The organism is Lysinibacillus sp. KCTC 33748, assembly GCF_002237755.1.
Lineage (GTDB): Bacteria > Bacillota > Bacilli > Bacillales_A > Planococcaceae > Lysinibacillus.
This window is the reverse complement of the sequence record NZ_MWSJ01000009.1, coordinates 1-57,671: the sequence shown is the minus strand read 5'-3', so window position 1 is coordinate 57,671 and position 57,671 is coordinate 1. Positions and strand designations below refer to the sequence as shown.

At 35.9% G+C, this 57,671-nt stretch carries 47 protein-coding genes, 3 pseudogenes and 1 riboswitch (1 of these 51 running past the window's edge); of the genes and pseudogenes, 34 read left to right on the top strand and 16 right to left on the bottom strand.

Annotation, left to right across the window (positions count from 1 at the left end):
• Both parE and parC read left to right on the top strand, forming a co-directional pair.
• Positions 1 to 492, top strand: the end of a protein-coding gene (gene parE, locus B1B04_RS13030) for a DNA topoisomerase IV subunit B (protein WP_079561880.1). 1,485 nt of this gene lie to the left of the window's left edge; only the last 492 of its 1,977 coding nucleotides appear in the window; the start codon falls outside the window, past its left edge; the stop codon is at positions 490 to 492.
• A complete protein-coding gene (parC, locus tag B1B04_RS13025) occupies positions 489 to 2,921 on the top strand; it encodes a DNA topoisomerase IV subunit A (protein WP_079561879.1) in 2,433 nt (810 codons plus the stop codon). Before parE ends, parC begins: the two co-directional genes overlap by 4 nt.
• A gap of 519 nt (positions 2,922 to 3,440) precedes the next feature.
• Here parC and B1B04_RS13020 read toward each other — a convergent pair.
• From B1B04_RS13020 to B1B04_RS13010, 3 genes are all read right to left on the bottom strand, one after another.
• Positions 3,441 to 4,847 carry a serine hydrolase gene (locus B1B04_RS13020; protein ID WP_079561878.1) on the bottom strand — a complete coding sequence of 469 codons (1,407 nt, stop codon included), beginning with the start codon at positions 4,845 to 4,847 and terminating at the stop codon, positions 3,441 to 3,443.
• Between the two features lie 250 nt (positions 4,848 to 5,097).
• The gene (locus B1B04_RS13015; protein WP_079561877.1) at positions 5,098 to 6,384 is read right to left on the bottom strand and encodes an MFS transporter; all 1,287 of its coding nucleotides are present in this window, start codon (positions 6,382 to 6,384) and stop codon (positions 5,098 to 5,100) included.
• A gap of 63 nt (positions 6,385 to 6,447) precedes the next feature.
• A complete protein-coding gene (locus B1B04_RS13010) occupies positions 6,448 to 7,056 on the bottom strand; it encodes a TetR/AcrR family transcriptional regulator (protein WP_079561876.1) in 609 nt (202 codons plus the stop codon).
• Between the two features lie 252 nt (positions 7,057 to 7,308).
• A riboswitch (TPP riboswitch) is annotated at positions 7,309 to 7,419 on the top strand.
• 133 nt (positions 7,420 to 7,552) lie between these two features.
• On the opposite strand from B1B04_RS13010, the gene B1B04_RS13005 reads away from it, so the two are divergent.
• The 7 genes and pseudogenes from B1B04_RS13005 (at position 7,553) to B1B04_RS26720 (ending at position 12,389) form a co-directional block, all read left to right on the top strand.
• Entirely contained in the window at positions 7,553 to 8,548 is a 996-nt protein-coding gene (locus B1B04_RS13005; protein WP_079561875.1) for an ABC transporter substrate-binding protein, read from the top strand.
• A gap of 1 nt (position 8,549) precedes the next feature.
• Positions 8,550 to 8,843 carry a thiamine-binding protein gene (locus B1B04_RS13000; protein ID WP_079561874.1) on the top strand — a complete coding sequence of 98 codons (294 nt, stop codon included), beginning with the start codon at positions 8,550 to 8,552 and terminating at the stop codon, positions 8,841 to 8,843.
• Positions 8,840 to 9,610: an ABC transporter permease gene (locus B1B04_RS12995; protein ID WP_079561873.1), complete on the top strand. Its 771-nt coding sequence runs from the start codon at positions 8,840 to 8,842 to the stop codon at positions 9,608 to 9,610. The genes B1B04_RS13000 and B1B04_RS12995 overlap by 4 nt, the downstream gene beginning before the upstream one ends.
• Positions 9,588 to 10,337 (top strand): ABC transporter ATP-binding protein, encoded by a 750-nt coding sequence (locus B1B04_RS12990; protein ID WP_079561872.1) that lies wholly within the window; start codon positions 9,588 to 9,590, stop codon positions 10,335 to 10,337. Before B1B04_RS12995 ends, B1B04_RS12990 begins: the two co-directional genes overlap by 23 nt.
• Positions 10,327 to 11,075, top strand: a pseudogene (locus B1B04_RS12985) (TatD family hydrolase). Before B1B04_RS12990 ends, B1B04_RS12985 begins: the two are co-directional and overlap by 11 nt.
• A 173-nt stretch (positions 11,076 to 11,248) precedes the next feature.
• Positions 11,249 to 11,821: a TetR/AcrR family transcriptional regulator gene (locus tag B1B04_RS12980; RefSeq protein WP_079561871.1), complete on the top strand. Its 573-nt coding sequence runs from the start codon at positions 11,249 to 11,251 to the stop codon at positions 11,819 to 11,821.
• 13 nt (positions 11,822 to 11,834) lie between these two features.
• Positions 11,835 to 12,389 (top strand): annotated as a pseudogene (locus B1B04_RS26720) (DUF5360 family protein).
• Here the strand turns inward: B1B04_RS26720 and B1B04_RS12965 are convergent.
• The 5 genes from B1B04_RS12965 to B1B04_RS12945 form a co-directional block, all read right to left on the bottom strand.
• Positions 12,386 to 12,568 carry a hypothetical protein gene (locus B1B04_RS12965; protein WP_079561870.1) on the bottom strand — a complete coding sequence of 61 codons (183 nt, stop codon included), beginning with the start codon at positions 12,566 to 12,568 and terminating at the stop codon, positions 12,386 to 12,388. The pseudogene B1B04_RS26720 and the gene B1B04_RS12965 overlap by 4 nt on opposite strands.
• A 99-nt stretch (positions 12,569 to 12,667) precedes the next feature.
• Complete coding sequence (locus B1B04_RS12960; protein WP_079561962.1) at positions 12,668 to 14,212, bottom strand: solute symporter family protein; 1,545 nt, start codon at positions 14,210 to 14,212, stop codon at positions 12,668 to 12,670.
• A gap of 8 nt (positions 14,213 to 14,220) precedes the next feature.
• Positions 14,221 to 14,559: a DUF485 domain-containing protein gene (locus B1B04_RS12955; protein WP_079561869.1), complete on the bottom strand. Its 339-nt coding sequence runs from the start codon at positions 14,557 to 14,559 to the stop codon at positions 14,221 to 14,223.
• A gap of 488 nt (positions 14,560 to 15,047) precedes the next feature.
• Positions 15,048 to 16,601: a solute symporter family protein gene (locus B1B04_RS12950; protein WP_079561868.1), complete on the bottom strand. Its 1,554-nt coding sequence runs from the start codon at positions 16,599 to 16,601 to the stop codon at positions 15,048 to 15,050.
• Positions 16,602 to 16,937 (bottom strand): DUF485 domain-containing protein, encoded by a 336-nt coding sequence (locus tag B1B04_RS12945; RefSeq protein ID WP_079561867.1) that lies wholly within the window; start codon positions 16,935 to 16,937, stop codon positions 16,602 to 16,604. It lies immediately after the preceding gene.
• A gap of 589 nt (positions 16,938 to 17,526) precedes the next feature.
• On the opposite strand from B1B04_RS12945, the gene B1B04_RS12940 reads away from it, so the two are divergent.
• The 8 genes from B1B04_RS12940 to B1B04_RS12910 all read left to right on the top strand — a co-directional run bounded on the left by B1B04_RS12940 (position 17,527) and on the right by B1B04_RS12910 (position 27,920).
• The gene (locus B1B04_RS12940) at positions 17,527 to 18,114 is read left to right on the top strand and encodes an SCO family protein (RefSeq protein WP_079561866.1); all 588 of its coding nucleotides are present in this window, start codon (positions 17,527 to 17,529) and stop codon (positions 18,112 to 18,114) included.
• Between the two features lie 240 nt (positions 18,115 to 18,354).
• The gene (locus B1B04_RS26195) at positions 18,355 to 18,732 is read left to right on the top strand and encodes a hypothetical protein (RefSeq protein ID WP_240518293.1); all 378 of its coding nucleotides are present in this window, start codon (positions 18,355 to 18,357) and stop codon (positions 18,730 to 18,732) included.
• Between the two features lie 88 nt (positions 18,733 to 18,820).
• Positions 18,821 to 19,840, top strand: a complete 1,020-nt coding sequence (locus tag B1B04_RS12935; RefSeq protein WP_240518292.1) for a transposase — start codon at positions 18,821 to 18,823, stop codon at positions 19,838 to 19,840.
• A 1,004-nt stretch (positions 19,841 to 20,844) separates the two neighbouring features.
• Positions 20,845 to 21,549 carry an ABC transporter ATP-binding protein gene (locus B1B04_RS12930; protein ID WP_079561865.1) on the top strand — a complete coding sequence of 235 codons (705 nt, stop codon included), beginning with the start codon at positions 20,845 to 20,847 and terminating at the stop codon, positions 21,547 to 21,549.
• A gap of 2 nt (positions 21,550 to 21,551) precedes the next feature.
• Positions 21,552 to 23,876: an ABC transporter permease gene (locus B1B04_RS12925; protein WP_079561864.1), complete on the top strand. Its 2,325-nt coding sequence runs from the start codon at positions 21,552 to 21,554 to the stop codon at positions 23,874 to 23,876.
• 763 nt (positions 23,877 to 24,639) lie between these two features.
• A complete protein-coding gene (locus B1B04_RS12920) occupies positions 24,640 to 25,332 on the top strand; it encodes a stalk domain-containing protein (RefSeq protein WP_079561863.1) in 693 nt (230 codons plus the stop codon).
• 749 nt (positions 25,333 to 26,081) lie between these two features.
• A complete protein-coding gene (locus B1B04_RS12915) occupies positions 26,082 to 26,630 on the top strand; it encodes a MarR family winged helix-turn-helix transcriptional regulator (protein ID WP_079561862.1) in 549 nt (182 codons plus the stop codon).
• A gap of 93 nt (positions 26,631 to 26,723) precedes the next feature.
• Entirely contained in the window at positions 26,724 to 27,920 is a 1,197-nt protein-coding gene (locus B1B04_RS12910) for an MFS transporter (protein ID WP_079561861.1), read from the top strand.
• A gap of 199 nt (positions 27,921 to 28,119) precedes the next feature.
• Here the strand turns inward: B1B04_RS12910 and B1B04_RS12905 are convergent, their stop codons facing one another.
• Positions 28,120 to 28,575: an effector binding domain-containing protein gene (locus B1B04_RS12905; RefSeq protein ID WP_240518291.1), complete on the bottom strand. Its 456-nt coding sequence runs from the start codon at positions 28,573 to 28,575 to the stop codon at positions 28,120 to 28,122.
• 95 nt (positions 28,576 to 28,670) lie between these two features.
• On the opposite strand from B1B04_RS12905, the gene B1B04_RS12900 reads away from it, so the two are divergent.
• From B1B04_RS12900 to B1B04_RS12870, 7 genes are all read left to right on the top strand, one after another.
• On the top strand, positions 28,671 to 29,570 hold the full coding sequence (locus B1B04_RS12900; RefSeq protein WP_079561859.1) for a helix-turn-helix transcriptional regulator: 900 nt from the start codon (positions 28,671 to 28,673) through the stop codon (positions 29,568 to 29,570).
• A gap of 514 nt (positions 29,571 to 30,084) precedes the next feature.
• On the top strand, positions 30,085 to 31,044 hold the full coding sequence (locus B1B04_RS12895) for a 2-hydroxyacid dehydrogenase (RefSeq protein ID WP_079561858.1): 960 nt from the start codon (positions 30,085 to 30,087) through the stop codon (positions 31,042 to 31,044).
• Positions 31,045 to 31,138: 94 nt separating this feature from the next.
• A complete protein-coding gene (locus B1B04_RS12890; RefSeq protein WP_079561857.1) occupies positions 31,139 to 31,513 on the top strand; it encodes a cupin domain-containing protein in 375 nt (124 codons plus the stop codon).
• Between the two features lie 1,002 nt (positions 31,514 to 32,515).
• On the top strand, positions 32,516 to 33,724 hold the full coding sequence (locus B1B04_RS12885; RefSeq protein WP_079561856.1) for an alpha/beta hydrolase: 1,209 nt from the start codon (positions 32,516 to 32,518) through the stop codon (positions 33,722 to 33,724).
• A gap of 426 nt (positions 33,725 to 34,150) precedes the next feature.
• Positions 34,151 to 35,404, top strand: coding sequence for an MFS transporter (locus B1B04_RS12880; protein ID WP_079561855.1), 1,254 nt, complete (start codon positions 34,151 to 34,153; stop codon positions 35,402 to 35,404).
• A 764-nt stretch (positions 35,405 to 36,168) separates the two neighbouring features.
• A complete protein-coding gene (locus B1B04_RS12875; RefSeq protein ID WP_079561854.1) occupies positions 36,169 to 37,059 on the top strand; it encodes an AraC family transcriptional regulator in 891 nt (296 codons plus the stop codon).
• Positions 37,060 to 37,129: 70 nt separating this feature from the next.
• Positions 37,130 to 37,888, top strand: coding sequence for a class I SAM-dependent methyltransferase (locus tag B1B04_RS12870; protein WP_079561853.1), 759 nt, complete (start codon positions 37,130 to 37,132; stop codon positions 37,886 to 37,888).
• A 253-nt stretch (positions 37,889 to 38,141) separates the two neighbouring features.
• Here the strand turns inward: B1B04_RS12870 and B1B04_RS12865 are convergent, their stop codons facing one another.
• Positions 38,142 to 39,755 (bottom strand): PucR family transcriptional regulator, encoded by a 1,614-nt coding sequence (locus B1B04_RS12865; protein ID WP_079561852.1) that lies wholly within the window; start codon positions 39,753 to 39,755, stop codon positions 38,142 to 38,144.
• Positions 39,756 to 40,063: 308 nt separating this feature from the next.
• Between B1B04_RS12865 and B1B04_RS12860 the strand changes: the two genes are divergently transcribed.
• The 10 genes from B1B04_RS12860 (at position 40,064) to B1B04_RS12815 (ending at position 52,055) form a co-directional block, all read left to right on the top strand.
• Complete coding sequence (locus B1B04_RS12860; RefSeq protein WP_079561851.1) at positions 40,064 to 41,686, top strand: lactate permease LctP family transporter; 1,623 nt, start codon at positions 40,064 to 40,066, stop codon at positions 41,684 to 41,686.
• A 296-nt stretch (positions 41,687 to 41,982) separates the two neighbouring features.
• On the top strand, positions 41,983 to 43,212 hold the full coding sequence (gene allC / locus B1B04_RS12855) for an allantoate deiminase (protein ID WP_079561850.1): 1,230 nt from the start codon (positions 41,983 to 41,985) through the stop codon (positions 43,210 to 43,212).
• A gap of 25 nt (positions 43,213 to 43,237) precedes the next feature.
• On the top strand, positions 43,238 to 44,041 hold the full coding sequence (allE, locus tag B1B04_RS12850) for a (S)-ureidoglycine aminohydrolase (RefSeq protein WP_079561849.1): 804 nt from the start codon (positions 43,238 to 43,240) through the stop codon (positions 44,039 to 44,041).
• Positions 44,042 to 44,165: 124 nt separating this feature from the next.
• Positions 44,166 to 45,215: an ureidoglycolate dehydrogenase gene (allD, locus tag B1B04_RS12845; protein WP_079561848.1), complete on the top strand. Its 1,050-nt coding sequence runs from the start codon at positions 44,166 to 44,168 to the stop codon at positions 45,213 to 45,215.
• Positions 45,216 to 45,232: 17 nt separating this feature from the next.
• A complete protein-coding gene (locus tag B1B04_RS12840) occupies positions 45,233 to 46,987 on the top strand; it encodes an acyl-CoA synthetase FdrA (RefSeq protein WP_079561847.1) in 1,755 nt (584 codons plus the stop codon).
• Positions 46,987 to 48,252, top strand: a complete 1,266-nt coding sequence (locus B1B04_RS12835) for a YlbE family protein (RefSeq protein ID WP_079561846.1) — start codon at positions 46,987 to 46,989, stop codon at positions 48,250 to 48,252. Before B1B04_RS12840 ends, B1B04_RS12835 begins: the two co-directional genes overlap by 1 nt.
• Complete coding sequence (locus B1B04_RS12830) at positions 48,249 to 49,019, top strand: oxamate carbamoyltransferase subunit AllH family protein (protein WP_079561845.1); 771 nt, start codon at positions 48,249 to 48,251, stop codon at positions 49,017 to 49,019. Before B1B04_RS12835 ends, B1B04_RS12830 begins: the two co-directional genes overlap by 4 nt.
• Positions 49,020 to 49,024: 5 nt before the next feature.
• Entirely contained in the window at positions 49,025 to 49,957 is a 933-nt protein-coding gene (gene arcC / locus B1B04_RS12825; RefSeq protein WP_079561844.1) for a carbamate kinase, read from the top strand.
• 360 nt (positions 49,958 to 50,317) lie between these two features.
• Positions 50,318 to 51,244, top strand: a complete 927-nt coding sequence (locus tag B1B04_RS12820; protein ID WP_079561843.1) for an alpha/beta hydrolase fold domain-containing protein — start codon at positions 50,318 to 50,320, stop codon at positions 51,242 to 51,244.
• A 262-nt stretch (positions 51,245 to 51,506) separates the two neighbouring features.
• Positions 51,507 to 52,055, top strand: coding sequence for a DinB family protein (locus B1B04_RS12815; RefSeq protein ID WP_240518290.1), 549 nt, complete (start codon positions 51,507 to 51,509; stop codon positions 52,053 to 52,055).
• Between the two features lie 615 nt (positions 52,056 to 52,670).
• On the opposite strand, the gene B1B04_RS12810 is transcribed toward B1B04_RS12815, so the two are convergent.
• The 6 genes and pseudogenes from B1B04_RS12810 to B1B04_RS26185 all read right to left on the bottom strand — a co-directional run bounded on the left by B1B04_RS12810 (position 52,671) and on the right by B1B04_RS26185 (position 57,499).
• Positions 52,671 to 53,627: an acetyl-CoA carboxylase carboxyltransferase subunit alpha gene (locus tag B1B04_RS12810; RefSeq protein ID WP_079561842.1), complete on the bottom strand. Its 957-nt coding sequence runs from the start codon at positions 53,625 to 53,627 to the stop codon at positions 52,671 to 52,673.
• The gene (gene accD, locus B1B04_RS12805) at positions 53,620 to 54,468 is read right to left on the bottom strand and encodes an acetyl-CoA carboxylase, carboxyltransferase subunit beta (RefSeq protein ID WP_079561841.1); all 849 of its coding nucleotides are present in this window, start codon (positions 54,466 to 54,468) and stop codon (positions 53,620 to 53,622) included. Before accD ends, B1B04_RS12810 begins: the two co-directional genes overlap by 8 nt.
• 472 nt (positions 54,469 to 54,940) lie before the next feature.
• Entirely contained in the window at positions 54,941 to 55,132 is a 192-nt protein-coding gene (locus B1B04_RS26190) for a FadR/GntR family transcriptional regulator (protein WP_240518289.1), read from the bottom strand.
• Between the two features lie 745 nt (positions 55,133 to 55,877).
• A pseudogene (locus B1B04_RS12795) lies at positions 55,878 to 56,419 on the bottom strand (IS110 family transposase); the annotation flags it as partial.
• Between the two features lie 353 nt (positions 56,420 to 56,772).
• Positions 56,773 to 56,907 carry a hypothetical protein gene (locus tag B1B04_RS26715; protein WP_368483751.1) on the bottom strand — a complete coding sequence of 45 codons (135 nt, stop codon included), beginning with the start codon at positions 56,905 to 56,907 and terminating at the stop codon, positions 56,773 to 56,775.
• On the bottom strand, positions 56,891 to 57,499 hold the full coding sequence (locus B1B04_RS26185) for a hypothetical protein (protein ID WP_240518288.1): 609 nt from the start codon (positions 57,497 to 57,499) through the stop codon (positions 56,891 to 56,893). The genes B1B04_RS26715 and B1B04_RS26185 overlap by 17 nt, the downstream gene beginning before the upstream one ends.
• Between the last annotated feature and the right edge of the window lie 172 nt (positions 57,500 to 57,671).

Below are 57,671 nucleotides of genomic sequence, written 5' to 3'. Positions count from 1 at the left end.
TATGACAAAGTCGTGATTATGACCGATGCCGATACGGACGGAGCGCATATTCAAGTGTTGCTGCTAACGTTCTTCTATCGATATATGCGACCATTGATCGAAGCTGGAAAGGTATTTATCGCATTACCACCGCTTTATAAAATATCAAGAGGCACTGGTAAAAAAGAAGTGATTGAATATGCTTGGACCGAAAATGATTTACAAACGGCCATTAAAAAAGTTGGAAAGGGTTACATATTACAGCGCTATAAAGGTCTTGGTGAGATGAATGCTGACCAGCTGTGGGATACGACGATGAACCCTGATACGCGTACATTAATTCGTGTAACGATTGAAGATGGTGCACGTGCTGAAAGACGTGTGACAACATTAATGGGCGATAAAGTAGAGCCACGCCGTAAATGGATCGAAGCTAATGTAGACTTCGGTATGGAGGATGATTCAAATATTTTAGAAAATGAATTCATCCAACAAGAGGAGGACCAAGCATGAGTAGTACGGAAAAGTATCAAGATTTACCTTTAGAAGAAGTAATGGGTGACCGCTTTGGTCGCTATAGTAAATATATTATTCAAGACCGCGCGTTGCCAGATGCACGTGACGGTCTTAAGCCTGTGCAACGACGTATTTTATATGCGATGTTTACAGAGGGCAATACGAACGATAAACCATTCCGTAAATCAGCCAAAACTGTCGGTAATGTTATCGGTAACTACCACCCACACGGTGACAGCTCAGTCTATGAAGCAATGGTGCGCATGAGTCAAGATTGGAAGGCGCGCCATATGTTGATTGAAATGCATGGGAATAACGGCTCTGTTGATGGTGACCCACCAGCAGCGATGCGTTATACAGAGGCAAGGCTTTCTGCTATTGCAGCGGAAATGCTCCGCGATATTGGCAAGAAAACCGTTGAATTTGTACCAAACTTTGATGATCAGGATATGGAGCCGACTGTTTTACCAGCTCGTTTCCCGAACTTATTAGTCAACGGTTCAACGGGTATTTCGGCCGGTTATGCGACCGACATTCCACCTCACGCACTTGATGAGGTACTAGACGGTGTTCTTATGCGCTTAGATAAGCCAAACTCCACTGTTGATGAATTAATGACCGTTATTAAAGGTCCTGATTTCCCAACAGGTGGGATTATTCAAGGTGTCGACGGTATTAAAAAAGCATATGAGACTGGACGCGGTAAAATTATTGTGCGCGCTCAAGCTGCCGTTGAGCCAATTAAAGGTGGCAAAGAGCAAATCGTTATTACGGAATTACCGTATGATGTCAATAAAGCAAATCTTGTGAAGAAAATCGATGAGCAGCGCGTGGATAAACGACTGGAAGGAATTGCAGAAATTCGCGATGAATCAGATCGTACTGGCCTACGTGTTGTCATTGAGCTGAAAAAAGATGTTCCAGGACAAGGGATTTTACAGTACTTGTTTAAAACAACTGATTTACAAGTAGCCTATAATTTTAATATGATTGCTATCCATAATCGTCGTCCGACAATGATGACATTGCCATTGCTATTGGATTCTTATATTGCCCATCAAAAGGAAGTCGTGACGAACCGCTCTATTTATGATTTGCAAAAAGCTAAAGATCGTTCGCATATAGTTGAAGGCTTGATAAAGGCATTGTCTATTTTAGACGAAGTCATTGCAACGATTCGTTCGTCGAATGATAAACGAGATGCAAAAACGAATTTACAGGCGAAATTTGACTTTACAGAAGTACAATCAGAGGCAATCGTTAGCTTGCAATTATACCGATTAACGAATACAGATATTACAGAGCTTCGCAATGAACAAGATGAACTAAATAAACTGATCGCCAAGCTTGAAGGGATTCTTAATAGTGAAGCAAAGCTTATACGTGTCATTAAACAAGAATTGCTCGACATTAAAAAGCGCTTTGCAGAGCCTCGTCGCTCAAAAATCGAGCAAGAAATTGAAGAAATTAAAATTACGTTAGATGTCCTTGTACCAAGTGAAGAGGTCGTAGTGACTGTTACAAAGGATGGCTATATTAAGCGAACATCTACGCGTTCACATGCAGCTTCAAACGGTCAGGATTTTGCAATGAAGGATTCCGATTATTTATTATATGAAGCAAATTTAAATACACAGCATCATCTACTGCTGTTCACAAATCGAGGCAATTATATTTATCAGCCTGTCCATGAGCTACCTGATATTCGTTGGAAGGATCTTGGTCAGCATATTTCAAGTATTGTGCCAACCGGAGAAGATGAATCTATTATTGCTGTATATGGTTTTGAAACATTCGAACAGGCCAATACGTATATTTTAACGGCTACGAAAGATGGACAAATTAAACGCTCATCTGTAGCAGATTATGCTGTAACACGCTATTCGAAGCCGATAAAAACGATGAATGTCAAGTCAGGCGATGAAATGATTTTTGCAAGTATTGTGACGGACGAGGTAGAACTAATGTTAACGACAGATACTGCCTATGCAATTCGTTTCCCAATCGAGGAATTACCAGTAACAGGTGTGAAAACAGGTGGCGTCAAAGGGATTGCACTGAAAGACGGAGAAGCATTAGTCGGCATCAATGTTTTACCGCCAGATGAAACGTCCTATGTGGCAATTGTTACGCAACGCGGTGCTGTGAAGAAAATGAATGTAGCCGAAGTAGAAATGACTAGCCGTGCAAAACGCGGCTTAAAAGTATTAACAGAGTTAAAATCGAACCCGCATCGAATCGTGGCTGTCGTAAAAGTAACAAATGAGGATCAGCTAACGATCGAGACGGAAAAAGGCGTTCAAGAAATCCTTGACGTACAAGCATTAACTCGAGCAGATCGACATTCCAATGGCTCCTTTAAAGTAGATATTGCTACAGACGGTGCCATTTCACATGTCTTCACGGTCAAAAAAGAAGAGAAATAAAATTGATTTTCTAGCCCAGCTCCTTGTGAGAGCTGGGCTTTTTTATGTAAATTGAAACTAATCAGCTTTGTGCTTTGGCTAACTTATTCAATCTAAAGATGGGAGAATTGTAGAGTGATAATAAATTGATTTATTTTTAGGCTGTTTTCTAAAAGATTGTTGCAGATAAAACATAAAAACAGAGTTAATCTACAAAATGTGTAGAATCAACTCTGTTTTATGTTTGATATTTTGCAAATGGAATATTTAACTGAAGTACCCGTTAGCCATCCATGTAGCGCAAAAACCAGCGCCACACCACAGAAAATGAAAGATGGTTAAGTTCTTTCATGGGAGTTTAAGTGCGTTATTTCACAAACTATTTTACTCGTTGAAACATCGGATGACCTTCTATAAATTGAAATAAACCTCATAATTGTATCATCCTTTTATAAAAACGTTTGATAATTTTTGTGATCCTTGCTAATTAAAGCGCGCTTATAATTGAATATTTTTTTAGTATTTTGCCCAAGGATATGCTTAGGTAATTTTCTTTTTAAGAATTGTTATAATTAAAGTCATAATTCCATTAAGAGCAAATATTCCTACCAAACAATAGATTAATAATGATATGTCCGGTGCGAAGAACCTAATACTTTTCCATGGGGTACCTATAACATAAACAAATAGTGGGATCAATCCCACAGCTAGGAGGAGTGAAATGATTCCAACAGTGAACGGTAATTTTTTGTTTAGAACCTTATTTCTTCTAAGTCTGAAGAAATGGATAATCGTAAAAATAGCTAAGAGTAATGTAACTCCCAGTATACTCAATTGGATACTATAGCTTTGTACAGGCAATTCATCTGGTCCTTTTCCGTTCAGGATGGATCGAATTCCATTCATTATATGAGAAACTTGAGCATCTTCTATAAAATTATATTTATTGGTTAAAAGTACTGCTGCAATATTTTCTTCAGGTATAAAAAACATTTGCGATCTAAAATCAGATGTTGCTCCACCGTGGAAAGGGAAATGTTCTGTTTTAGAAAAATGCCAACCGTAACCGTATGTTTTACCTTCTTCTGGAGAAGTTTTTAATAACTCAAGGTTTTGTTCTGATAATAAGTCTCCGCCCTCTAACATAAATTTTAAAAATTTCGCTATATCATTTGAACTTGACGCAATATAGCCATAAGGTGCTCCTGCATGATCATAAAATCCATCACTTACAACTGGTCTACCAAACCATGACTCAAAACCAGGTATGTATCCTTTTTCTACCGCACTTTCATAATCAGCAGCGGAATTTTCCATACCAAGCGGGGTGAAAATATTCATATTCAAAAACTCTGAAAAGGTTTGGTTCGAAACATTTTCAATAATTGCCCCTAAGAGTAAATAGTTAGCAGAGTTATATTCATAAACCTCACCAGGGTCGTGAGATAACGCTACACCACTAAGTCCTTTTATAGCTTGATTGATCGCCCCCTCTTTCGGCCAATCCTTGTCCGTCACTTTAAGGCCGTCAGGTTCACTAATACCACTTGTTTGTTCTAATAGATGCAAAACTGTAATTTGTTTTGAACTGTCCGTTTGATAGGTAAACGATGGAATATAGGACTGTATCGGTTCATCCAGCCTTATTTTGTCATCTTCCACTAACATCATAATAGCCAGAGATGTAATTGGTTTGCTTAAAGAACCGATAAGAAACGGTGTGTTTGCTGTTACATTTGAACCATCACTTAAAATACCCCATTGATTTTGATAAATCGTTTCCCTGTTTTCTAATATCGCCAATGATGCGCCGGGAATATTATACATATCTAAAGACTCTTCCATAAACTTTGTTATTTTTTGTTTAGTATCTTCCGTTTTAGCAGAAGCAGAAAAAGGGGTTAGTAGGAGTAGAAAGCTCCATAAAAAAATGATTGCTTTTTTCATTGTTTTTCTCCTCACATGAACAATCAAAGTTAAATTAAACTCTAATTGTTTCTTTTTTCTCTAATAAGTCAATTAACAATTTATACGTTTAATCAGGGTCAAATTCATCGAAATTTTTGTAGGGCTAGTTCATCGAAGCAAGCCAATAAAATACCGGCAAAGGCATCGGTTTCTTTGGCCGCAACGTTTAGGTTCTTTAGGGGATTAGAAAGACTTTCTCTATTTAGCTTCACAGTATTTGTTGCTTCTCTTAATTAGAAACAGGTACTTTTCTATCATCCCTTTCACTAACTTTAGCGTATAGCGTTTTTGTTATTATGTAGTACAAAAATGTACCAGTTAATCCTAGAATAAGGAGCAACCCGCTCATATATATAGGGGGAATCCACTGTCCAACGATGATCAATAACGAAGCTATAATCATTGCTCCATAGGTAGTTAAGCTATTAAAAGCCATATAGGTGCTACGAGCGTTAGAAGGGGCAAGTTCTCCTATCATCGCCTGTTTAATGGGCACAAACATCAGCTCACCAATTGTTCCAATAAACATGGCAATAAAAAGAATCAATACGCTATTTGAAGAAGCAAAGATACTAAAACATATAGAAAAGATCAACATACCTGTAACAAGAGTCCAGCGATCACTGCATTTTTTTAACAAGAATAATACAGCACTTGAGAGGAGAACTACAAGAATAGTATTCTCTGTTCGAAGAAAACCAAGCATTTTTGTGCCATCTACCATGAAATCTATTCCAAACAAAGAAGCTGAATGTTGAGGTATATCTTTTTCGAGACGAATCCCAATATAGTTTGATAAAGACTGTTCCAAGGTAAAGATCAAGATTGCTCCTAAAATATAAAACATAAATAGCTTATCTTTTAAAACGGTTGAATAAGTTTGAAACATTTCTACGGATGAAGATTTTTTCTTATGATGAGAAGACTTAGGTGAAGGCTCTGGTGAATAAGTTTCTGTGATGAAAAATACAGTCATAAAAACAGATAACAAAGAGACTAGTGAGATCCCAATAAATAATTCAAATAAGTAGTTTTTAAAAAGAAATGCCCCAACGATTCCACCAATTGCAGTTGATAAATTCCCTAGCCAGTAGCTAATTGTAAATACGAGCTTTCTCGATTCAGAATTAGTAACATCAATCATCATAGCTTGTGCAGCTGGCTGAAACATGCCTCCACAAAACATATTAATGATGAAGAATGCTGCAGAAGTATAAGGAAGGTTAAACCAAGGGGAATTACAAAGTGCTATAAACAGATACGAAAGTAATAATCCAATCTCAGAATAAATCATTATTTTTTTTCGCCCAATTTTATCTGAAATATGCCCTCCGATAAACCCTCCAAGGACCCCACTAATGACAATTATTATAAGAATAATAGCCGTTTTAGTAGCTCCGATATTTTGAGTAAAATAAATAGCCAAAAAAGGGATAACAGCCATAGAAATAAGACCGCCTAGAAATTGCATGACTAGGCGAAGTTTGATGTTGGGATGGATATCTCTCAATTTCATATAATCACTCCTATTTAATACTATATTGTCTACAGGTCCTGGCTGGGCAAAGGGGGAGAAGGCTTAGTTATTTTTGATAGGCCCAAATAATCTTAGAGCTTGTCTCGATATATCCTTCCGCATCACGTTTGTATATTCATCAATAAATGTTAAACGCATTCCGTTTAAGATGGATAAGTACGATTCAGCAATTAATGAAGGTGATTCTTCATAAAAGTAACCAAGCCTTTGACCTTCTTCAATAACCGGATAAATACTGTTTATAAATACTTTTACGAAATCATCTAGTTCTTTAAAAAGTTTTGGGAAACGATCAGGTCTTGCAAGAACCTGCTGAATGAGACGTAAGTATTCACTTTTCATTGAAAAAAGCTGTACATGACAATCTATCATTTCCTTCACAACTTCAAGAGGGTCACCTTTAAAGTGTTCTCCTATTTCAATAAAATAAGGTTTGATTTCCTTCAATGGCTCCAAAATAGCTGATTCATAAAGCGCTTCTTTTGAATCAAAATACGTAAATACGGTACCAAAGCTAACACCAGCTTCTTTTGATATGTCGGCAACTTTTGTCTCCGCAAAACCAGTATCACTGTATAATTTAATGGCAGCGTTTAAGATAGTAGATCTTTTTCTTTTCTTTTTCTCATCATTAGTAAGTTTAGTTTCCATTTTAGATACTCCTTCCAAAATAAATGATTGATTGGTCAATCAAATTCTATTGTAATATGTTTCCATTGTCAATATGTTTAAAGAATTTTTTGAATTTTATACCTAGTTATAACAGAAATACCTCAATGAAGGGCCATAGCAGTTAGATGATTAGAAATGAGGCTGCTTAATAATAATTCATCACTATCGGTAAACAGACCCTTGTCATTTCCGGATGGATATGGGTATAATAATCATCGAAAAGTTCATATGGAAAGAATGTAGGGGGGCTGGTAGTTGCCAGCTGAGATTGTGTCCGATAGACGCTGACCCTTTGAACCTGATTTGGCTCGTACCAGCGTAGGGAACATCTATTCAAAAAAGAAAATTTTTGATACTGATTGTAAAACGTCTGGGAGGAATCCTAGGCGTTTTTTATGTTTTCAGACTTTTGTTTCCCTCTGGTAAAGACATTCATTTATGAACACTTTCACACTACTTACTTGGAGGATTCAGCATGAAAAAATGGTTATTGGTCCTAATGGTTGCACTTTTTACATTAGTGGGCTGTAGCGAAAAAGAGGCTAAAAAGGATGTTAAAGGATTAACAAAAGTATCGGTAGTTCTTGATTGGACACCGAACACAAATCATACAGGTTTATATGTAGCTGAAAAACTTGGCTACTTTAAGGAACAAGGTTTAGATGTTGATATTTTATTACCTGGCGAAACGGGTGCAGATCAGCTTGTAGCATCAGGAAAGGCTCAGTTTGGCGTAAGCTATCAGGAAGGAATTACACAGGCGCGTGTGCAGGATGTACCTTTAGTATCGATTGCAGCGATTATACAACATAATACTTCTGGCTTCGCATCTACCGCATCAAAAGGCATTACATCACCAAAGGATTTTGAAGGGAAAACATACGGTGGCTGGGGTGCACCGCTTGAAAAGGCTGTACTACAATCACTTATGCAAACAAAAAATGCGGATATTAATAAGTTAGATATCGTCAATGCAGGCGATTTAGATTTCTTCACTATGATGAAAAAAGATATTGATTTTGCGTGGATTTATTATGCATGGACAGGTATTGAAGCAGAACTTCGCGGCGAAAAGCTGAACATGCTTTATTTAACAGATTATAGTGAGCAATTAGATTATTACACACCTGTGCTTGCTACAAATGAAAAAATGATTCAGGATAATCCTGAGACGGTAAAAGCTTTTGTCGCTGCTGCAGCAAAGGGCTATGAATATGCAATAAAACACCCTAATGAGGCAGCTGATAGTTTACTAGAAGCGGTACCTGATTTAGATAAGAACCTTGTGCATAAAAGTCAGGAATGGCTAGCAGATAAGTATCAAGACGATGCTGCACAATGGGGCGAGCAAAAATTAGCTGTCTGGGAAAACTACGCGAAATGGATGGCCGATAACAAAGTTTTAGAGGGCGAATTTAACGCAAAACAAGCATTTACAAACGACTTTTTACCGAAAAAGGAGACAAAGTAATATGGCAAACTCTTTAATAAGTGTACAAATTATCCCGAAAACTGAAACATATGAAGATGTGATCCCGTTTGTCGATGCAGCGATTACAGTGATCGACGCTTCAGGGGTGAAATATGAAGTTCATCCATTAGAAACGACAATGGAAGGCGAGCTTACGACTTTGCTGCAAATTATTGAAAAAATGAATGCCAAGATGATTGAGCTTGGCGCAATCAATGTCATTACGCAAGTGAAAATTTTATATCAGCCATCCGGTATTACAATGGATACGCTAACGGAGAAATACAAAGGATGAAGCAGGCTGTTAAACAAGGAAGGACGATAATTTTTATCGCCTTCCTCTTATTCATATGGGAACTAATTGTCCGTTTTGCTGATATTCCACATTGGCTTTTGCCTGCACCGAGTGCCATTTTGAAAGAGGGCTTTCAATCGTATGAGACGTTTGTGCCGCATGCTTTAGCTACGATCCAATTAGCACTTCTTGGTCTTGCTATCGGGATATTATGTGGGCTAACAGTTGCGGTGCTATTACATCGTTTTACGTTTATAAGGGAGCTATTTTATCCTATTCTCATTATGTCGCAAAATGTCCCGGTACTTGTCCTAGCACCATTATTAATCATTTGGTTTGGCTTTGGTTTATTGCCAAAGCTCATTATTATTTGTCTCGTGTGCTTTTTCCCTATTGTTATTTCGGCAATGGACGGCTTTCGTCAAACTTCGCCTGAGCTAAAGCATTATTTTGAGATGATCGGTGCAACGAAAGCCCAAACCTTTTGGAAGTTAGAATGGCCTTATGCGTATCCAGCAATTTTTTCAGGCATAAAGATTGCTGCTACCTATAGCGTTATGGGGGCTGTTATTGCGGAATGGTTAGGAGCGAAAATGGGGATTGGCGTTTATATGACATTGGCACAATCTTCATTTCGAACGGATCGTGTATTTGTAGCGATTTTTGCCATCGTATTTTTAAGTTTATTATTATTTAGTGCTATTCGAGTACTAGAAAAACTTGTTGTGAAGGGGAGAGGAAACTATGCTAAGCATTCAAAACATTGATAAATCCTTTGATTCCCTTCCAGTTATCCGTAATTTATCTTTTGAGGTGAAGGACGGGGAATTTGTGGCGATTATCGGTCCGTCTGGCAGTGGGAAAAGTACACTTTTTCAATTAATTGGTGGTGTTTCTTCTATTGATAAAGGTGCTATTTTATTAAACGGCACAGATATCCAGAAAAAAAGAGGAACGATTGGCTATATGCCTCAGCAGCCATGTTTATTACCGTGGCGGACGATCATAGAAAACGTCACGATGGTTGAGGAGCTCCATGGAAAACCTAATGTCAACGTTGCGAAGGAATGGTTACATAAAGTGGGGCTCGCAGCATTTGTAAATGCATTTCCTAATGAACTGTCGGGTGGTATGCAACAACGGGTATCGTTTATTCGTACAATTGTCAGTAATAAACCTATTTTATGTTTAGATGAACCATTTTCTGCACTGGATGAGTTTACAAGGCTTGAAATGCAGGCGTGGCTATTATCGATTTGGGAGAAATATAGAAAATCTATATTGTTCGTTACACATAATATTGAGGAAGCTCTGTTTTTAGCTGATCGTATTATTGTACTCACAAAACGACCAGCGACGATGAAAAAGGAAATAATCGTACCTTTTGCAAGGCCACGACAAGAAGAAATCCGCCATTCCGCTTCATTTACGGCGTTGAAGCAACAATTATTCTCGTATTTAAAAGAAGAAAAGGATGAGGCGAATGTTGATTGATGCACATATTCATTTAGATCAGTATAAAAAAACGACATACCTCCTTTGCTAGAAGAAGCGGAACATGTCATTGCCGTAAGCATGAATCTACCGTCATGTGAAAAGACGTTGAAGCTGTCGAAAGCCTATTCTAAAGTAAAGGCGGCGTTTGGCTTTCATCCTGAACAACCGTTACCTAGTAATGCGGAGGAAGAGGCATTATTCGATTGGATACGTCAACATGCTCATGACATGGTGGCAATTGGCGAGGTAGGGTTGCCTTATTATTTGAGGCAGGAGAAGGCTATTGATGATCGTGCGTATGAGGTGTTGCTAGAACGGTTTATTGTATTGGCAAAGGAATTAAACAAACCGATTGTGTTACATGCTGTTTATGAGGATGCGGCCATTGTTTGTGACCTGCTAGAAAAACATCATGTAAAGAAAGCGCATTTTCATTGGTTTAAAGGCGATGAGGAAGAGATTGAACGGATGATTCATAATGGGTATTTCATTTCTGTGACGCCTGATTGTACGTATGAGACTGAAATTCAAGATCTAATCAAAAAATACCCAATCGAGCTAATGATGGTAGAAACAGATGGACCTTGGCCATTCGAAGGTTCTTTTAACAATAGACAAACATCCCCATGGATGATGGATCATTCCATGGAGGTTATTGCTTCGGTAAAGGGGCTTACAACAGAGGAAGCGGCGCGTATCATTACAAGAAATACGACAATATTTTATAATTTATAACAAAAAACACAGCTGTTCTTTTAAAGAGCAGCTGTGTTTTTTCAAATTTTCGATAGAGTTGAACGCGGTAAAAGCGCCCGAATCGCTATAGCTGAGCGAAGTGGAAGCATTAAATTTACAATATTTTCATTCTAAACTAACTTTTTTCATTTTCCAGAGAGCAGGTGATCGTGTTGAAAGATAGAATTTTAAAAGAATCAATAAGTGAAGCTGAACGAAAAGGATTCCGATTTACGATGGGGGATTTGGCAAAGCAACTAGGTATGAGCACGAAAACATTGTATAGTTACTATCCATCAAAGGAAGAATTACTCAACGACATGATTGATCTTACAATCCATGAATTGAAGTTGAAAGAAAATGAAATACTGCATGATTCATCGTTAAATCTTCTAGAAAAACTACAGAAATGTCTTGTATTAATTCCAGCTGATTTTACATTTGCTCAGCTCCAGTATTTAGAGGAGCTTCAACGCTATTATCCAAAGCAATGGGAAACAGTTGATCAATTTATTCAAGAACAATGGACAGGCATTATTTCGTTATTTGATGAAGGGATTGTCGCAAATCAAATACGTTCATTTAATAAAGAGATATTTATAGAAGTCGATATTGGTGGGCTTTATAGATTGATGGATCATGCATTCAAACGCAGAAATATGATTTCACTTCAGGATACTATGCAGGAAATGGTGGACATTCTTATGCTTGGTATTCTTAATGGTAACGTTCATGAAGAAAATTAAATGGGGGCTGTAGATGAGTAAAACTTTAAAAATACTATTTTTATGTACAGACTTCTTTTTTATACTGTATTGGCTTGTCACTTTTTTTCATTTGATTCCAGAAGAGTATTTATATAAGGATTATCAAAATGAATTATTAGTAATATGGAATTGGTCGTTTTTCCCGCTAGATATTTTAACTTCTTTCAGCGGGTGTTTGGACACCCGCTGAAAGAAGTTAAAGCCTCCGGCGGATGTCACGGAATCGGAAAGGAGTTCTTTGTTCAAGCACAAAGCCGATTCCAGACGCAATTATGCGAGGCATAATTGATTTTCAGTTACTGGTTTTATTAGTCTCTGTCTATTTAAAATAAAAAATGAAAAGTGGAGAGCATTTGCCTTAGTATTTTTAACACTTACAAGTTGTTCTGGATTACAGGCGATTGCTTTTTGGACAATAAAACTTGATTTTGATCTTATGTGGTGGATACCAAACCTTTTTCTATTACTATATCCGTTGTACTTTATTCCAAAACTTATTACTTCTACACATCAAAATGTCTCATTACAAGCAAAACACAACCACTAACAATCCTCAATGTGGTTGTGTTTTTTGTGCTTTGTAAAATTTTGTTCAATGCTTTCTTTTTTCGTTTTCGTTACACGCTCATGTGTACTGAAAGAGGAAGTTTGACGATTTTTTTCAACGTCCTTCCCTTTAGTGCGCTTTACATGCATACGTTTCTTTTTTGCATTTGAGTTTGTCATGTTTTCTTACCCCCAACTGTCGTTTGTAAATATAGTACCTAATAAGGAAGAAAAAGTAAAACCTCGTAAGTGTTAACTTACGAGGCGGTTGTCGTATTATTAGTGAGATACGTCCTGCACAGAAATACCTGTGTTCGCTTTAACATCGACTTCACGATATTTCTTATCATCTTTTTCCTTAGAAAGCATTGTTCCGATGAAGCCGCCTAGGAAGCCAAGTGGAACAGAGATGATTGCTGGGTTCGTTAACATAATTAACGGATCACCTACGAAAATTGCTTTTCCTTCAACTGGATTCCAAATATTTGGTGAAACAGCAACAAGAGCTAAAGCAGAGATTAGACCTGTTAACATTGCCGTTATAGCACCAGCTGTATTAAAGCGTTTCCAGTAGATCGTATAGATGATTACAGGTAAGTTAGCTGAACCTGCAATACAGAATGCTAGTGATACTAAGAATGCTACGTTTAATGTTTGTGCACCAAGTGCTAAAAGGATTGAAATAACAGCGATTGTGATGGAACCGATACGAGCTGCAAGTACTTGCTCTTTTTCTGTAATTTTGCCCTTTTTAATAATTTGACCGTAAATATCATGTGATAGGGCAGATGCGCCAGAAAGTACAAGACCAGCTACTACCGCTAAGATTGTTGCGAATGCTACCGCACATACGAATGAGAATAGAATGTCGCCACCAAGTGCTTCCGCAAGAAGTGGAGCCGCCATGTTACCAGCAGCGTTTGCAGCAATAATATCTTCTTTACCAACGAATTTAGCTGCACCGAAGCCTAAGAAAATTGTAAGAATGTAGAAGATACCTACAATCCAAGTAGCCCAGATAACTGATGAACGAGCTGTTTTCGCATCTTTTACTGTAAAGAAGCGCATTAGGATATGTGGAAGACCAGCTGTACCTAATACTAAAGCGATTAACATTGAAATAGTATCAATACCATTTGTATATTTAAGACCTGGATTCAAATAAGCTGCACCGCTATCAGTTGCAGTTCCCATTTCTTTGAACATCGTTGCAATGCTAAAGCCGAATTCTTTTAATACTAGGAATGAAATAATAACTGTACCTAACATTAAAAGACAAGCCTTAATAATTTGTACCCAAGATGTTGCAGTCATACCACCGAATAGTACGTATGTCGTCATCATAAAACCAACGATTAAAACTGCAATCCAATAATCAATTCCTAAAAGTAATTGAATAAGTGCTCCTGCACCAACTAGTTGTGCAATCATGTAGAATAATACAATTGTAATAGTGCTTAAAGCTGCTGTAGCACGAACTTTAGCGCTATCAAAACGTGCTGTTATCATGTCAGCTAATGTGAATTTACCAAGATTACGTAATGGCTCAGCGACGATGTATAGAACCACTAAGTAAGCTACTAAATAACCGATAGAGAAGAAGAATCCATCAAATCCAAATAATGCAACTGCACCGGCGATTCCTAAGAAAGATGCTGCTGATAAGTAGTCACCTGCGATGGCTAGTCCATTTTGCCAGCCTGTTAACCCTCCGCCTGCAGTGTAGAAATCACTTGCAGATGAAGTTCGTTTTGATGCCCACCATGTAATAACTAATGTTAAACCTACAATGGATACGAAGAAGAATATGGCTGTTAAACTCATCCCGTTATTCATCGGCTGCCACCTCCATTCTCGTACTCAGCAATAATTGCCTTTGCTTCTTTATCAAAGCTATTCGCTTTTGCTACATATAAATGACAAAATGACCAAGTCATGATGAAAAGTCCTGCTGAATAAACCCACACCCAAGTGATTTCCCCAAATGCCTTTTGGTGTAGTATTTTCGTGTACGAAGTCAGAACCGGTAGCAACATATATGCTGCTAAGAAGATCGCGGTCATTAACCAAAGAAATGAATTCTTCCTTCGAACAAGCGCTTTAAATGATTCTTGATTTGCAATCGCGTCATAGTCAATCACGACACTTTTGCTAGCTTTATTGTTCCCCATTAACATTCCCCATTTTGTGTTTATTTTTACTGCTTAAAGACTTGATTTTGCTAGATTAGTGAATTCACATCTTCATTTTATGAGAGAGTTCACAAAATTGCAATACATTTCAGAAAAATTATGAAAAAATAATTTTTGTGAAAAAAAGTCTCGAAAGAGAATATACGTAACAAAGCTAAGAAATAAAGGGATTTTAGAAAATTCTGATAAATATACAGAGGTAGGTCAATTCTAGATTTCCGAGCGAGGAATATGGAAAAAAATTAGAAAAAGAAATGGTTTTTTTTGAAAAATAAACACTGTTTAATTAGTGAAAATCATTTTTTTTTCTCATTTTTTTTGAAAGAGAATAGTATTGCTAGATAAGTAAATTGGGAAATATTTCGAAAGAAAACATAAAAAAACTCGATGAAAAATCGAGTTTTTTTATTAATATGGATAGGATGATTGATAGATATTTTTTCAATAATTTGGATGTTAGGAATGGGTCAGTGAGAGATATCAGAAACCGATACACCAGTGTTTGCTTTAACGCGAATTTCCTTGTAAATACGTTCTGCTTCTTCCTGTGGTACTTTACTAGAAGAAAGAACGGACCCTAAATAGCCTGCGATAAAGCCAAGCGGAATCGTAATAACCGCTGGAACGGCTAATGGAACGAGAGGATTACCAACAAAAATGGCTGTACCTTCAACAGGACTCCATACATTTGGCCCCATAGCACCTAACACTAAACAAGATACTAAACCAGTAACCATCGCTGCTATTGCACCCGTTGAGTTGAATTTTTTCCAGTAAATTGTGTAAAGAATAACTGGTAAGTTTGCTGAAGCACCGATACAAAATGCAAAGGATACTAAAAATGATACATTCAGGTTTTGCGCAAATAACGCAAGGATAATAGATACAATAGCAATAGAAATAGAGCCAGTACGAGCTGCTACAACTTGTTGCTTTTCTGTTAATTTACCACCTTTAATGATTTCACCATAAATATCGTGGGAGATGGCAGAAGCTCCTGTTAAAACTAAGCCCGAAACTACCGCTAAAATTGTTGCGAATGCTACTGCACCGATAAATGCCATTAACACATCACCGCCTAAATAATTAGCAAGTAGAGGGGCTGCAGTGTTACCAGCTTTACTTTCAGCAAGAATTTTATCGATCCCTACAAAATTTAATGCACCAAAGCCTAAGAAAATAGTTAGTGAGAAGAAAATAGCTGTAATCCAAGTTGTCCATGAAATAGAAGAACGCGCAGTTTTAGCATCTTTCACTGTAAAGAAGCGCATTAAAATATGTGGTAACCCAGATGTCCCTAATACAAGTGCCATCATCATTGAAACGGAATCGATTGTACTTGTATATTTAATCCCTGGAACAAGGAATTTCTCACCATGATCTGTGGCAATCGTATCAAACATTTTCAGTAGAGAGAAATCAAACTTAATTAATACTAATGTAGCTAATACGCCTGTCCCGAATAAAAGAAGGCTAGCTTTAATAATTTGCACCCAAGAAGTAGCTGTCATTCCACCGAATAAAACATAAGTAGTCATCATGACACCTACGATTAAAACTGCAATCCAGTACTCAATACCAAATAATAGTTTAATAAGAGCACCTGCACCTACTAATTGTGCAATCATATAAAGAATGACGATAATAATTGTTCCAGACGCCGCAACGCCACGAATGCGTTTTTCATTAAAGCGGGCAGTAAGCATATCTGCTAAAGTATATCGACCTAAGTTACGCATAGGTTCTGCAATTACATAAAGAAGAACTAAGTTAGCCACTACATAGCCTACGGAGAAGAAGAAACCATCGAAACCAGTTAATGCAATCGCTCCGGACACCCCTAGAAATGCAGCAGCTGATAAATAGTCACCAGCGATCGCAAAGCCGTTTTGCCAACCTTTAAGACCTCCACCAGCTGTATAGAAATCAGATGCAGAAGACGTCCGCTTCGCTGCGATATATGTTACTACTAGTGTTAAACCAACGATTGCTAAGAAGAAACCAACGGATACTAAGTTCATTTATTTTCCACCTTTCGCCTGATACTCAGCTAGTACTGCTGCGGCAGCCTTATCGAATGAAGCTGCTTTTTTTACATATACTGTACAAAGAACAATTGTCATAATGAATAATCCAGCTGAATAAACCCAAACTCCCGTAATATTTCCGATGAATTTTTGTTGTAGTACAGGTTGGAAAGCAAGGATAGGCAATAAAATATAAAGTAATAAAAAAATTGCTGTGATCGAGAAAAGGAAGGTATTCTTCTTTTTTACGAACTTGTTGAACGATTCCATAGCTTCAATTGCATTATAATCAATTGATTCTATATTTTTGTGTTCAGAAACATTTGCCATTATTATTCCCCCTAAAGTGATATATTTCTGTTTTAGACGACATATTTCTTTTCTATTCGCCGTTATATTCACTTATTTTATGGGGTATATTCTTATAATGCAATACTAAATTTTGAGTTTTTATAATTTTTAATCATTTCTAGAATACGGAAATAACATAGAAATAATAAGGGTTTAGTAGAAAAAAACCGCATGAAAGAGAATGGTGTTGTCTATAAGAATAATATTCCTATAATAGTTTAATAATGATAATTTTGAATGTGGTAGAAAATTTGAGTGTGAAAGAGAATTTTTAAGTGGTTTATTATTCCATCATCAGATGAGGAGGGGCATAGAAAGTAATGAAATGTTGTTATATAACAAACGTTTTAACTCTTGGGAAATAACCAAAATAGTAAAAAACAGCTTTGAAAAATTTTTAAAAAAAGTGTGAATTATCTGGAATGCAAAGGAGGTTAAATATACTAAAATTGTATAACATACATAGAATGGATATAAAATGTGAAATGATAAGCTCATATCTTGTATTAAGCAACTTTAATTTATACAATTAACTACGATGGTAAATGGAAGGGAAGTGAGCAAATAAATGAAAAAGAAAAGTGTCATGCTCGTATTGATACTAACATTAAGTAGCATACTTGCTGCTTGTGGAAGCTATAAATTTGAACCAGAAATGAACATAGAAGTACAGGATTTTTCGGTAACAAACCAAAATAATGAAAAGGTTAGCCTAAATGACTTAAAAGGTAAGCCATGGTTAGCGATGTTCATCTTTACTAATTGTAATACTATTTGTCCACCAATGACGTATAACATGACAGAGGTTCAAAAGGCGCTTAAAGATAAAGGTCTGGAAGACTATCAAATTGTAGCTTTTAGTGTTGATCCTGAGGTTGATAAGCCAGAAGTTTTAACGAATTATTTGAAAACGTATTCAGTGCCCGATGCAAGCAAATGGCAGCTATTAACTGGCTATGAACAAAAGTATATTGAACAGTTTGCGAGGAAATCGTTTAATTCATTAGTAAAGAACGACCCGAATTCTGACCAAGTCGTACATATGTCAAGTTACTACTTAGTGGATGCCGATGGTATGGTCGTGAAGGATTATGACGGTACTACAGATGTACCAGTTGAGACGATCGTGGCAGATATGAAGGCCTTAACTAAATAAAAAACAATAACTCAGGAGTTCGAAGGAACTTCTGAGTTATTTTTTAGCCCTCTCATCAACTAGATGAAGTGGCAACTAATTTATTGAATTAATAGGATTGAACAATACGGTCATTCACAAAAGTGAGCTTCAGGAAGCCCACTTCTTCAGAGGTGGGAGGAATGGAGTGCTTTTTTCTTTATAGAACATATGTTTATATTATATATTGTGAATAATCAAAAAACAAAGGGGTGGCGGGTAATGACGAAATGGAGGAAAGATTGTTTTATTATAGAACTCAAGTTACTTCTAGATACATGGCAAAAGGACATCCTATTAAAACGTTTTGAGATTGTCCGTACACTCTATAACACAACTTTGTCTAATGCAATAAAACAATATACTTTAATGCAAGAATCAAAACACTATCGAAAACAATTACGTTGCTACCAAAAAGCGAAAAAATTGAATGATTCAAAAGAATTGAAGCAGACCGCAAAAGAATTAGAGTACATTCGTCAATCTTTTGGATTAAGTGAATATCAACTGCATGCGTATATTAAAAAGCATCAACATAACTATAAAAAACATATAGATAGCAATACTTCTCAGAAAATCGCCTCGAGATGTTCTATTTAAAGGGAGCAAAGCACACTTTAAACGTTACGGAATGCTTCGTTCTGTCGAAGGGAAATCGAATAAAGCAGGCATTCGATTTAAAGAGAATATGGTCTATTGGAATGGATTAACCCTTCCTGTTCGTTTTCGCAAACAAGATTTGTTTGTAAAAGAATCCCTTGCTCTTCATACTATTAAATATTGTCGTTTAGTTAAAAAAATGATTCGTGGCAACCATACTTTTTACGTACAACTTGTGATGGATGGGATTCCTCCTGCAAAGAGAATTCCATCAACAGGGGCCTTTCGGCATGCCTATCAAAAACAAAAACGAATAGGCATTGACATTGGTCCTTCTACCATTGCGGTTGTTTCAGGAGAAACCGTTTTCATCCAACAACTTGCGCCAGAAGAACCTTTACTAGAGAAACAAAAAAGACGTTTATTACGCAAATTGGATAGAAGTCGTAGAAGTACCAATCCTAACAATTTCAACAAGGATGATACTTTAAAACATGGCGTCAAACTCCGTTGGACATCTAGTAAAAACTATCAAAAAACAAAAAAACAACTAAAAGAATTATATAGAAAGAAAGCTTCCTACATCAAAGAAACACATGGTGCGTTGGCAAATAAAATCTTGTCTCTCGGCGATGAAGTGTACATCGAAACCATGCATTTTAAAGGATTGGCAAGACGTACAAAAGAAACCAAAACAAATATACAAGGCAAATTCCAATCCAAAAAGCGTTTTGGAAAAAGCATTGGGCATCATGCCCCGGCCATGTTAGTGGAAATTATCAATCAAAAGTTAGGTTACACAAAACAAACGATACAGAAAGTAAATACGATCACTTTTAGAGCCAGTCAGTATAACCATGTGACAGATCGTTATGAAAAGAAAAAACTCCATCAACGTTGGTGTCAAATTGGCAGTCATCTCGTACAACGAGATTTATATAGTGCGTTTTTACTGATGAATAGTGAACCAAACTTACAAAATACTAATCAAGACTTATGCAATAAAACGTTTACTACTTTTTTAGCGTTACACAATCAACATATAGAAGACTTAAGACAAGTAAAGAAAACATTCCCTCTTAGCATGGGTATCAAACAAATCAAGTGAGGGATATTCCTCCGTAGGTAGAGCTACCTGCCTTCGTTAAAACTTATTGCCAACACAACATCGGTTGTGTAAATAAGAAAGTCTTATAGAACAGAAGATAAATCAAAGATGTTGTACACAGGACATGACAATACCATCTGTGGAGAGCTTTGTAACGCTTCTCTTAAGTATATAAGAACCCTACTGCTTTAGCTGTGGGAGTAGTCAGTTAATTTATTTAACATGTTATTTCTCCTCTACTTTACATATTCATTGTATGAAAGAGAAAATCTACATGTGTATTTTAAAAAATAAAATAATTTGAGATTTTCTCATTTTTATTTTTTTACCATTGGACTTGTACCTCCTTATTTAATAAGGAAAAGTATACCATGTAATTAACTGAATAGACTATTTTTTCTGAAAAATAAAACGATCTCCTTCGTGTATGAAAAGGCAACCGCTTCGTGTGACGTAACTAATCACAAATGGAGTGGCTTTTTTTATGGACGATTTAAAGAAAGAACAGTTAGAGCAGCAAAATGCTAGGTGAAATAGTACCCAATCTCTCGTAGCTCGCATTTATATTTTTTTAATCGATAATTTTATTATGTCTACTATAAATAAAACTTCATTAATGATTAATGGTTTTTTTAAAATGTATTTTTTTCCAAACATGTATATATTTAATTTAGCCAGCTTATATATTATTAGAAAGATATACCGTCTGGCAGTCGATTATAGGCAAAATTTATTCCGAGGTATGGCAGCAGCAATCGCAACGGAAACATCTTGAAGCTGTGAGGAAGGGAATACCATCATGTTCAATACAGGTGAAACTGCTACAAAAAACAGTCGTTTGCAATGCATATAAATTTCTATTATTTTGCCAGGATCAAAGGCTTCTTGATAACGTGTATCGACAAAAGTGAAGTAAAAAAATGTAACTCTAAAATATACGACAATCGTTGTTTATTTTAGAGTTACTTGACGTTGACCAAAAACGATATGAAGGGATGAAATAAATGAAAAAGCTTATCGAATTTATAAACGTAACGAAAGAATACAAAATAGGAGAAGTCCCAATCAAGGCTCTTGATGGTGTTGGTTTTTCCATTTATGAAGGGGAATTTGTCGTTATACTGGGTGCAAGTGGGGCGGGTAAAAGTACGATTCTGAATATTCTTGGTGGTATGGACACGGCTACCTCAGGTCAAGTATTTGTTGGGAATCAAGAAATAACAAGATTGAATGACAAAAAGTTAACAGACTATCGTGGTGAGAAAATTGGTTTTGTTTTTCAATTCTATAACTTAATTCCGAATTTAAACGCGCTCGAGAATGTTGAATTTGCTACTGAAGTATGTAAACACCCTCTGGATGCAAAGGAGATTTTACATCAAGTCGGATTAGAAAATCGTCTCAAAAATTTCCCTTCACAACTTTCTGGTGGCGAACAGCAAAGAGTTGCTATAGCTAGAGCGGTTGCAAAAAATCCGTTGCTTTTACTTTGTGATGAACCAACCGGCGCTTTAGATTATGTAACTGGTAAGTCCGTATTAAAGACTTTGCAAGATTTAAACAGAGAAACGAAGAAATGCGTTGTTTTGGTCACACATAATTCAGCAATTGCTCCTATGGCAGACAAAATTATTAAAGTTAAAAGCGGATTCATCGAAAGCGTCACGATCAATAATGAAAAACAAAGTGTTGAAGGGATTGAGTGGTAAACATGAAATTGTTTTTAAAATTATTGAGGGACATCAAACAATCTATGGGGCAATTTTTAGCCATAGTAATTATTATCGCAGTTGGTGCTTTTTTCTATGCGGGACTAGTAACGTATAGCACTAATCTAAGTGCTTATACGAAGGATTACTTCCAAAAGCATCATTTAAGCGATTTAAATGTGTATTACAGTCACCTTTCTAAAAATGATGTGACGCGTTTGAGTAAAATTGAAGGGATCCATAAAATTGAAGGACGTTACACCTTTGATGGAACGCAAGCCTTTGAAGATTACAAAACTACATTAAAAATTCAATCGATCCCTGAAAACAATGAAATAAATACGCCTACTATCATTGAAGGGAATATCCCATTAAACAAGGGTGAGATTTTATTAGATTCTCACTATGCAAAAGAACATCATTATCGTGTTGGCGATCAATTCACAATCAAGGCGAATGACAAAAATTTTGATTTTACAATTAGTGGATTAGGTGAGAATGTAGAATATGCAAAAAAGAACGAAATTCAAGACCATAAAACTTATGGGGTAGCTTATATTGCCGAAGAGACATTACCTCAAATTTTAAATGGCTTTTATTATAATGAGGTCCTCATTGATGCTAAAAAAGGGTATGATATTGAACAATTAGGCAAATCAATTGAGGTACAATCTAAACAGCTTAGTTATTTAGATCAAGTAAACAAGGAACGGACTTTGAATTATTCTAAAATCAATCAAACGATAAATAATAATAACTTAATGAGTAAGGTTATACCTTTAGTACTCTTTTTGATTGAAGCGGTTATCCTTTTTCTAGTCATGTCGAGGACAATCGATTCTCAAAGAATTCAGGTTGGTATTATGAAGGCTTTAGGTGTGAAAAATAGCAACATCATGCTTCACTATATGGGATACCCTGTGCTTGCAAGTATACTAGGCTCAATCATTGGCTGTGTTATGGCCGCTTTTGTTTTTATCCCTTTAGTAACGGCATCATGCGCGAGAGCCTATTCTTTACCTGACATTAAATTCTCACTCTCTCTATTTTCAATCATTCCTCCGATTATTTTCTCAAGTGCTTTTGGAGTTCTAGCATGTTACTTAAGCGGTAGAGCTATATTAAAAGAACGTGCAGCACAAGCTATGCGTCCTAAACCGCCAAAGAAGATGAAAAAGCTATTGATAGAAAGAGTTCCAGGCTTCTGGAGTTCTATTTCCTACAGTAATAAACTCATATTAAGAAATATATTTTTAAATAAACAGAAGGCTTTAGCGAGTTCAATTGGTGTTGTTGTTAGCACGGTTTTACTGATTACTGCTTTTGGTACTCAAGCATCCTTGCTAAAAGTAGCTAATCAAATTGAAGAAGTTTATACGTATGATCTAAAAGTAGATTATACGATCGGTACATCTCCTAATATGATAAAACAACCTCCTGGTATGAAAGAAAGTTATTTTTTATCGACTTTTCCTATTGAAATCATCAAAGATAATGAAAAAGAAAATACTACTTTAATTGTTACTGAAGAAGATAACAATCTCATTCATTTCTTTGATGAAAAGAACGATAACATCCCTTTAGAAAATAACGGTTTACTTGTACCCAAATCTTACGCGGATCAATACCATATTTCAAAAGGGGATTTTATCAAAATAAAGTTCACAGCGCCAGAGCTTAAAAATACTACTGTAGATATGAAAGTTTTAAATATATCTACACAATACTCGAATCCATCATTTTATAGTACACCAGAGTACTTAAAGAGCTTTAACATAGACTACAATCCAACCTCGCTTTTAGTTCAAGCAAATAGCGCGGCGGATCTTATGAACGTTCGTAACTTTTTTGAACAAGATCGTTATGTAGATACAATTGCTGATAAAAATGATTTGAAAAAATCAGCACAATACATTGTGAAACAAAACAGTTTTGTTTTTATCATGTTCATCACAAGTGCGATCATACTTTCCTTTGGCGCTATCTATACGATATCTTCCATAAACATCTATGAAAGGAATAGTGAGCTTGCAACGCTTAAGGTACTAGGCTATCAAAAAAATAAAATAAACAAACTAATATTTTTGGAAAACATCATATTAACTTCATTCGCGGTTATTGTGGCTTTGCCAATCAGTGGTTATGTTTATAAAATTATTGTAAAGGCTCTATCAAGTACTCATCAGCAAATCCCTGATAAATTAAATATTTTAATCATTTTGGTTTCTGTATTGCTTGCATTCTTACTGACGATTGTTTCTAATTTACTTCTTAGAAGAAAAGTTACGAAAATCAATATGATTGAATCGTTAAAAAGTGTGGAATAGGCCTTTTAAGATGATCAGACAAAATAGTATTTTTCCCCTTGATGCGAAGATAACTCATCTTTCGAAACATGCGAATGAGGGTCTAAAAAGTTTTGTCTTGTTAAACTTATGCCTGCGTTCGTTTAAGTACATTTCTTCATGAACTTATTAATATTAAAGCTGTCTTATTGCCATATACAAACCCCTTGAATGTGGGGTTTGTATATGGCAATAGAATCGGACAGTTATTTAAGTATGCTATGTTTTGAGGTTTAGAATTTAATTGAGTATGATTAAAAACACTTAAAGAATATGGTAGAATAAAAACGGAATTAAAAAGGTGTAATTTAACAATAAAAGAAATATTTATACTAAAATTTAAAACAGTATATTTGAATTGGAGAACCTTAATGAAGTCGATATTAATTAATAACTAGTACTCCGAAACCTCCTAAAAATGCTTGTTATTTTTGTAAACGAAAAGCAGCTGATTTAAGAAATTACCGGAATGAAAGAACTGAAAAAATTAAGGTATGTTATCTATGTGTTGAATATGCTGAAAGACGTGCCTATCGTAAATAAATCTTGCTGCTTTTGGGATTAAAACAAGGGTAATAAAAATTGTATAAATAGATTGTAGGATTGAACAAAGACCTATTACTCCCTTTTAATTAAATCAATTACTTCTAATTCCACTACGATCAATATTTGAACAATATATCGGAATATAGTATGTAATTTTTGGTATAATTACATATAACTATTTATATTAAGGAGTGACTATATGAAAAAATTACTTATAGTAACAAGTTATTTAGGCTTTTTTATATTAGGAGGATTAACATTTACATACCTCTCAACAACGGAAGCGGCTAGCAATTTGAAAAAGATTAGCGTATTTCAGGATACAATCAATTACTATTTTGATAAGGTTGAAAAAAAACCACAAGCGGGTCAATCTGGCTTTATTTATGAAGGTACTACTTATGTGCCAATGCGTTTTGTTGCTGAATCATTAGGGAAAAAAGTGACATGGGATGGAAAATCAAAGTCCGTTTATATTGGTGATGTTCCAAAATTCGTCGCTTTAAAAGATGTAAAACCTATTGGGAGTGATGAGGATCACTTCTTCCATAACCCAAGCTCTATTGTAATCAGTACCGGAGAAAAGTTTGAACGATCCTATCAACTTGGTGGATATCATGGTGGAGGGGCTGTACAAGATCATACAGTTGAATACTTAGCAAATGGAAATTACAAAGGATTCGAAACGTATTTAGCACCAGTTAAAAAGTTATCGGCGGGCTCTTTCGGGGTAGGTTATATGAAAATTTATGCAGATAATAAATTGATTTATGATAGTGGATCGATAAAAGAAAAGGTAAAGGTTAATGTTAATTTAGAAGGTATTTCAAAAGTGAAGATTGAAATTGAAGGCGGTGGCTTAGGTATAGTAGATCCTAAATTTATTCAATAATTGTACAAAGTAAATATAGAAGAATCTGAAGTCAATACAGCACGTGTTCAGTGATAAAAAAGAAAGAACGAGGAGACTCACTCATATGTTCTTTCTTTTTTTGCTTTACGTCTCGTAAAACATATAATTATCAACCTTGTTTGGGTACTACTACCATATATCTTGACTTGTCCAAATCTGACGATGAAAAGGCGAAAGTACTGCGAAACAAGGCAGCATATCATACGATCTTAATCTTATATTTGTCGATTATAATCGAATACCTTGTATCAGAGCTCACTTCTATAAAAATTGATCATATATTTACTATCTACGCCATTTTGGTTATTAGTTATACAATGAACCTGTTGGTTTTGACAAAAAAAGAATAAAAGACAACTACTTTGTAATATTAAAGATAAGTGAATGTATGTTTTTGTTATAAAAACAGTAACTTATCTTGTCGTACACTATAGGATAATTAGTACTTCACTTATTTATAAGTGGTGTACTTTTTTGTTTTGTAAGTTGGTGTATTCATTAATGGGTTGGGTGGGGCTTGTGTCACTGATCATGTGTTGGATGCTATGCAAAAATTCCTCAATCAGAAAAAAGCAAGAACTATGAAATATAGGAAAGCATCGTTCTAGATTAATGCTTGTTGTGTTGCTTTAGATTAAAGAAATTTATGGTAATAATACTTCTTGCATCAATTTAGATTTTTAGTTAGAATGGTAGATAGTTAGATAATCTAATTAAAAGGTGATTAAATGACAAAATTTAAAAAAATGTTCACTAATGAAGATGATTTACCAGTATTAGGCCTAGAGCCGTATATCGAGCTGATTCAAACGACTTCTTCAGGTAATACGGATAAAGAAGATGCAAAATTAGGATTAATGTTATTGTGGTTAAGTGACTACGTTTTAGATGAAATGGATATTGAACTGGCTCCTTTCGGAATTACAGAAAGTAAATTAGACTTACTAATATTACTTACACTTCATGGTGAAAGACGAGCGACTCCTTCTGCTATAGCTGAACGATTAGGGATTACGAGGGCGTCGGCAACTTCCATGATAGATTGGTTAGAAAAGAGAAATCTTGTCGTACGGAATCATAGTAAAGAAGATCGTAGGAAAATTTATGTGAGTTTAACAGATGAAGGTCGTACTTTTGTTGCTGAGATTTTGCCAACTTATTGGTCGTCTTGTGCTTCTAACATGATTGATTTGGAACCCGATGAACGAAAAGTCTTTGAGAAGCTGGTTAATAAATTATTAACATCTATACAAAGAAAACTTGAGGTGGAACGTTAAACTGTAGCTTTGTTGATGCAGTTTAATTTTTTTAATCATTTAATTAGAATGTCTAACTATAAGTTAATCAAATTAAAAAGGGTGATTTATTGTATGAACAAAGCTATTACAGGAAACCAAGTAAATTATTCTCTGATGACTATTATTTTATCTTGGTCAGGGATGGTAGTTATGTCTAGTTTATATTTAACAATACCTCTTATTAGTCTTTTCAGTGATTATTTTCATATTTCATTGTCCAAAGCAGGCATCACTTCAAGTATTTTTTCAATTGGATTTGCTACAGGGTGTTTTTTCTATGGAGCTATATCAGAAAAATATGGACGAAAAAATGTGATCGTTATGGGACTTTTTGCATTAAGTATTATAACGTTGCTACTAGGAATGGTTACTGATTTTTCTTTAATTCTACTACTAAGAGGGTTACAGGGACTTGCGGCGGCTACATTTTCACCAGTAGCACTTGCATATACTCTTGAGGTATTTCCAAATGATAAAAAAGTAGGAGCAGTTGGTTTTATAAGCACAGGATTTCTTGTAGCTGGAATTGTAGGTCAGGTATTTAGCGGATATGTTAGTGAACATACTCATTGGCATGTAATATTTTATGTTCTTTCTATAGTATATATTTTTACTGCCTTTCTAGTATCGTGGTTTATACCAAAAGGGGTGGCTCATAACCAAACCAAAAATATATGGGAACCCATGAAAAAGATTGGTACTATTTTCACCAATGGAAATTTAATATTCAGCTATATGATTGCATTCGTTTTATTAATGTCTTTTGTCAGTATGTATATTATCTTGGGTGAGTATCTTACGAGCGCTTCTTTCGGAATGAGTAGTCAGAAACTAATTTACATTCGATCTTTTGGTATTTTAGGAATGATAATGTCACCTTTTGCAGGAAAACTAGCAAAACGATTCAATGTGTTGTTTGTACTTAAAGTTGCCTTGACTCTTTCGATTATCGCACTAATCATGATGAGCGTTATTTCAAACATAATTGGTTTAACCATCATTAGTATCATATTTGTTAGTGGGATTGCTCTTGCTGTCCCTTCATTAGTGACACTTGTTAGTCAATTAGGCTGGAAAATGGGTGGCATTGCAGTCTCTATGTATACGGTTATTTTATTTGCTGGAACAAGTGTTGCGCCCATTATATCTGTTTACTTTATGAAAATTGGTAGCTTTACAGTAGCCTTCATTCTTCTTGCTACAACACTTAGTATCGGATTAGTTTCTGCAATGATGATAAAAATGCAAACTAAGCAAAGTCTAAATTGATTATTGATGGACCATTAGCATCAAATAGAAGAAGACCAGCCAAGCTAATCGATATGCCTTCCGAAAAATATCGATTTTCAATAATGGAGACTTACCTTTATTAACATGACATTTTACTGAAATTCAATATAATAAATAAACCTAAAAACTGGTTAGATAAATCTAACCAGTTTTTTCAAAAAAAGTATAGTCTCGAAATCTAACTTTTAATTGGCACCCAAAGTTCAACTTCAGCATTCATTGAGTTTCCATTTATAAGAACTTCCAGAATTTTCTCGCCGTTAAATTTTGAAACATCGTCTTTATTTGAAAAAAACTCATTTTCAAGTTTATCAAACAAGAGCCTTGAAACCCCATCATGTGTAGCAAGTACTACATAAGATTGTGAAGATATTTCTAAATTTTCATATCCGTCTTTACAATCATCTGATACTACACCTGCAAAGTATTTTATTCCGTTTTCTATGGGAATAATAACTGCATAACCTTTTTTATCAGTTGAGATAGGCATAAGTTCTTTCATCATGCCTTGATCAAACAATTCCTTATAGAATTTTGTTTTTTCTTTTGAGTAATTTTCATCATTTACTCCTTGACCTTGTATCTCAATACTTCTACCAATTAATTTAAATGTTTCTCTGCTTTTGATTTTCATGATCATGAACCTCCTTTGGTTTATGCTATAATCTTATCAAATACAATATGACAACTGTATGTCATATTAATAAAGGGGTTTATGAGGGAGATTTTATGAAAATAGATAGGCATTTAGGAATAATTTCTTACCTAATTGATCATAAAAAAACAACAGCTAAAGAATTGGCTGAAAAATACAATGTAAACATACGAACAATTATGCGAGATATAGATGACCTTACATTGTCTGGATTACCACTGTATTGTGTAAAAGGTAAAAATGGTGGTATATATTTGATGGATTCAGTTGAATTAAATAAACCTCCGATGTCGAAATCGGAGTTGATGTCTATTGAAACAAGTTTAAAAAGTAGGTTACAAGTACTAGATGATAACTCGACGTTTAATGCAATATTAAAGTTAAATAAAATTGGAGAAACTCCAGATTTTGAAATAGACCTCTCTCTTTCGAAAGGAAATACGGAACTAAGAAAACTGGTTTTGGATTTACTTTCAATAATACGAAAAAATGAATTAATTAGTTTTAACTATATAAATTCAAAAGGTGAAGAATCAATAAAGACCACTGAGCCATATAGAGTTGTATATAAAGACAGAAGCTGGTACATGGATGCTTATTGTTATTCCACAGAACAATTCAAAATCTATAAACTTGCAAGAATATCAAACCTTAGTATTGTAGGTACCTTCTCAAAAAGAGAGTATCGACCACTATCTTATAGTGGTGGTGAATGGATGGAGAAAGAGAAAGTACCAGTTACTCTATTAGTAAATAAATTAGTTATTGATAAATTTTTTGAATTACTAGGAAGAGAAAGCATTAAGAATGTAGATGATACGTGGTATTCTGTAATCTATCCTCTTAATGATAATGTATTAGGATATAATACTCTCCTTAGTTATGGTAAATTCGTTGAAGTTGTATCGCCTACTTCATATATTAATAATTTTACGAAATATTTAGATGAGATTAGAAATCTATATAGTAAATAGTTCTGCATGTTAAATAAGATTAAAGGGCTATAGTTTATGTTATTATATCAACTTTTAATTAGGAATATTTACAACAGCAGCCTTTAAACTAGCTATAACAGTCCGTTTACCTTGGAGGTAGACGGGCTTTTTATTGTATGTAGAGATAAAAATACCGCTCGGAAAGCAGAAAGAGAAAATACTTATAAGATCGATAAAGCATAATTCCCTAGTTATTTTCATATTTACTTTTGTCAAAAACATGTAATGTTGTTTCTATTTTTGTTGAAAGTGAACAATGTTATTTAAATGCTCCTATCCTACAATTGCATTAAGGAATACCATAAGAAAATATGAGAAAGTAGAAGTGTTAAAAATGAAAATACCTTGTTTTTTGTGCAAAACGTACAAAGTGAAAACTGAAATTTCATTCACCTCTTCTTATGTGATTTTAACGTGGATCTTTCTATTTTTAAACTATGGTACCTAGTTAATCAACAGACGTATTGTAAAATAATAGGAGGGAATTGATGACATGTTAGTTAAATTATTAGAACCATTAAATGTTTCGGATTCGATCATTGAAAAATTAGCGGAACCAATTAAACAGGGCGGTCATGAATTTGTTTATTACAACGAGAAAACAACGGATTCGGCAGAATTAGCAAGACGTAGTGAAGGTGCAGATGTGATTATGATTGCCAATAATCCATATCCTACAGAAGTCATTGATCAAAATGACAATGTAAAACTAATCAATGTTGCCTTTACAGGTGTTGATCATGTAGGGATCGCTCAAGCTAAAAACCAAGATATTTTGATATGTAATGCAGCTGGATATGCAAATCAAGCAGTTGCGGAATTAACAATTGGTTTAGTATTAGATGTGTATCGTCATATTACTCAGGGGGATAAAGAGATTCGTGGCGTTAATTTCCCAGGAGCATTCCAAGGTCGTGAAATTAAAGGTAAAACTGTTGGTTTGATTGGTACAGGTAAAATTGGCATGATGACGGCTCATTTGTTTAAAGCATTTGGCGCAAAAATAGTGGCTGCAGACCAATCCCGAAGAAATCCGGAAGCTGAGGCTTTAGGAATTGAGTATATGGAATTAGATCATGTATTAACTCAATCTGATATTGTGTCCTTACATATTCCGTTATTACCAAGTACGAAGGGATTAATCTCTAAAGAAAAATTAGAATTAATGAAGGAATCTGCTATTTTAATCAACTGCGCACGAGGTCCGATTGTTGATAATGATGCATTAGCGGATGCATTAAACGAAGGTCGAATTGCCGGAGCTGGTATCGACGTATTTGATATGGAACCGCCTATACCTGGAGACTATAAGCTATTACAAGCTAAAAATGTAATTTTAACACCACACGTAGGTTTCTTAACTGATGAAGCGATGGAATTGCGTGCTAGAATTGCATTCGATAACACAATTGCCTTTTTAGAGGGTAAACCTCAAAATATTATAAAAGGATAATTCCTTGATACTTAACTTACAAATTCGATAAGTTTTTTATCTGTTACACGCTAAATCATTTGGGTTTGGAAATTTGAAACAAGGAGAAAATACAATGACATTAAAAAAAATAGCAAGAGATGATTTGAAAAACCGTATTTTCCATTGGCCAGATATTCAAGAGTTTAGAGATGAAGAAGCGACAAAACATATTTTCTATGAAACACCTAATACTGTTGGAGCTGTCTGGTGTATGCGTCCAGGACAAGATTTGCCCATCCACTCGCACAAGAAGGCGGATGATATTTGGATTGTTATTGAAGGAACAGCAGATTTTTATCCAGAATGTGGTGAAATGGTGCAAATTAAAGCTGGTGATGTTGTTGTTGCACGTCCGGGTGAAAAGCACGGTATGACTAATAATTCTGATAAAGATTTTGTTATGTTAGGAATTGCGGGTCCTACACCAATTGGTTTTATTCCGCATTAATAGTGTAGAGTTAACTTTCACGTCTGTTGGTTAACTAGTTTTCATCGATAAAATAGAGAGATTAACACGATTTATATACTTTTTCAAAACTTGATTTCACAGTAAGCAATGGAATTTTGAACGGCTGCCCAGAAAACAGATCGAATCTGATCTTTTGGCAGCTTTTTTATTATGTTTCTATATTTGCAAGTATAGAAAAATAGGGGTATACAACGATAAAGCAGAAAACCATGTATTAAAAGGGTTTAATCCATTGATACTACATTGATTTCTTACTTAAAGTTTTTTTGGACGTCTTATATGACTTGTCTCAAAAGTCCTTCTTCCGTTTTTGTATTGACTCGTCGAGTACTGATTTTATGATGTTTCGGTTGATTGAAGGAGTATTTATCATCAATAAAAAAGAAATACCCAAAGTCGGAGAACATATATAGGTCCTTAATGCTGCAAAACATATGAGTTCTTTTCCTTCCTAAATTTACCTCTAACGTTCATTCCTCATTAACATTCATCGTACTTCCTAATAAAAAAGGAAAGGTTTATTTAAAATTTGTTTAAAAATACTAAGTTTTAAGGTTTACAAATTCCATTTATGAGGTATTGAATTGTAGGCTTAATATTTTTATATGATCACATAAGAAACCAAAATTTTCACTATTGAGTGCATTTTAATTATTAAATTGTAGTCAAAATTCGTGTGAAAATAAAAATGTCTTAACGGAAATCTAAGACTGAAATTATCATATCGGGGGGATAATGAACATTTTAATTTGTTTTTAGTGTCGGTTATATTTAAAGGAGAGAGGAATGTAATAAAAAAATATTTTCAGTTGTTCTTTATAATGACAAAAGTAAGTGATTAAAGTAAAGTATAAAAGCCATTTTTTCGAGGTTTATCCATCGTTGAAACAATTATTATACGCTGGATAAATCAGTAGATTAGAGTCAAATAGTCTTTTTACAAAAAGAGATAGTTGATTTATTATGGAGGAATTTAAAGAAATGATAACAAAACGACAGTTAACATCTTGGCGCCCTAAAGGTATAATTCAGTGGCTATTAACAGCCCTTTCAGTAGTAATGATACTTATTAATGTCATGGTAATATATCCATTTCCCATTACTTATACAATGAGTATAATTAGCATGATGGGTCTTGTTGGAACACTTGCATTGTACACTCCATGGTTTTTAGTCATTCTGACAGTTTTCAACATAGCGCTATTAATACTTGCTACATGGAAAAAAGCTAGAATCGCTCAATTTATTTTGATTCCACTATTGTTACTAAACATATTTTTAAATGTAGAACCAATTATAAAAATGGAGAACTATGCTAAAAGTGAGAATGTTTCAGTTTCACTTAACACTCATTTTTTTAACAATGCAAAAATATCGTCTACATTTACACAGGATGTTGTATATGAAAAAACTACAGATGGCATAGAGTTAAAGCTTGATGTGTGGCCTGCCCATGCAAGTTCAAAAACTGCACTTAATCCTGCTGTTATAAATGTACATGGTGGTGGCTGGGTTGAAGGTGATAAGAATAGTGCCCCCCATTGGAACCAATATCTTAGTGAGTTAGGATATACTGTTTTTGATGTACAATATCGTATGCCTCCTCATGCAGAATGGAAAGATGAGGTCGGCGATGTGAAATCAGCAATAGGATGGGTAGTGGAACATGCGGATACTTACAAAATTGACCCGACCAAAATAAATTTAATGGGCCAATCCGCAGGAGGGAATCTAGCTATGCTAGCTGCTTATAGTATGGGGAATGAAGAGTTATCAGCTTCAACTAATGTTGCACCGACACCTATTAATTCTGTAATTAATATTTACGGACCGACAGATATGACAAAGTTTTATCAGGGTAGCCCTAGTCCGGACTATGTGCAAAATGTTATGAAAGAATATATAGGGGGCACACCTTCACAATTCCCTGATCGTTTTAAAAAACTTTCTCCTATCAATTATATCGGAGAACACACACCACCTACTATTACGTTTTTAGGAATGGACGATCGTATTGTTCCAATAGAACAAGCTAAAATTTTAGATACAGCACTTTCAAAGAATAACGTTCCTCATGAGCTTTATCTTCTTCCACATGCTGATCATATTTATGATGGAACACCAGGTAATTTGAATACTCAAGTTACTTTCGAAAAGGTCAAGATGTTTCTTGAAAAATATAACAAATAAACATTAAAAACAAATTATTTGATGAGATATGTAAAAAATATGAAAAAAGTAGTTTGATAGAGTTTTTATTTTTCCAAAGCTGATTTCTGGTTAGAAATCAGCTTTTTTCTGCTCAGTATGGCCGCTCTATAGGGTGCACCTCCCATGCCGAGAAGATAGAAGTAGCGGTCAGCCAAGTGTAATGGTGGCAATGAACAACTGATTTTGAAAGCCTCTCTGAAAGATCAAACAAAAATGTATAGTGAGTATTCATTTGTTTAGACGAAATATTAATTATTTTAAGAATTGCCTTTTGTCTAAAATATGCAAAGTAATTTTTATTTTTGTTCAAAGTGGACAATGTTTTTTACCTACTCGTAACCTACAATCAAGTTAAGTAATAACAGTAGTAACTGCAGTAAATACAAAAAAATGGGAGTGTCAACCATGGAACAAACAGTTAAACATGACCCGAATTATTACAAAAAAATCATTTTTGCATTGTGTTTAGGTTGGGTAGTTATTTGGATTTATCGTACAATACTTACGCCAATATATCCACAAATTCAAGAATCGCTTGGTAATATTAGCGATACACAAGTAGGACTTATTGCTTCTATTTATTTCTTTGCCTATACAGGTATGCAAATTCCATCAGGAATACTCGTCGATAAATTTGGACAAAAACGAGTATTAATCCCTGCGTTTATCATTTTTGCATTAGCAGCATTCGTCATTGGATCAAGCACGACAATTACTCAAGTTTATATAGGCGCCTTAATGGCAGGTCTTTCGACTGGTTCATATTATGGTGCAGCGTTCTCCTTATCAGCTAAATATATGCCAAAAGATAAGAAAAGTTTTTCTAATGCGATCATCAACAGTGGTTCGGCATTAGGGATGGTCATTGGTCTAGTAGGCTCATCTGTATTAGTAGGTGGTCTTGAAATTAAATGGAATTTCATGCTGTATATTATAGCAGTCTTAATAGTAGCTGTAACATTTGTGTTTATGTTGTTTGTTAAACAAGACAAAAAAACAGCTACAAATGAAACATCCGAAGATAAGAAAACAACACAAAACACAGTATCTCAAGGCGTAGAATTATTCTCGTCAAAAAAATTAGTTATTTATTTCGTATATTTTGCAACATGTTATGGTTATTACATGATTGTGACGTGGTTACCATCATTCCTTGTCTCAGAAAAAGGATTCGAACAAGGTTCAGTAGGATATGTAGCTGCTTTAGTTGCAGTCACAGCAGTACCTGGTGCATTGATATTTTCTAAGTATATTGATAAAAATGCACATATGCGTCAGAAATTAATTATCTTCTTGTTAATTGGTGCAGCCGTAACAATTAGTTTAACCGTATTTGCACCTAACCCTGCTGTCCTTTATGGAGCACTAATTTTATATGGTTTATTAGGTAAACTTGCCATTGATCCAGTTTTAATCACATATGTAACTGATTCAGTACCTTCCAACAGCATGGCTAAAGCACTAGGTATCTTTAACTTCTTTGGGATGACTTCATCAGTTATCGCGCCAACTCTTACTGGTTATATTGGTGATATCACCGGTTCGAAAGTATTAGCATTCTATATTGCAGCAATACTTCTTGTAGCAGCAACGATTTTATTCTTCATTGTCGTGATGTTGAAAGAGAAGAAAACAATCCATCCCCTAACTAATGAATAAAGTAAAGCTACCTATCAGTGGAGGTTTAATACATCTCCCGCTGATAGGTAGTTTTGTAATTGCTGTCTAAAGGCAGCGGAATTTATCGAGGTCTTACAAGCTAATGCTCTAGATTTATATAAAACATGAATTGTACAACCCCTGCAATCCGAGTTCGATATAACCACTGAATTAGGCAGTAGTAACAAGGAACATATCCTTGTCACTACTGTCTTCTCATTTGAATTACTAGTTAGTTTGTATACAGTATTTTATACATCATTGGTTTGACTTTGTTTTTCGGCTGGATCACCAACCGCAGCATGGATAAATTTTTGAATAATTCTCTAGGTGTTAGTTTGAAACAAAGATGCACAGTTTATAAGAAAGTCTTTGCGTAGGAAGAATACGATGGAAACTAGAAATATTATCTGAAAGAGAGAAGTTAATTACTTTTTGTAGTGTTACTTTTTTCAATTATTGAACTTGGACTTATATAAAAGTCGGTGTTATTTTGACAATGAAGGCTGTGAATAGGACAATTTTTCATGTTTAAGTGATTTACAAGGTGGCTGGATAAGAAAGTGGATATTATTATGAATAGAACGAACAAGAGCGATTCTTCATTATCTAAAGATTCTTTTTTTTATTAGGTTAAAGTAGTATCTTGAAATTTTAAAGAGCAAATAAAAAATGTAAACAGTTTTTTAGCAAAAACGGAACAGCATCTCATTTTACAAATTGTTATAATGAATTCGCCATACAGAAGAAGGTAGGTTGGTACATTGAATTATAATGATGACATTAAGCGTAGTATTACATATATTGAAAAGCACATTAGGGAAGAACTTACCGCAAATGAGATTGCAGAACATATCGGTTATTCTGTTTTCCACTTTTGCAGAGTTTTCAGTTTGTATCAAGGAACACCTCTTATGGATTATGTTCGTAAAAAAAGATTAATTCAAGCTAGAGAAGAACTTCTATTAAACAGAAAAATCATTGACATTGCTTTTGATTATGGTTTTAAAACAGCAAGCGGATTTTCCAAAGCGTTTCGGAAAGAATTTGGTTACAGTCCGACGGTTTATATTACTAGAAACAATAGCTTGAGCAAAAGCAAAAATATGTTAAAAATCGAAAGTTATAACATGAATCCTACCTTTACTAAAAAATCTGCTTTTAAGGTTGCAGGTTATGGAATCAAAACCAATCTTTCGAATGGATATACGAAAGATATAGCTGCATATTGGGATACTTATACTGGTGAAAATTTAGAGAGCAAAATGTATGAACAATTGAATCCACCAAAGCATGGCGAAGTTGGGATTTGTGTATCTTCATCTGATGAAAGTAATGTCAAATATTTGTTCGGCGTTATTGTTGATGATTATTCAAATATAACATCGGATATGATGACAATTGATGTTCCAAAAGCGGAATATGCAGTTTTCACAACTCCTCCTGTTGACAATGTTGCAACAGCAGCAACATACAATGCAGACCCATTATCAGAAGTTGTAAAGGCAACATGGAAATACATTTTTGAAGAATGGTTTCAAGACAGTGAATATGTTTTTGACGAAGCAAAAGTAGACTTTGAATTTTACGATGAACGTTGTCATGGTTTAGAAAATGCAGTAATGGAAATTTATGTACCAATTAAAAAGAAATAATAAAAATTGAGGTGCGGAAGTTTTAAAAATTCAATTAAAATTTTTCGCATATAATATCGGAGGAAATGGAATGTTTAGTTATTATGGTGCATTAAGTACGGAAGTATATGATTTTACCAAACCAGTGGGGTATTCAATTGACGGTGATATTGAATATTATCTTGAAAGATTAAAAGGGACTAAAGGGAAGATACTTGAAGCTGCTGTCGGATCAGGCCGATTCCTAATTCCTTTAATTGAAAATGGATTTATTGTTGATGGCATTGACTATTCAACAGAAATGTTAAATTCTTGTCGAAAACGATGCAAAGAAAGAGGCTTAACTCCGAAACTATATGAAGGTAACTTACGTAGTTTTTCTTTGGAATCAAAATATGAAGCTGTCGTTATACCTACAGGCTCCTTTTGCTTGATTGACAATTTAATGGATGCTAAAGATGCTCTGAAATGCTTTTATAATCATCTAATGCCAGGAGGACGTATAATAGTTGATTTGGAATTACCAAGCAATTGGCGTACAGGAGAAATTACTACTGAAACCTTTCCTCTTTCTAACGAAGAAGGCATTTCATTAGAAAGCAAATCAATTGAAATCAACTGGGTCGACCAATATACCTTATCTTATTTAAAATACGAGAAATGGAGAAAAGGTAAGCTGGTAAGCACAGAATTACAGAAGTTTGCAATGAGATGGTACGGAATCGAAGAATTCAAACTTATATTAGAAAACGTTGGTTTTTCTGATATTACTTGTTCTGCCGATTATACTTACAAAAAGCAACCATCAAAAGATAGCCAACTCATTACATTTGAAGCTGTACGAAAATAATATAATCGCACACTTATGAAATTGGATATTTCCAAAAGAACTGAACGTTATTTTTCGCTCAGTTCATTTATTTAAAAAGACTTTTAAACCTGCTAATAGTTTATGATGAATTACACTTAAACTAACGGCGGTGAAGAGGAGCTCCTATATTTTCATGCTCATAATTGAGGTGGGGAAGCAAGTGTAGCGGTAAAATAGGAAAAAAATCCCGCTATAAAGCATCCATAACAGCTTTTTAGCGGGATTTTTTAGGTTAAAAATTTACTTTTTCTGATGCAAATAATGCTAATCGTAAATCCAGTGAAATGTCAGGTGCTTCGATAGGTTGACCTAATATCTCTTCACATTTTTTAATCCGATATTTAACCGTATTCCGATGAATAAATATATCCTCTGAAGTTTTTGTAAGATCACAATGGTTCGCCAAATAAATTTTCAATGTATGTTTTAGTTCTTTTTCCTTCGTCGTTTTCGGATAGGCTAATGAACCTAGCGTATATGTGATAAACGGCTTTAATTTATTGGCTGGAATGAGTTGTAATAATTCTTCCACACTTTTAGATTTATAGAGTTCTATAAATTCTATTTTCCCACTTTCAGACTTATGATCAAAAGCTTCATTCGCTTCGAAATAAGAGAGTGGTAACTGTGAGAATTCAGTGACTTCATTCCCAATACCGAAAGAAAGGGTACTATTAAAAAGTTTTTGATACTCTTTTTGGATATATTTGCAGTAATCTAAATAATGTTGATGTTTCGTTTGTAAGAGTATCGTAAACCGATGATTCCCTGGAGACATATAGACACTGATAGAAGGATCAATGTCCGTCAACTTATGTGTGAGCCATTCAAAGGTCATCTGATAGCGTTCATTCAAATAAATATTATTTTCCACATCTCTTTCTTGATCAATTGCACAAACGATCACTTGATAGAAATTAGATGGTTGGATAAGATGCTTTTTTAAAAACTCAGGGTGCTGCTTGACTGAAATAAGATTATCAGGATGTTCAGACATTAAAGTTTCGAAAAATCGATTTACATCTTGTTGTTCCGCTTCTTTGATTTTACTATTTTTATAGATGGCAAGACTGAGTGTATTGACAGCTTGTTCTATGGCAAGCAAACTAAATGGATACGTAAGCGTATTGACATTTGAGACCATCAAATAATATGGAAAATATTTAAATGCTGGAACCTCAAATATAATATGTTCTTCTTGGAAAGATGCTTTATTATTAGGTGAAATTTGATTGGAATTAACACATCTTTTGAAGTAACTAAGATTTTTTTGAACTTGCTCTGAGTGTTCGTGGAAGTGATGGCTCATCGATTTAATTTGATGGAAAGGATTTAAGAGCATCACCGGGACTCTGAGGAGTCTGCTCATACGTTCAATCATCATTTCCAAGCTCAAACCTCTCATAAGCATTGTATTTAATTCTTGTTGGATATCTAATGCGAAATATAATTTTTCAGTTTCTTCATCCAATATATAGGATGATATATGGTGTGTAATGGATCCAAGATTCCAACTATCAGGGATTCTGATAATGGGGAATTTTAACTCATTCGCATATTCTAATACTTCCTCGTCGATCTTTTCTAAAAAGCGCGATAACTTAACGCCTATGCCGGCAACTTGTATATCATTTAATTCTCGTATGAGATCTATTAATCCGGATTGGTCGTCTTGATAACACATACCCGTCGTGACGATAAATGAATGTGGTGCTGTGAAATTTTTAATGTCAGGCGTTTCCGTAATATCAACCATTTCTACTTCTCTTTCTAAATCGCCCTCATCATTTAACAATATTAAATCAGAAAATTGTTGGACAGACATAATTTCTTTTAATGTTGTCACAAGAATCATCTCCTCTACCTTTGTTAGAAAAAGCCAAAATATTATTTAAATATGTAAGATGCTACAAGGATAAGCTATCTCTCTGATTGTATACTATTTTTGAAGGTTATTATACGTATAATCCTTTATTTCGAAATAGTAAAGGAGATTCATATGCTTGAACTAGGTCAAAATATTCTATGTAATGCTTTGTTTTTGAAAAGCGGGTTACAACAAGGATAGCATGCTAAAGTAGCTCGAACAAAGAAATTCACTTTTACTCAACTAAACCATGTTAGAAATAACTACGTTAGAAAGAAGTGACAACGATGTGGGATCAACAATACAATCCACTTGGAAACGAAATAGTGAGTGGCATCATAGCCTTTCTTCCTATACTCCTATTTCTACTTAGTTTAACAATCTTTAAGTTAAAAGGTATTTATGCAGCGGCTTTAACTTTAGGGGTTACTATGATCATTTCAGTCGGAATTTTCGATATGCCGATTGCCAAAGCTTTCGCGGCCATTCTTCTAGGAACAGGTAAAGCGCTGTGGCCTATAGGTTATATCGTCATTATGGCTGTTTGGTTGTACAAAATTTCTGTGCAAGCCGGAAAATTTGAAATCGTACGTGGTAGTATAGCGAATATTACCGAGGATCAAAGACTGCAATTATTGCTCATTGGCTTTTGTTTTAATGCTTTCTTGGAAGGAGCGGCCGGATTAGGTGTTCCAATCGCTATTTGTGCAGCCTTACTTGTGACGCTTGGTTTTCATCCGATTAAAGCTGCCGGACTTTGTCTAATCGCCAATGCCTCTACGGGCGCATTTGGTACAGTTGGAATTCCCGTCATTACTGGTGCTGAAGTAGGTGGGTTGGAAACGTTAGAACTGTCAAGAATGACAGCCTATCTATTACCTTTAATATCATTTGTCGTACCCTTTCTCCTCATTTTTATTTTAGATGGAATCAAGGGAATAAAAGAAATATTCCCAGCTATTTTAGTCGTTAGTAGTGTCTATTCAGTGCTTCATTTACTGACAATTACTATGATCGGGCCGGAGCTTGCGAATATTATTCCTTCTTTAGTTAGTATGGTTGCTTTAGCGTTATTCTTAAGGAAGTGGCAACCGAAAACGATTTACCATGAACCAGGGGTAGAATTAACAGGGAAATTAAAAAACTATTCGATGAAAGAGATTTTGGTAGCATGGTCACCATTTTATATACTTACAGGTGTTATTGCCGTTTGGAGCTTGCCTGCATTTAAACAATTATTTGTAGATGGTGGTGCACTTGATTTTACGACTGTCGCTTTGAAAATGCCAGGATTACATGAGCAAATCATGCGTACACCACCGATCGTAACAGAAGCAAATGCTATACCAGCTATTTTAAATATTAACTTTGTTTCGGCTACGGGAACGGCGATTTTATTGGCCATCATTTTAACAAGTGTCCTGTTTCCAGCATTAAATATCAAACAATCCGTTCATTTATTAGGTGACACGATTAAAGAACTATGGTTACCAATTGTTACAATCGTACTTGTAATGGCTTTTGCTAATCTTTCGGACTTTTCTGGGCTTAGCACTTCTCTAGGACTGGCGCTTGCCAAAACGGGTGAATTTTTCCCATTTGTTAGTCCAGTATTAGGATGGATCGGTGTTTTTCTCACGGGATCTGTTGTGAATAATAACGCATTATTTGGCAGCTTGCAGGTAGTTACCGGAACGCAGATTGGCATCTCACCATCATTGCTAATGGCTGCGAATACGGCTGGTGGAAGCGTAGCGAAATTGATTTCACCACAATCTATCGCGATTGCAGCGGCAGCCGTTAATCAAACCGGGAATGAGTCAAAAATTTTTCAATATACAATACGATATAGTTTAGGCTTGCTCCTTCTCGTATGTATCATGACACTCGGGTTATCATTTATCCTCTAATGACGTAAATAATGAATATACCACATAGTAAATCTAAGTTTTTACATAGATTTACTATGTGGTTTTTGTTTTTACGTAAAGATAAACTCGATTATTTGCTCTGCTCAAACGCCTTTTTAGTCCCTTTACATAATCGATAGCGAACAGCATTCTTTTTTACCTCACGGCTACTTGCTCCTTACTAATTTTTTTGTTTAAAGTGCATAAAAGGACCCTCCATTATTGTTCGTTGTGTCAATGAATGGTTATAAGGAAGGCCCTATAATAAAAGTGTAGAAGGAAGGAGTGAAAGCAGTATGGATATTCAATCGACTTTTGAGTTGTTAGATAAGAAATTCACAAGCTTTGGCGGTTTAGAACAAGGTGGTATTACACGTCTTTTATATTCTCAAGAATGGAATGATGCCGTTCGTGAGTTGGAAACAACATTCAAAGAAGAAGGCTTCTATGCACGATTCGACGACATCGGTAACTTATCTGGGCGTCTTGTTGGCAGTAAATATCCGGAAGAAACAATTTTAACAGGATCACATATCGACACAGTAGTTGAAGGTGGTCATCTAGATGGACAATTCGGTATCTTATCTGCACTCGTGGCTGTGAAATATTTAAAAGAAAAGCATGGTCAACCATTGCGCTCATTAGAAGTATTATCGCTTGCAGAAGAAGAAGGTAGTCGTTTCCCTTATACATTTTGGGGTAGCAAAAACTTCTTTAACTTAGCTAAAAAATCAGATGTTGACACAATTGAAGATGCTGAAGGTATTAAGTTCGAAGATGCGATGCGTCAATCAGGTTTTGATTATCGTAATACGACTGACGTACGCAAAGACATCAAAGCATTTGTTGAAATTCATATTGAACAAGGTAAGGTGTTAGAGACGGAAAATAAAACAATCGGTGTTGTTAATGGAATCGTCGGTCAAAAACGCTTCACGATCAACTTAAAAGGTGAAGCAAATCATGCAGGCACAACGCCAATGTCATTACGTCGTGATACAGTTGTTGCCTATAGTGAAATTGTCACTGATTTAACAAAACGTGCTAGAGAAATTGGGGAACCACTTGTGTTAACGTTCGGTCATGTCACACTTGTACCAAACACAGTAAATGTAGTTCCTGGTGAAATTACGTTCTCAATAGATTGTCGTCATATTGATCAGCAACTATTAAATGATTTTGCTGCAGAAATCGAAGACAAAATTAAACTAGTCGCTGAAGCAAATAGCATGACTTACGACATTAATTTATGGATGGATGAGGCACCAACATTGATGGATGAAAAAATCGTTCGAATTATTGAACAAGCAGCAAAAAACAATGTAGGTGATCAATATAAAGTGATGCCATCTGGTGCAGGACATGACTCACAAATCTTCGCGCAATATGTTCCAACGGCGATGTTGTTTGTACCTTCTATTGGTGGAATTAGTCACAATATCACAGAAGAGACGAAGATAGAAGACCTAGTTAAAGGCATCGAAGTATTAGCAGATGTACTTTATGAACTAGCGTATAAAGAATAAACATTGAAAAGGAGCGGATTTACTGATGGGTTACTTAAATCTTAATCAAGGATACAGAGAAGGTTTATTAGAAACACGTTCTGTCATTAAAAAAGATAATTACGCTTTAATCACACCAGATGGCTTAGTGAATAATGTTGTACCTGGCTTTCAAGATTGTGACGTAACAATTTTAGGATCACCACGTTTAGGCGCAAGATTCGTAGATTACTTAGTGACGGTTAAAAACGAAGGTGGAAATAAAACTGGTTTCGCTGGTGAAGGTATTCAATCATTTGTATACGTTATTAATGGCACAATCAACGCTTATGCAGCTGGTGAAAAATACGAATTAACGGCAGGTGGATACTTATATGTACCGCCACACCTACAGTTAACTTTTGAAAATAATAATAACGGTGAGGATAGCCGCTTATTTTTATATAAAAAACGTTATCAACCACTTAAAGGGCATCCACTTAAAGGACATACACCTGATGTAGTGACAGGTAATGTGAACGACATTAAACAAGAAGCTTATGAAGGTATGAAAGAAGTATTAATCCAAGATTTATTACCAAAAGAGATCGGATATGACATGAACATTCATATTCTTTCATTCAAACCAGGTGCTTCACACGGTTACATTGAAACACATGTTCAAGAACACGGTGCGTACGTTTTAAGTGGCCGAGGAATGTATAACTTAGATAACGAATGGATGCCAGTTGATAAAGGGGATTATATCTTTATGGGCGCTTATGTACCGCAAGCAACTTATGCAATTGGTTTAGATGAACCATTCTCATATATTTATTCTAAAGATGCAAACCGAGACATTGACCTATAAAGAGGAGGCCTAATGAATCTTTGAAGCTATCGAAAGATTCATTAGGTATCTCCGTTACAAAAGAAATTCACTTATGTAGAATCTGACAAAATATTTTAGTGATGTAAGAAAAGGGGCTGACAAGATGCGTGTATCGAAGGAAGAACTATTTAATCTAATGAAACAAAAGTTTATAAAAGCGGGATTAAATGAAGGAGCGGCACATGATGTTTCAGATGTTTTAACATTCGCTGATCATAGAGGTATTCACTCACATGGTGCCGTACGTGTTGAATACTATTCTGAACGAATCGCAAAAGGCGGTATTACCGCAAATCCAAATTATACATTTGAACAAACAGGTCCATGCTCTGCTGTTTTTGGTGGAGATAATGGCCCAGGTCACCAAGTGGCAAAACAAGCAATGGAAAAAGCGATTGACATGGCAAAACAATCAGGTGTTGCCGTTGTTGGTATGAAAAATATCTCACATAGTGGTGCGTTAGGTTATTTTGTTGAGATGGCAGCAGAACAAGATATGGTTGCTATTAGTATGTGTCAATCAGATCCTATGGCCGTGCCATTTGGGGGGACTGAACCTTACTTTGGTACAAACCCAATTGCATTTAGTGCACCATCTGCAGATGATCGCATCATTACATTTGATATGGCGACAACTGTCCAAGCTTGGGGCAAAATTTTAGACGCAAGAAGTAAAAACGAATCTATTCCAGATACATGGGCAGTAGATGAAACTGGTGCACCAACTACGAATGCTAGAGATGTTCATGCACTCCTGCCAATTTCGGGTGCAAAAGGGTATGGCTTGATGATGATGGTAGATATATTATCCGGTAGTCTTCTAGGAGTCCCTCATGGTATGCATGTGTCTTCCATGTATCAAGACTTAACAAAAGGGCGTGACTTAGGTCAACTTCATATTGTTATTAATCCTGCCTATTTCACAAATTTAGATGCTTTCAAACGACAAATTTCCACGATGCTCGATGAATTAAAAGGGCAGCCAGCTGCAGAGGGATATGGAGAAATTTATTATCCAGGTGAACGCGGTAAATTAAGAAGTGCGAAATATGATAAAGAAGGTATCGAAATCGTAGACGATATTTATAACTACCTTGTGTCAGACGATGTTCATTTCGATCGTTATCACGGAAAAAATAGATTTGCAGAATAATAAATTGGAGGATCATCATGTTATACACAATTATAAAAGAAAACACTTATAAAGACTCCATCGTGTTAATGCTTTTATCAAATAAGTTATCTGCAATTGATGGTGTAAGCAAAGTATCAATCATGATGGGAACACCAGCGAATAAAGACATTTTTAAATCTTCTGGCTTAGGCACGGATGAATTAGAAAAAGCTAAGCCAAATGATATTGTCATCGTTGTAGATACAGATCAAGAACAAAAAGTAGACGAAGTGAAAGAAGAAGTAGAGATCGCTTTAAAAGGTGAATCAGATTCACAAAATACATCTAAAGGTCAAGAAGCACATAACTGGAAACGTGCAATGGAGCTTGCGAACAATCCGAACTTAGCGTTAATTTCAATTCCTGGTCAATATGCTGCGATGGAAGCGGAAAACGCATTGAACGAAGGCTTGCATGTATTCATGTTCAGCGACAATGTTTCGAAAGAAGACGAAGTGAAATTGAAACAAAAAGCGCATGAAAAAGGATTATTAGTGATGGGCCCAGACTGTGGTACTGCACTTATTCACGGCGTACCTCTTGCCTTTACAAATAACGTAAACGAAGGCGACATCGGTATTGTCGGGGCATCAGGTACAGGGATCCAAGAAGTGACAACAATTATTGACCGTTATGGTAAAGGTGTTACGAACGCTCTTGGTACAGGTGGACGTGATTTATCGACGGAAGTTGGTGCGATTACAATGTTAGATAGCATCAAAGCGTTAAATCAAGATCCGAAAGTAAAAGTAATTACAGTGATCTCCAAACCACCTGCAGAGGAAGTACAACGCAAAGTATTAAACTTATTAAGAAATATTGACAAACCAGTTGTTACGCTATTTTTAGGTGACAAACCTTCCTATCAAGAAGAGAACATCTATCATGCTTATACACTTGAAGAAGCAGCAGTTGTAGCTGTCCAATTATCAAATGGGGACAAACCGAATTTTGAACCGACAACAGCTGATGTAAACGTTGTATTAAAAGAATCACAAGTTGGTATTAAAGGTTATTATTCAGGCGGTACATTAGCATCTGAAGCAGCGATGCTAGTGAGAGATGCTTTCAAAGATACAATGACTGAAGAGCAAAGCGATCGCTATGTTTTAAAAACAAACACTCATGAAATTATCGATTTAGGTGATGATGTTTATACAAAAGGTAAACCACACCCGATGATTGATCCTGAAAAACGAATCGAAATGCTTGAAAAATCCGTTAACGATCCTGAAACAGCGGTCATTATGATTGATAACGTCATTGGTAACGGTGGGCATGAAGACATGGCCAGTGAACTAGCACCAGCAATCAAACGTATTTTAGACAGTGCACGTCAAGATGGTCGTCAACTTGCAGTGCTTGCAACAGTTGTAGGTACAGCACAGGACATCCAAGGTTATGAGAAACAAATGGAGATCTTAAAAGAGAGCGGTGCAATTATTTGTAAGACAAACGACCAAATGGTTCGCACAGCTATCCAACTTATATGCGGTAAAGTGGAACAACCAATTGTCGATGTACAAAAATTCGACTATACAAAAGAAAATTTAGCAGTAGATGATAAAGTGATGTCGTTCATCAATATGAAACCAAGTGTGATCAATATTGGGCTAAAAAGCTTTACGGAAGCTGTTCAAAACAGTGGCTCGGAATGTGTTCAATTTAATTGGCGTCCAATTGCTGGTGGCGATGAGAAGTTAATGAAAGTACTTCAATTCTTAAACTATTATGAAGGAGGTACAATCTAATGGGTTTCAGAACAATCAATGAAGCAAACGAAGCCGTTATTCAAAAGATCATAGCAGCAGCACCATTCTTAACGGATGTTGTACCTGCTAAGTCTGTTATTCCAGAATTAAAAGAGTATGTGTTATTACATGCTGGACCTCCAATGAAATATGAAAACATGACAGATCCTATGCAAGGTTCCTGCGTTGGCGCAATCCTTTTTGAAGGATGGGCAAAAGACGAGGAAGGTGCACGTGATCTACTTGAAAATGATCAGATAACATTTATTCCATGTCACCATGTGAATGCGGTTGGGCCAATGGGTGGTATCACATCACCTAATATGCCAGTCCTTGTCGTTGTTAACAAAGAGAGTGGTCACGAGGCGTACTGTCAAATGAACGAAGGGATTGGAGCCGTATTACGCTTTGGCGCTTATAATGAGCAAGTAATCAACCGTTTACACTGGATGAAAGACGTATTAGGTCCAGTGTTAAGTAAAGCATTAAGAACATTGGCTGAAGGCTTGAACGTTAACGTATTGTTTGCGAAAGCGATTGCCATGGGTGATGAATTCCACCAACGTAATATTGCTGCGTCACTTGCGTTTTTAAAAGAAATAGCGCCAATCATTACGTCATTAGAAGACGTTGAAAAAGAACAATGTACAGAAGTAATCCAGTTCTTAGCTGACACAGACCAATTTTTCTTAAACATTGCCATGGCGGCTGGTAAGGCGATGATGGATGCAGCGCGTACGATCGAACACGGTACAGTTGTTACTGCGATGTGCCGAAACGGTGAAAACTTTGGTATACGTATTGCGGGTATGGGAGACGAATGGTTTACGGCTCCTGTTAATACGCCACAAGGATTATATTTCACTGGTTACTCAGCAGAAGATGCAAACACAGATATGGGCGATTCAGCGATTACAGAAACAATCGGTGTGGGCGGCATGGCAATGATTGCAGCTCCTGCAGTTACACGCTTTGTAGGTACGGGCGGATTTAATGATGCGCTTGAAACGAGTAATCAAATGACTGAAATTTGTATTAGTGAAAATCCGAACTTTGTCATCCCAACTTGGGACTTCAAAGGCGCATGTTTAGGCATCGACGCTAGGAAAGTTGTTGAAACAGGGATCACTCCAGTCATCAACACAGGTATTGCCCACAAAATTGCGGGTTACGGACAAATTGGTGCCGGTACAGTCCATCCGCCAATCGAATGTTTCGAAAAAGCTATTACAGCTTATGCCGAAAAGCTAGGCTTTAAAGGATGATTTTACAAGCAAGTGCGGTTGGGTCAATCGCACTTCCATTGTTAAATGAAGGTAATACCTTTTCCGTACACAGTATATTTGAAAAAGGTTTGAATATCGTTGATCAAAATGGTGAATTGATATTTGCTGGTACCGATGAAAATGGGACATTTCCGTTTGGTATATTGCTTGATCCACAAACGAAAGAAACGATAAAGACTTATATTCAAGTGGGAGATACGTTAACAGTTCGTCATAATCGTCTTACTCATAACCGATTTGACATGTTGTTGAATTCAAAAACACTCCCTTTAAATATGGATTTTGAACATGCAAATATCACTCAATTAAAAGAAAATTTTCAAGACATTTCATTTAAAGCCTATGATTCAACAGATTTTGAACGTGCACGTGTGTTGTCCTTGATCAATCGATTACAAGATCCATCTGAAAATCTTGAGGAGACACTTCGTTACTTCATTGGACGTGGACAAGGCCTAACACCAACTGGTGACGATATACTGGTCGGCATTTTGTACGGACATTTTATCAATCATTTTATCGAACATAAACATCTCGAAACGTTAAAAGCTTTAATGAAGGAACCGTTAACAACCATTGTTAGTAAGCGTTTTATAACATGTGCTTTAGATGGTCTATTTAGTTCGAAGATTACAGCATTGCAGCATGATCCATCTTTAGAAAGTATGAAAAGGCTTATAAATGTAGGTTCATCATCCGGGATGGATACGTTATATGGCATTTACATGTCATTAACTAAGGAGTGAAAGAAATGGGGAAAAGTGTAGTTATTGCTTTGGGCGGTAATGCCATTTTACAGCCAAAACAAGAAGCAACTTATGAAAATCAATTTAAAAACGTAGTGTCGGCAACAGGCCATATGGTGGAAATTCGAGAAGCGGGGCATAAAATTGTCATTACACACGGCAATGGTCCGCAAGTGGGAAATATTATTGCTCAAAACGAAGCTGCTAAAAATGTTGTTGAACCACTACCAATCCATGTTTGTAACGCAGAATCACAGGGGTTCATTGGTTATATGATGGAGACAGCTTTAAAAAACCATATGAAAGAACGAGACATTGCTACAAATGTGGTGACATTGCTAACGATGGTAGAAGTGGACAAGGACGATCAAGCGTTTAAAAATCCGACTAAACCAATTGGTGTATTTTTCTCGGAAGAAGATGCGCAGCGTCTAGAAAGACAAGGTTTTACGATGGCAGAAGATGCAGGTCGGGGATACAGACGCGTTGTGCCTTCACCAGAACCTAAAGTGATTCATGGTATAGATGAAATTAAACGTTTAATTGATGAAACAATTGTTATTTCATCTGGTGGTGGTGGAATACCTGTTTATCGTGAAGACAGTGGTCAATTACAAGGTATTGAAGCAGTAATTGATAAAGATCGTTCAGGATTAAAGCTTGCACAACAAGTGAATGCGGATGTTTTCATGATGCTAACAGATGTACCAAATGTCTATATTAATTTTGGGAAAGAAAATGAGCAAAAATTAAGCCATATTACTGTAGCAGAAGCTGAGCAGTATGTTGCAGAAGGACAATTCCCAGCAGGTAGTATGTTACCAAAAATGCAAGCAGCTATAGAATTTGCGAAATTAGGGAAAGAGTCTATCATTTGTTCAATCGATCAAGCAGTAACTGCATTAGACGGAAAAGCAGGTACACGTATAACAAAATAAGCTGAATTAGTTGTTTGCAACGTCCTAAAGCGACATATAGCGTTCTCTAGACGTTGCAAACTTCTTGTCGTTCAACTTACTTCGAAATTGTTGAATCACTCTTAAAGAGGGTTCTACTAGCCTTTAAACAAATAAGTAGAAAGTATATGTAAAAATTAAAAGTCCAAAACTATTTGTCTTAAAAATGGAGAAATAGTTTTGGACTTTTTATATTTAGTTAAAAAAGGATAATAATGTATAATGAAGATTGATAATTTGTAAAACTGTTGAAAAACTTCTAAGATTCACAGCTATTACAAATCATTATTCTATGTTTTGAAACCAATAAAAATGTTTATTTAAAGGGGAGAAAACTAAAAGATGGGTGTAACTATTTATAACGGAGAACGTTCAGAAGAAAGTATTCAATTCGAAAAATGGATAATTGCTGAAAGTAATAAAGAGAGTTTTTCTAGTATTGCAAACACCGAACAGTTTGTTAAGGAAAAAGGTACTGAAAACACTAAACCTTATGTTATTGGAGAGGATGTTACATTTTTAAGTGAAGTGAAGGAGCATGTATTCGAGGGAATGCAGGTTTTCACATTAAATTACGAAAAGTCTTTGAAGCAAAAAGCTATTCTATATCTACACGGTGGTGCTTGGACGGAGCAACCTTTAAGTTTCCATTGGTTGTTCTTGGATAAAATGGCGCAATCTTTGAATGCGAAAATAATTGTTCCGATTTATCCTAAAGTGCCTCATTTTAACTATAAGGATACGTACCCGAAAATTCTAAATCTGTATAAAGAAATGCTTGCAACTGCTGAAAATTCAAATCAATTAACAATCATGGGAGATTCGGCAGGCGGTAATATAGCACTTGGCCTGGCCCATGTTGTAAAAATGAACAATTTGCCTCAACCGAAAGACATTATTTTATTATCAGCAAGTGTTGATTTGACTTTTGAAAATCCTCTTATAGCTGAATATGAAGAAATCGATCCGATGTTAGCAAGTGAAGGAATGGTAGTCATTACTAAGTTATGGGCAGCTGATAAAGATTTAAAAGATCCATTGATTAGTCCAATAAACCTTGACTTTAAAGGACTTGGAAAGATAACTCATTTTATTGGAACGCACGAATGTTTATATCCAGATGCAATAAGACTTGATGAAGAGCTAACAGAACAGGAAATTGAACACAATACCTTTGTTTATCCGAAAATGAATCATGTGTTTGTTGTTATGCCAATCCCTGAAGCTCTAGATGCTCAACAGAAAATTATCACTATAATTAATGAATAAATGCTGTTTTTTAGGTATGGAACGTATGTTCTGTATGTGAGTAAATTAGCGTGGCAAGATTGTGATGAATTCATATATCAATTGAAATATGCAAAAAAGAGGACGTATTTATATATATGGTTTATCAGAAGTCAAAATGGCTTAAACTTTAATCTCCAATTGAAGGTTAACTGCAGCTGAAATAGCAGACTATGGTCATTTCGCGCATTAAAGGGCTTAGAAGTAAGAACGCATTATAAGAAAAGAAAATGGTTGGTGAAAGTTGTTTAAATATTTAGCCGTAAATGATTTTGACAAAGTGGATTATGTATTAAAGGGATTAAACTGGAGGGAACAAACAATAGATGCAAAGACACTTTTGTTACAACAATGGACAAGCTGCTTAGATGAAGAAGATTGGTTTCCAGCACTTGAAAAAGTGCTAGAGGAAATTACTTTTGAACAGGCATTTTGGAAACCAACTGAGGGAGCAATGAATTCCATTTGGGAATTAGTTTGTCATTTACTTTTCTATAAAAAGAGACTTCTGACGCGATTTCTTGGTGATACAGCGAATGAACCACGGGCAGATAATAATGAATCTACATTTCGATTACCAATTTTGACGTTTGAAAATTGGAAGGAAACAAAACAAGAATATTATGATGTTCATCATGAACTAGAAAAAATACTAGCAAAAGCAGAACAAGAAGATTTGTATCGACAGATACCTGGAGAAAGATCATTAGTGCTTGAAATGAAGAGTTTAGCATTACATGACGCATACCATATTGGGCAAATAGTATTCCTAAGTAAAATGCAAAAAGCTTAGGCAGGTAAACGCAGATTTCATATTAAGAATGGGAACATCCAAATCGGGCGTTCCCATATTTTATACTTAAAAAACAACATTACTAGTTAAATTAACTTTTTTAGCTGTTTTGTCTCACTATTATTAGTATACTTTTCATTGATACATAACTTCCTATAATTTGTATTATGTAAACTAAAATTATTTGGCGTGGAGGAGGGCTTGGATACGTCAACTGCCCATATGTATATGGACAAGAATCTACAGACATTTTGGACAAGAATGTCCGGACATAATATATTTCCCTACTTTTTGGACAAGAATATCCAGACAACGTACATTTTTCCAGCTGTCTTAATATTTTTTCTCCATGTGCTCGTACTGTTCCACAGCTATGTATATTAGTGTTGGTTTGGAATAAAGTTTGATAAAAAAGTTTGCTGCGAACGAATAGAAGAAACCCAAGCATATTGAAAAAAGTTCGATCAAAATGCTTGGGTTTTATTTAAATGCGAAGTTAATCAAACTATATCACAAATTATCGAACTTTATTTTAAATGATCAATCTTTTTACCCTTTATTCTTCCATCATTAGGCTAATATTTTATTTAAATGTCCAATAACCTAAAAATGAATTTAAGCTTCTGTATACTGTCCAATCTTTCTGAATTTCTCATAACGATCCTCAATTAATTGTTCGCCATTTAAAGAATTCAATGCTTTTAGTGTGACGCTTATACATTCTTTTATATAAATTGCTTGCTTCGCAACATTACGGTGTGCTCCACCAGTTATTTCAGGAATTATTCCATCAATAACGTCGAGCTCTTTTAAGTCAGGTGCTGTTATACGCATTGCTTCTGCTGCTTGCTTCCCTAGACTACCATCTCGCCATAAAATCGACGCAGCACCTTCAGGCGAGATAACCGAATACGTTGAGTTCTCTAACATAAAGACGCGATTAGCTACCCCTAATGCAATTGCACCACCACTTCCGCCTTCTCCAATAACAATACTAATAACTGGTACTGTTAGAATCGTCATTTCAGCAAGAGTTCTGGCAATGGCTTCACTTGGGCCGCGTTCCTCGGCTGCCTTACCTGGATAGGCACCTTTCGTATCAATAAAACAAATAATTGGGCGCTTAAATTTCTCAGCCTGCTTCATTAAGCGTAATGCCTTACGATATCCTTCTGGGTGTGGCATACCAAAATTTCGTCGAATATTTTCTTTAGTTGATTTTCCGCGCTGGTGTCCAACAATTGTTATGGGCTGACCTTCAAAGAGAGCGATTCCTCCAGTAATAGCCGCATCATCACCAAACGAACGGTCTCCATGTAACTCTATAAAATTTTCGCACATAGCTTCTATATATTGTAATGTTGTTGGACGTTCAGGGTGTCTAGCAACCTGTACACGATCCCATGGTCTCATATTGGTATAAATGGATTGTTCTAGCTGAGTAAGGCGTGTTTCAAGCTTTTCGATTTCGCCTGTCATATCTACTTTCGCTTCGGTAGCAATTGTTTTTAACTCATCAATATTTTCACGTAATTGTACTACTGGTTCTTCAAAAGCTAAATTTTTAGACATGTTGCACGCCTCCTTTCGTATGCATTTTTACAAGCAATGCTACTTGGTTTCGTAAATCTTTTCGATGGAAAATTGCATCAAGCTGACCATGCTGTAGTAAAAATTCTGACTTTTGGAAATCATTTGGTAGTTTTTCTCTTAATGTTTCTTCTATTACACGGCGACCAGCAAAGCCAATCAATGCTTTTGGTTCAGCAATATTAATATCTCCAATAGAAGCAAAGCTTGCCGAAACGCCACCGTATGTAGGATGCGTCATGATAGAAATAAACAGTAGTCCTTCTTCACTATGATGTTTTAATGCCGCACTCGTTTTTACCATTTGCATTAATGATAGAATACCTTCTTGCATGCGTGCTCCACCACTAGTAGAAAAGATAATAACCGGTACACGTAATTTAATAGCTTTTTCAACGGCACGTGTGATTTTTTCTCCTACAACTGAACCCATAGAGCCCATACGGAAATGAGAATCCATAATTGCTAAAACAATTTCTTCTCCATCAAGAGTACCTAACCCAGTTAGTACAGCATCGCTTAATCCCGTTTGTTGTTTAGCCACTGAAATTTTTTCTATATAATCAGGGAAATTAAGTGGATTACTTGTTTGTAAATGATCATCCATTGAAACAAATGAACCTTCATCTAAGAAATATGCTACGCGCTCCCGTGCAGTCATTTTGAAATGATGATCGCATTTTGTACACACTTTATGATTTTTTTCTAATTCCTTTGTTAACTGAATATGACGGCATTCTGGACATTTTGTCATAAGTCCTTCAGGAAATCCCTTTTCCTGTCCGTCCTCTTTCTTTTTACTAAATAAGCTACGTATTGCCATGTTCGTCTCCCCCTTTGTTGTTTACATCCTTTGTAAAGTTATCATCCACTGCTCGTAAGCTTGCAAAGCTTCTTTTTCACAGCCAAGCTGCATCGATTTCTACATAGTTTAAATGATTATTTTTTCTTCTTCTGTTGAGCTTTGATTTACACGCTCACCATCATAAGCCGCTAACTGAAACCAGATTTTTAGTGAAAGACGATTTCCCGCCGTGATGATTATTTCTCGTAATACATCTTGACAATTAATCGTACCTTCTATTTCTAGCCTTACAAAAAACTGTCACACACAGGTAGTATTCGCAGAGTCTCTGTACAACTTATTACGCGAATGGCTTCCTTTTCATGAATTTGTCGCGTTAATTCGACATCTTTTTTCGATTTTTCAGCTTCTAACATAAACATTGACAGGTATTTCTACGAGCTGATGCATATGTGTAGAAGCTAGAAACATACCTATCCCTTGTTTCGTTTCAATAAGACCTAACAATCTCTAAGCTTCGCAATGCCTCCCTCACAGAGGATCGCGCGACACCTAGACGCTCTGAAAGAACTCGTTCGGAAGGTAGTTTTTCTCCAGCATGTATTTCTTCCAATTTAATAAGTTGTAGTAATTGTTGGACGATATCTAAAAACACTTTCTTTTGTTCGGTATTTTTATCCATACGACCAACTCCTCGTTCTATCGCTTTCGCACAGATAAACATGCGTCCAAAGGCTTTATCTTCATTCAGTAGGTGTTTGGATACTTACTATAAGGAAACGAAATCCACTACCTTTAGAGGATGGTGGCTCTTACTGAATAAATACAAAAGTGGTCTGACCACTTTTGTATTTTCATCTATCTTACAAAATAGTTATTTAAAAGTAAATAAAAAACTGGATAAAAATTTATGAATTTCCTTCAATTTCGTATTCTTTTCGTCGTTAGTGCATGTTTTACATTTACTTGAGGTCTACCAAAGCGCTTTTTAAGCGTTCCCTCAATGTAAAGCAATTCATCTTCTAGTCAAGTGAGTCAATACCCAGGGGTATTAATCGTCGCGACTTTATGGGTGTTGGTACATCACTAAGTCGCTATTTAAATAGGGATAATAATAAAAAAAAGTTAATAAGGAGATATACTCCTTATCAACTTTGTATCCTATATTAAGGTATAGTATCGACCAGCTTAGTTTGTTCCTTCTTTTGAATAATTTTTATGAATATTGGACAAATCTACATTAAACGATAATTAGAAAGTTGTGACCAAGGTATTTATATTATGTAAACTAAAATTATTTGGCGTGGAGGAGGGCCTTGATTCATCAACTACCCATAATATCTGTACTTGTATATGGACAAGAACCTTTAGACAAATTGGACAAGAACTTTTAGACATTTTATTTTTTTGAGGACATGAACTGCCTCTATTATATCTTCTGAAGTAGGATTTTTCTTTAACATCAATAAAGAAACCTTCGAATAAAGATCACCTAAAACCTTGCGGTATTCTGGAAACACTTGATCTAAAATAGTGTGAAACTGCAGCTTAGCTTCCACATACATATTCGTCACAATCTCATGTTGTCTTGAAAGATTTCTAAGATTCAGCAGTTGATTCCTCTGTTTTTATGAGGTTCAAAATCTTATTTGTAATAAAGCACACACAACTGATACGCACTGGATCTCTTAGCCTGATAAGAAATAATAGGATTAAGCAAGATATATAAAACCTCGTACTCCTCCAAGTATTGAATAACAGGAGAATGATAATGACCTGTAGATTCTAAAATGACCATAGGCATTTGCCCAGTTATTACTTCAATTTCATTTAAAAAGCCGGTAAAACGATGTAATTCCTCTCTTGTATGCTTCATTGAAAAGCTCTTTCCAAACGGCTCAGATTTATCTAAAAACGTCTGAACTTGGCTATCTCCTTTTGCCACATCCAGACCAACTACTGGATTCATTTCGCTTCCTCCACTGACCAATCATTCACCAGTACCCCTAATCCTCCATGTAGTATCATAGATTCGCTTGTTATACGAGATCTATGTCCCAACCAACCTCAAACATGTTTCTACAAGTAAGGGGTGGACAGTTTAGTTGACGGAATCATTGTTCCACGCACCCGTACGTCCTACCCTGGCTACTGATATAATAGATTCTATTAATAAAAGGTCAACCAGTAAAAACTGGTTAACCTTTTAATACGATCGTACCCGTTAACTCAAAAGGTACTCCATTCACATCTTATATCCATCTAAAAAAGATGTATTTGTTATCTTCATTTTGCTCTTTTCTGCCCAATCAGCGTCGGCGCTCACCGCTGTTGCTCGAACACGAACGGCCGCGTCCGAGTCACGAACTGGAAGCCCTGCTTGCGCAGGATAGGCGCGGAGGTCGGCAGCGCGTCGACGAAGGCGTGCGTCCGGCCGCGATCACGGGCTTCCTGCAACTGCGAGGCGACCAGCGCGGTGAACAGTCCCCGTCTCCGGTGTGTGGTCTTGGTACGACCTCCGGCTAGTTCGGCGTAGGGCCCTCCGGGCCGGAAGTAGACCCCGCCCACAGGCGACGGGCTCGCCATCAACGTAGGCAATGTGGATGCTCATCTCGTCCGAATTCTCCTTCAACTTAAGGGCCAGCGCGCGCCGTTCCTCCTCCACGTTGTGCCTGCCAATCTCGCGGGACACCTCGGCGTAGTCCACCAGGTCGCGCTCTTCTCGGACGATTCTGATCTCGTGTTCGCCGCCGTCACCAAAGGCAGCCAGCGATGCCTCGTCCAATGGCAGGACAAACACTTCCTCCTCATCCTCGGCCTCGAACCTGGCGGCGACGAGCCGCTCGGGCAGGTCGATCGGCGTATCGTGACCGTAGTACTTCCACTCCAGGCTATAGCCGCCGGAGACGGCGGCATCCAGCTCCCGGCGGATCAGGTTATTGGTTTCCTCCGGCGGTAGGCTGGCGAACACGATCCGGCACGCCCAGCGACCGTCGCTCGGCATCCAGGCCCGCCAGGATATCAGTTCTTCTGATCTCACCTGTTTCATACACCATTTTCGCTTTCCCCAGAGCCTGGTTCTCCTTGTCCATGTTCGACACGTTCTCCTGCCTCCCTTTGTTTTAGGGTTCTATAATATTTTTTGGGGTATTCGCACAATTCCACGCATAAAAAAAGCACAGATTCACCGATTTATATATACTTGAATTGTCGAGAAACAA

What these genes read in the sequence shown, in the direction of transcription:
- B1B04_RS13015 (WP_079561877.1), bottom strand. Translation starts at nt 6,384, where the DNA reads ATGAAATTGAGAGATATCCATCCCAACATCAAACTTCGCCTAGTCATG.
- B1B04_RS12995 (WP_079561873.1), top strand. Translation starts at nt 8,840, where the DNA reads ATGAAGCAGGCTGTTAAACAAGGAAGGACGATAATTTTTATCGCCTTC.
- B1B04_RS12890 (WP_079561857.1), top strand. Translation starts at nt 31,139, where the DNA reads ATGACATTAAAAAAAATAGCAAGAGATGATTTGAAAAACCGTATTTTC.
- B1B04_RS12870 (WP_079561853.1), top strand. Translation starts at nt 37,130, where the DNA reads ATGTTTAGTTATTATGGTGCATTAAGTACGGAAGTATATGATTTTACC.
- B1B04_RS12895 (WP_079561858.1), top strand. Translation starts at nt 30,085, where the DNA reads ATGTTAGTTAAATTATTAGAACCATTAAATGTTTCGGATTCGATCATT.
- B1B04_RS12960 (WP_079561962.1), bottom strand. Translation starts at nt 14,212, where the DNA reads ATGAGTTTAACAGCCATATTCTTCTTCGTATCCATTGTAGGTTTAACA.
- B1B04_RS12830 (WP_079561845.1), top strand. Translation starts at nt 48,249, where the DNA reads ATGATTTTACAAGCAAGTGCGGTTGGGTCAATCGCACTTCCATTGTTA.
- B1B04_RS26185 (WP_240518288.1), bottom strand. Translation starts at nt 57,499, where the DNA reads ATGAAACAGGTGAGATCAGAAGAACTGATATCCTGGCGGGCCTGGATG.
- allC (WP_079561850.1), top strand. Translation starts at nt 41,983, where the DNA reads ATGGATATTCAATCGACTTTTGAGTTGTTAGATAAGAAATTCACAAGC.
- B1B04_RS12950 (WP_079561868.1), bottom strand. Translation starts at nt 16,601, where the DNA reads ATGAACTTAGTATCCGTTGGTTTCTTCTTAGCAATCGTTGGTTTAACA.
- B1B04_RS12820 (WP_079561843.1), top strand. Translation starts at nt 50,318, where the DNA reads ATGGGTGTAACTATTTATAACGGAGAACGTTCAGAAGAAAGTATTCAA.
- B1B04_RS13010 (WP_079561876.1), bottom strand. Translation starts at nt 7,056, where the DNA reads ATGGAAACTAAACTTACTAATGATGAGAAAAAGAAAAGAAAAAGATCT.
- B1B04_RS13005 (WP_079561875.1), top strand. Translation starts at nt 7,553, where the DNA reads ATGAAAAAATGGTTATTGGTCCTAATGGTTGCACTTTTTACATTAGTG.
- B1B04_RS26195 (WP_240518293.1), top strand. Translation starts at nt 18,355, where the DNA reads ATGACGAAATGGAGGAAAGATTGTTTTATTATAGAACTCAAGTTACTT.
- B1B04_RS12955 (WP_079561869.1), bottom strand. Translation starts at nt 14,559, where the DNA reads ATGGGGAACAATAAAGCTAGCAAAAGTGTCGTGATTGACTATGACGCG.
- B1B04_RS13020 (WP_079561878.1), bottom strand. Translation starts at nt 4,847, where the DNA reads ATGAAAAAAGCAATCATTTTTTTATGGAGCTTTCTACTCCTACTAACC.
- B1B04_RS12925 (WP_079561864.1), top strand. Translation starts at nt 21,552, where the DNA reads ATGAAATTGTTTTTAAAATTATTGAGGGACATCAAACAATCTATGGGG.
- B1B04_RS12905 (WP_240518291.1), bottom strand. Translation starts at nt 28,575, where the DNA reads ATGAAAATCAAAAGCAGAGAAACATTTAAATTAATTGGTAGAAGTATT.
- B1B04_RS12920 (WP_079561863.1), top strand. Translation starts at nt 24,640, where the DNA reads ATGAAAAAATTACTTATAGTAACAAGTTATTTAGGCTTTTTTATATTA.
- B1B04_RS12885 (WP_079561856.1), top strand. Translation starts at nt 32,516, where the DNA reads ATGATAACAAAACGACAGTTAACATCTTGGCGCCCTAAAGGTATAATT.
- B1B04_RS12945 (WP_079561867.1), bottom strand. Translation starts at nt 16,937, where the DNA reads ATGGCAAATGTTTCTGAACACAAAAATATAGAATCAATTGATTATAAT.
- B1B04_RS12810 (WP_079561842.1), bottom strand. Translation starts at nt 53,627, where the DNA reads ATGTCTAAAAATTTAGCTTTTGAAGAACCAGTAGTACAATTACGTGAA.
- B1B04_RS26190 (WP_240518289.1), bottom strand. Translation starts at nt 55,132, where the DNA reads ATGGATAAAAATACCGAACAAAAGAAAGTGTTTTTAGATATCGTCCAA.
- allD (WP_079561848.1), top strand. Translation starts at nt 44,166, where the DNA reads ATGCGTGTATCGAAGGAAGAACTATTTAATCTAATGAAACAAAAGTTT.
- B1B04_RS12900 (WP_079561859.1), top strand. Translation starts at nt 28,671, where the DNA reads ATGAAAATAGATAGGCATTTAGGAATAATTTCTTACCTAATTGATCAT.
- B1B04_RS12910 (WP_079561861.1), top strand. Translation starts at nt 26,724, where the DNA reads ATGAACAAAGCTATTACAGGAAACCAAGTAAATTATTCTCTGATGACT.
- B1B04_RS12840 (WP_079561847.1), top strand. Translation starts at nt 45,233, where the DNA reads ATGTTATACACAATTATAAAAGAAAACACTTATAAAGACTCCATCGTG.
- parC (WP_079561879.1), top strand. Translation starts at nt 489, where the DNA reads ATGAGTAGTACGGAAAAGTATCAAGATTTACCTTTAGAAGAAGTAATG.
- B1B04_RS12990 (WP_079561872.1), top strand. Translation starts at nt 9,588, where the DNA reads ATGCTAAGCATTCAAAACATTGATAAATCCTTTGATTCCCTTCCAGTT.
- B1B04_RS12915 (WP_079561862.1), top strand. Translation starts at nt 26,082, where the DNA reads ATGACAAAATTTAAAAAAATGTTCACTAATGAAGATGATTTACCAGTA.
- B1B04_RS12940 (WP_079561866.1), top strand. Translation starts at nt 17,527, where the DNA reads ATGAAAAAGAAAAGTGTCATGCTCGTATTGATACTAACATTAAGTAGC.
- allE (WP_079561849.1), top strand. Translation starts at nt 43,238, where the DNA reads ATGGGTTACTTAAATCTTAATCAAGGATACAGAGAAGGTTTATTAGAA.
- B1B04_RS13000 (WP_079561874.1), top strand. Translation starts at nt 8,550, where the DNA reads ATGGCAAACTCTTTAATAAGTGTACAAATTATCCCGAAAACTGAAACA.
- B1B04_RS12860 (WP_079561851.1), top strand. Translation starts at nt 40,064, where the DNA reads ATGTGGGATCAACAATACAATCCACTTGGAAACGAAATAGTGAGTGGC.
- B1B04_RS12935 (WP_240518292.1), top strand. Translation starts at nt 18,821, where the DNA reads ATGGTCTATTGGAATGGATTAACCCTTCCTGTTCGTTTTCGCAAACAA.
- B1B04_RS12965 (WP_079561870.1), bottom strand. Translation starts at nt 12,568, where the DNA reads ATGACAAACTCAAATGCAAAAAAGAAACGTATGCATGTAAAGCGCACT.
- B1B04_RS12835 (WP_079561846.1), top strand. Translation starts at nt 46,987, where the DNA reads ATGGGTTTCAGAACAATCAATGAAGCAAACGAAGCCGTTATTCAAAAG.
- accD (WP_079561841.1), bottom strand. Translation starts at nt 54,468, where the DNA reads ATGGCAATACGTAGCTTATTTAGTAAAAAGAAAGAGGACGGACAGGAA.
- B1B04_RS12880 (WP_079561855.1), top strand. Translation starts at nt 34,151, where the DNA reads ATGGAACAAACAGTTAAACATGACCCGAATTATTACAAAAAAATCATT.
- B1B04_RS12930 (WP_079561865.1), top strand. Translation starts at nt 20,845, where the DNA reads ATGAAAAAGCTTATCGAATTTATAAACGTAACGAAAGAATACAAAATA.
- arcC (WP_079561844.1), top strand. Translation starts at nt 49,025, where the DNA reads ATGGGGAAAAGTGTAGTTATTGCTTTGGGCGGTAATGCCATTTTACAG.